This is a genomic window from Neobacillus sp. C211, from assembly GCF_051842875.1.
Taxonomy (GTDB): domain Bacteria; phylum Bacillota; class Bacilli; order Bacillales; family Cytobacillaceae; genus Neobacillus.
In genome coordinates this window covers 286,625-344,295 of record NZ_CM122574.1, presented here as the reverse complement: position 1 = coordinate 344,295, position 57,671 = coordinate 286,625, and the positions used below count along the sequence as shown (strand labels likewise).

Here is a 57,671-nt window from a genome sequence, read left to right as displayed (position 1 = left end):
TTTCGAGCGGGCAGCGGCAGATAATTTCTTTTGCCCGTGCGCTTAGCTTTAATCCTGCGATTCTAATTCTTGACGAAGCCACTTCTAGTATTGATACAGAGACAGAAGCAGTGATTCAAGAGGCTATGGATGTCCTGAAAAAAGGGAGAACAACCTTTATCATTGCCCACCGGTTATCAACGATTCGAAATGCCGATCAAATAATTGTATTGGATCGAGGGACGATCGTTGAAAAGGGATCACATGATGAATTGATGGGGAATAAGGGGAAATATTATCAGATGTACCAACTTCAGCAGGGCAGCACAGATATGGCAGGATAGAAAAATGGCCCCTTAACGAAATTTGTTAAGGGGTCTTTTTTCAATAAGTAAGTCCCACTCGCGAGCCGATAAATTGTTTGTTAATAAGCTGCTTAAATACGAAATCAGCTGTATCGTAAATCGAGATGGAAGAAGGATGATCAGGTAAAAAGTCTTTTTCGTACCTGTAATATCCTTTTCTTTCACCTATAGGTAAGTAGGTAGGACATACAACCGTCCAATCAAGTCCAGAATCTTTTAGCATTAAATAGGCTTTTAAGTGTTCCTCCGCATCACGAGTGCTTTTTCGTTTCGACTCAGAGGATTGAAATCGATATAAATGTGGGGCAGAACGAGCCTGCAAAATTCCTGCTGTACCAATTGTAATAATTCGGCTTATTTCCTGCTCTTTCATATGTTTAATGATTAATGGCATCGATCCAGACAGAGTAGTGGTGCCATCTGTATTTAATGCACTAATGACCACATCTGAACCAGTTAAGCTATTAGCAATATCTGTCTCATTAAGTACATTACCTGTCTTAACCTCAAGACCTGCACCATTACTATTTAGCTTTTTCATATCTCTCACTAGTGTAGTTATAGAATGTTGCTGGGACAAAGCATTTTCTAAAATGATCGAGCCTACCCTGCCCGTTGCACCAAATAGGCAAATATTCACAAAAAGTTCACCTCTTAGTCAATAATGTGTAATAATCATCACTTGTCAAACCCGCCGCTTGTGATATTTTAAAAATGTTTAAGTATTTAATAATATCGGGGTGGGATGTATATGTCAGAGTATTCAGTAGTACTATTGATCGGTAGTTTTTTAATCCTTTCTTATTATATCGGATATACAATCATTAAACATTAAATTATTAACTGCAGACAAGTGTCTGCAGTTTTTTTACATAAGTAAATTGTAAATAGTTTAATAAAATGGATAGGAATGGGTATATATATTGAAGTATACGAATTTGTGAGGTGTGGATGACACGTGGAGAATTATCGAATCGAAAAAGATACGCTAGGTGAGGTTCGTGTGCCAGCAGATAAATATTGGGGTGCGCAAACACAACGAAGTAAGGAAAATTTTAAAATTGGCTCCGAAAAAATGCCATTGGAATTAATTTATGGCCTGGTTTTTATAAAAAAAGCTGCAGCAATCGTCAATTTTCAATTAGGAAAACTCAGCGAGAGGAAAATGAAGGCAATCATAAAAGTATGTGATTCTATTCAAAACGGAGGGATGGATGAACATTTTCCATTGGTAGTTTGGCAAACAGGCAGTGGTACTCAATCCAATATGAACGTAAATGAAGTCATTGCCAATCGGGCGAATGAATATTTAAAAGAGCAAGAAGCCAATCTTGAAAAAATCCATCCGAATGATGATGTCAATTTGTCGCAAAGTTCCAATGACACCTTTCCGACAGCAATGCATATTGCTGCCTATACAAAAATAGTTGAGGATCTCCTTCCTGCTATTTCAGAATTAAAAAACACGCTGCTTTTAAAAGAGAAGGATTTTTCAAAAATAATCAAAATAGGTAGAACTCATTTGCAGGATGCAACACCACTAACGCTGGGACAAGAGATCAGCGGATGGCGGGCAATGCTTGAAAAATGTGAAAGGATGATAACAGAGGCAAACCAGTATCTGCTTGATTTGGCAATAGGAGGGACAGCTGTTGGTACAGGAATCAATGCTCCCTCACAGTTTGGTGACAAGGCTGCCGAGCAGATTTCGATGCTCACAGGTTATCCATTCCGTTCCTCTGGGAATAAATTCCACGCATTAACAAGTCACGACGAAATTGTTCATGTTCATGGGGCGTTAAAGGCTTTGGCAGCTGATTTAATGAAAATGGCTAATGATGTCCGCTGGCTTGCTAGTGGGCCGCGCAGTGGAATCGGTGAACTTAGCATTCCCGCAAACGAGCCAGGAAGCTCCATTATGCCGGGGAAGGTTAATCCTACTCAGAGTGAAGCGTTGACGATGATTGCGTGCCAGGTTTTTGGGAATGACGCCGCCATCGGATTTGCGGCAAGCCAAGGGAATTTTGAGTTAAATGTGTTTAAACCAGTAATAATTAATAATTTTATCCAATCAATCAGGCTCCTATCGGATGGAATTAATTCTTTTAATAAAAATTGTGCCTTAGGTCTCCATGCCAATGAAGAAATTATCAAAGAGCATGTAAACCGCTCTTTGATGTTGGTTACAGCGTTAAATCCACATATTGGCTATGAAAAGGCCGCAGAAATTGCCAAACTTGCATTTAAAGATAATTGCTCATTAAGGGAGGCGGCCATAAAAATAGGCTATGTTTCAGAAGAACAATTTTCAAAATGGGTTAGACCTGAAAATATGATTTAAACAATGAAAGCCCCCTTCCAAAAGAAGGGGGCTTAGCCATAATATTTATTTGTATTTACTGGTTTTTCTAAAAATTAGCGTTGGAATCCGCCAAGTTGAGATTCAGCCATTGCTACTAGACGCTTTGTAATTTCTCCTCCAACAGAACCGTTGGCACGTGAAGTAGTATCGGCACCAAGATTTACACCAAATTCAGATGCAATTTCATACTTCATTTGACTAAGAGCTTGCTCGACACCTGGTACTAGAAGTTGATTAGAGTTGTTGTTAGCTGCCATAGTTGAATAACACTCCTCTTAATAAGTTTGGGGTCAGTATGGAGTTGAACCATAATGGAGATTAAACCATTGCCGCCTTGGCCTAACCCATGTTATCAATGTTACCTTTGATAAGCTTCTACAAATTGGAGATTCATTCATTGTCTTTTGTTTGGTTGGATGAGTCGGACTTGCACCGGCTATTACCCTTTTTGGTTTCATCCATCGTTGTAAGTAGGTGTTGCTTGCTTTGTAATACTTATTATGATTAAAACGGAAAGACTTATTCGAGAATTTAATTGGTAATTAATTCCATCACATATGGTTTGCAAGTTAACACAAACTAAGATTATCAACTAAAAAAAGGGTGAATAGGATGTCAGTATGCCCAGTATGTAATGGTTTTCGGGAAGCTTACTTATTATGTACAAGTTGCGGTGAGCCTATGATGGAGAATGGACGTCTTATGGATTTTTATGATGATTATAGTCCATACATGGAAATAGATCTAATGAAGATGGAGGATGGTTATCCTGATACAAATTCAGGTCAAAAGTGTCCCCATATGTATCGATGTCCTTCCTGTAATAAAGAAGAAGTATTTTTTATAAAAGAATAAGCCCCGTTTCCTGAACGGGGCTTATCGGTTATTATTATGGGCGGATTCGTGATTCTGTTTCAACATCAAAGAAATGTGCTTTGTTCATATCAAATGCTAGTTCTAAAGTATCGCCAGGATGAATATCTCCACGGGAGTCAACGCGGGCTACGAAATCTTGGCCGCCAATACTCGAATAGATCATTAATTCTGCACCAGTTAACTCTGCAACATCAACGTTAGCATTAATTTTTGTACCTGCAGACGCATCAATGAAAACTGGCTCATCATGAATATCTTCAGGGCGAGTTCCAAGAATGATTGATTTTCCAACATAGCCTTGTTCACGAAGATATTTCATTTTTCCTTCAGGAACAGAAATAGATGTTTTTCCAATCACAAATTTTCCATCTTCTAGTTTTCCGTTAAAGAAGTTCATTGCTGGAGAGCCGATAAAGCCACCGACAAAGACATTCTCAGGCTTTTCATACACTTCTTTAGGTGAACCAACTTGTTGAATGACACCATCCTTCATAACAACTAGTCGAGTAGCCATTGTCATTGCTTCAGTTTGATCGTGCGTAACATAGATAGTAGTTGTATCTAAGCGGCGGTGAAGTTTTGCAATTTCAGCACGCATTTGAACACGAAGCTTTGCGTCTAGATTTGATAAAGGTTCATCCATTAAGAATACCTTTGCATCACGGACAATGGCACGTCCTAATGCTACACGTTGACGCTGTCCACCAGATAGTGCTTTAGGTTTACGGGTTAAGTAAGCCTCTAAACCAAGAATTTTTGCTGCATCTTGTACACGACGATCAATTTCATCTTTAGGGAACTTGCGCAGTTTTAAACCGAATGCCATATTATCATATACCGTCATGTGTGGATAAAGAGCGTAGTTTTGGAAAACCATGGCGATATCACGATCTTTCGGTGCTACGTCGTTCACTCTTTTACCATCAATGTAAAAATCACCTTTTGAAATATCTTCAAGACCAGCAATCATTCGTAGTGTAGTAGATTTTCCGCACCCAGATGGGCCAACAAACACGATAAATTCCTTATCTTCAATATGTAAATTGAAGTCTTGAACAGCTGTTACTTTATTATCATAAATTTTATAAATGTGATCTAATTTTAACTCTGCCATTTGTAATTCCTCCCTTTATCTTGTTAACAATATTGTACAATTAGAGGTAAAAAATCAGTATGGACAGAGTGCACAAAGATTGAAAGCGCTTTTTTGGGCAGATTGTTACTTTTCTTTACTCTGCTCATATAGTAGACAAGCTAAAAACACTGTAAAAGCACCGTAAAAATCCTTTAATTGGATTCCAGTTTTATCGATGAATTTATCGATCCGGTATTGAAGTGTATTTCTATGAATATACAACTTTTTTGCCGTTAAGCTGGCATTTAAATTATTTTCGAGAAAGACTTTTATAGTTGAATACATCTCTGTTTCTTCATTAAAGACTCCAAAGATTAATTGATTGACCCTTTGTTTTAAATCAGCCGGCAAGTGATAAGCTAAATAGGATGGGAAGACGCGCTCAAATGTAAAAATATTCAGGTGGGTCACAAGATTCGCAATCCCAAAAGAGAAGAATTCTTTCTCTTGAAGATATTTTGAGCGAAGTTGATCGGAAAAAGAATGGAACTTTCCGATAAAAAAAGAAATTTTTATATAAAAATCACTTTCTAATGTTTCAGTCATTGAAATCAAATCTTCCTCTGTAAGAGCAATCGCGTTGCCCTCTTCAATGACAATACCTCGACTGTGGTTTTCCCATATAATCATAATTTCTTCAGTAAAAAAACCTTTTAAGGCAGACTCAATTTCGCTTTGATTCGTATCATCGCTGTTAAATTGGAACTGAATGAAACGAAGATATGTCTCAGGTTTACAAGTAGGGAGAGGACCATCCAATAGTAAATAGGTATCCCATCCCTTTGCAGCGGAATTGCTCGAAGGATTTTTATATTCAACTAAATGGTAAATTGTTTTAAGAAGGGCTAATTCCTTTTCAGTTACCACAGCTTTAGGAATGGCGATCCATTCGTTTTCAATCTCATTAAAGAAGATATAAAATTGTTCAGAGGGATTCACTGGCTTAACTGGAAACAAAATGGAATTCTCATAAATAGACAATAATTTTTTTAACATGGTTGATTTCCCCGTTTTTTAATATTTACTTGATTCATTTATTATACCAGTAGTTGATAAAAGCAAGAAAATAATAAAGGCTAGCCTTTGTTAATGCGGGCTAGCCTCTCATATATGGTGGTTATAAAGATTAATCACATTCATAGGGTGGTTGTTCTTCAATGAACCCATGGGCTTCTTCGATATTAGTTGTATCATGGCGTGAATGGACAGAACCACCAGACATGCCTTCGTTAATCATCCGGTCCACATCCATGAACACCTTATCTCTGCCTTCATAAGCAGAACCTAAATCCGTTACCTCGTCTTTTCCTTTATCCATAACCATCATCCCTTTCCGTAAACTATTTCTAGTTTGTGGAAAAGGTGAGTTTTCATACACTTTAAAGATCCCGGCATTACATTATTCATAAACATGGTAAAGCATCAGCTCATGGATTTGGCTTGATAATGCCTCGATCTCATCTCGTTCAGGTACATTTGTTGTCCATTCTATATTCCCTGTTTGATGATAAATTCCTGTGACTCTTTGCTTTTTATGATAAAAGGAAAAATTCCATCCCGGAATATTTTTATTTTCAAATAATGGCTTGAATTGAAAGTGCATTAACATCGTGAAATCCCCCTTTTAATTTACTTACTATTAGCTTAACTTGTTTGGGAGATTTTTTAAATAGAATTTTCTGTCAATTTTTTCATCTGTTCTGATAATTTGAGAGTTGGAGGAATAAGCGGCAAAGTTGCTCAATTTTCTTTTCTTCTATTTCGTGTTCGTCAAAGCTCTGGGGTTTGGAATTTACCTCGTAAATATAGTACTGCCCCGTTTTACTTACCCCAGCGTCGATGGAAAATTCACCAAAATAGCCAAATCGTTCAGATAATGCCCTTCCAATATAAGGGATAATTGTTTCAATAAATTGATCATGCTTTTCAGAATGCAAAAGTTCATAGGGCAAAAGTCTCCCACCAGAGGGTATATGAGTAGTAATTCCTTGTTCTTGTGATTGCCTAATCCCAATCCCAGTTAAAATGTACTTACCTTCATCTGCGTGGGCAAGAATACGAAAGTCAAAACGATTACCTTCGTATTCAGCTGATGTTATTTCCTCTTGGGCTAGGTAGTTTTTCTCAAGTAGCTCCTTACCCCAGTTCTCCCAAAAATGATTAAAGGATTTATAAATTTCCTGAAGATAGATTCCTTCTAATTGAAGCTTGGAAGAACCCATCAACTTTAAGCGGAAAATCCCTTTTCCTTTTGATGATTGCGCAGGCTTTAAATATATGCTTATTTGCTTCTGCAGAAAAGTGATCAAGTCCTTTTTTTGCTGGATGAGGATTGTTTGCGGCAAAAAGGTTTGCAAATACGGATGGGTTTTAAGTAATTCATATAACTCAAATTTATCGATAAAACATGGATTGAAAAAAGGGATATTTTTCTCCTTTAAAATCGAAAAAAAACGTTGGTATTGCTCATTTTGTTCTGACTTTCGGAAAGGCACCCGATTATAAACCAGGTTTGGATAGGGGAATATTTCCTTAACCCAGTGATTTTGATCAGGTAAATAGGTATAGCCAGTAATAAGATCTGTATCTACATCTTCCGGAGTAAAGACAAAGCTTATTCCATCAAGTGAAATAAGCTTCTTTTGTAATGCTATAAATAGCGGGCCATTACCCGCAATAGAACCATTTGATTTTCTCGCTGACATAATGCCAATCAGTGGCCCTGCTTGATTGGCTTTCATGTGAATAACTCCTCTGGGTGTAATAATGATTGCTCGGTAAGAAAGACAGCAAACGCAATGGACAATTTACGTGTTAGCAAATCAAAATCTTTCAATTCGGGATGAGCAAAGATTGTTCTTCCAGGTTTTGAATTTGCTTCAAAGAGCCAAACATCTCCATTTCGGTCGATACCTAAATCAAAACCAATCTCACCAATAATGCCTTCTACATTCCTATCCAAAGAACTGCTTAAAAGAAGGGCGGCATGGGAGAGTCTTTCTTTATACAAAGTACGTTCATCCCCTGAGAATATTTCTTCGAGCGTTTTAACATTACCACCGCTTCTTGTATGAGTGGTCACGCTGCCAGGGCCTGCGATTTTCGCTGCAATGGCTGATACATGCCAATTTCCCAGATCATCTTTATTCGTGTGGACGCGAAAATCAATTGGTCTTGATTCGCTTCTAAGTAAATTAATACCCTGCTGTACCAACATTTTTTCAAGTGATTGATTGGCGAATACGATACCCATCAATCGTTCTAAACTTGAAAATCTTCGCAAACGGTTTACACCACTTTCATCTTGGTAGCGGCAAAAATAATCATCGGTGTGCTTGTCATATATTATTTGGTGAACACCTAAACCAAGACTGCCATTTTTAGGTTTAATAAAAACATGGCCATGGGTAGAAAGCATGGTCTCGATTGAGGAGAAGGATGTAAATGGCAGTGTTTCTGGTAGGAAGCTTGCAACTATGTCATCATGAATAAGCCTTTCATGAATATCAAGCTTGTTAAAAAATCCAGGATTATACCAAGGGATAAGGTATTCCTTTTGCAAGCGGTCACGCACCTTAATTAATTTTGGGTTATTTTCACTTCTCCGATTGGGCAGCCGATCATAAATAACATTAGGAAAAGGCACTTCAACCGTCTCCCATGCATTATTTTGAAAAATGTACCCTTCTATGATTCCTTGGTCCCAATCAATATGCTGTTCTCCAAATACAAAAGGTAAAGCACCCACCATTTTATTAACGGATAGAAGTTTTGAAAAGAACAATGTTCTTTCACCAATAGGTTCCAAAGGTAGAGAGGTAAATCCCGCTGTGAAAATACCTACAAGTGGACCGATAATAAGACTATGGTTTTTGAAAAAGACATGAAGTGGAGTGTTGAAATTAGGAAAATGGAGCGCTTTTTGAATTTCTCTGCTTATCGAAACCCGGTCATTCTTATCAGGATGAGGGATAAAATCAACTTCTATGGATCTCGAACCAAAGGCAATCCTTGTGATCTCTTTATCTTTAAGAAATGATGGAGGACAGAAAACAACTAATTGATCATTTTGAGCAACTTCAATGAGATAATGTTTTCTCATAATAGCTCTTCCTTTCTTTTGAATCTATCAGGGTTAAGTGTTTCCCGTAAAGCAAAGGCGCTAGGTTCAGAGAATCTTTAAGGTCTGGTTGAGTTTGCAAGAGCACTTTTCGCCCTGGTTTCGAATTTACATCCAAAATCCAGATTGAACCATTTTTCGCTATGCCAATATCTACTCCGATTTCAAATAATGGTAAAAATGCATTTTCAAGAAGAGGAGGAAGATTCGTGAGAATGTATGTTAATTCTTGATTAATATATTCCCTAGTAGCAGGTGGGAGAGAAAGTGACCAATCGGCAAAGGGGAGGACGGTACCGCCAGCACTTAAATTTGATAAAATCCCCCCAGTATTTCCTCTACGAATCCCTCTTCCTAATTCGTTCCATTTCCCATCCATATTTTTTTGCAGTAGGACGCGAATATCGAATGGCTGCAGTTGATTATTTGATAATTCAAGATAAGGTTGCAGTAAGTATTGACGATTACAAATGAGCGATTGTAACCACTGGGTTAGCTTCGTTTCATTTGGGAAAATCCGTGAAATAATCTTCTTTTGTTTTTCAGTTTTAACATGAAAGGATTTTTCATTTTTTTTCAAATAGTAAATGCCATTCCCTTGCGATCCGTTAATGGGCTTTAATATAATCCTTTTCTTTGTTGTTAATTCATTTAATACGATGTTAGTATCGGAAACAGATTGAGTTACAGGTAAGTAAGCCGATAAAACTGTTTTTCTTAATTCTTCATAGAGTTCTAGTTTATTTGGCAGACCATATCCTAAAAAGGTTATGTCAGTTCTGGTCTTTAGCCAAGATACAATCGGAATGCATTGTTTGGAATGCTCATCATCACCGTAAAAACAACGGTCATAAATAATCGTTGGAATGTGAAATTCACTGTCGACCCAGGATTTTGTAGTTAAATTAAATTTTTCCCCTTTTACTTGAAGTGTCAGCGGATCTATTTTTGAAGGGATGAAGCGGTAGCATTCCATCCCACAGGATTCTGCAAGGTGCGCGATTTCGTTTATATAGGACTGTTCACTTTCCATGCTAACTGTCATTATTCCAAATGCTATCAATTTAATGATCCTCCTTTATAATTGTAGATTCAAATGCAAGCAACGTACAAAATTGGATGAGCGCCTTAGCAGACGGCCTAATTTTTCCTAACCCATCCTCAAAGTTTTTAGAAGGTTTAGAGTTTACTTCTATTATCCACAGCTGTCCCTCTTGATCGACCCCGATGTCGATCCCTAATTCTCCGGTTATCCCTGTTGAAGAACCACTAATAGTCGAAGCTGTTTCAAGCGCTAATTCCTTCATATGTGAAAGCACTTCTATCGATTTTTTATGGCCGAGACAAGTGTGTAGAACATTTAAGGGTCTGAGAATTCTTCCTCCCCTAGCAATGTTGGAAACGAACTCATTTTCCGATGCGACCCTTGCCACAATCGAGGTAACTTGCCAATGGTTGTTTAGATTTTTGTGACACAAGACTCTAAAGTCCATGGCACAGGATTCAAAAGTAACTAACTCAATCCCCTGTTGAACAATATAAAAGCGATTATGGAGTATTTGCTTTATAAGATGGTGGACTTCATCTAAGAGATATTTATTTCTAGATCCATCATTAAGAGCAGCGATAGAGGTTTGTAAAGAGAATTGGCTATCCTCTTCCTTTTTCAATTTCATAATATTTCTGCCTTGACTGCCATGAACTGGCTTGATAAATACCGTTTCAAATTCTTGAGTAAGTTCATATAAGTGTTCTTTTGTATAAATTTTTGTTTTTGGTAAAAACGGAAAGAGATGTTTCTCGTGAAATATTAGATTATACACTTCCCATTTTGAAAGAAAGCGTTCATTAAAAAGTGGAATCAGTAAGGTTTCAAGTCTTTTACGAAAATGTTTGAATGGCTCAGAGAGTTCAAGTTTGCGGGAATGGATTCGGTTGTAAATAACATCTGGTAAAGGATGTTCGAAGGGACTCCATTTCCCATTAATAAGGTAATACCCACGATTTAAAAATTGATCATATGAAAAAACATAAAAAAAGCCGCCAGTCTCGGTAATTCCATGATGAAGCTCTTCGCAAAAAGCATGAATAGAACGAAAATGGGGTTCCCCTTCCTCATTTGAAGGGAAATCAGTTAAAAGTCCAATCACAGGCCCAAGCTCAAGTGTAAGTAAATCAGGCTGATAGATGGCCTGAAATTTATAGTCCTGAATGGGGAGACAAAAATCTTTTAAGATATTTTCGGGTATAAGCATCATATTTGGGTCCATTTCAATCGTTTTGACTTTTGTATTTATCGTCTTGTGTCCTAATTTGATATTTAAGTCAAGGTTATGATTCACTAGTAAATTTGTAAACAATTGGTTGGACATTTGCACAATGCAGTCATTTTTATTTTTTTGTTTCCTTGGTTTAATCGTAATTGGAGTTATTGGAAAAAACATAAGCATTCCTCAATTTCTACCTAGAGCTTATAGGCATTAGTTGATATAGTAATGTATGTAACATTAATCTAGATGGTGATATTAACATTCTCGCATTTAAGTGAATAGTTTGTTATAGTTGATTCGGAATAAAAAAGCGGAAGCGCCCGTTTAGCGGCGCTGGAGCTAGACATCATTAAAAAGGAGTGACACAAGTGGCAGTAAATTTATATGATTCCGCCTATGCGTTAGAAACAGCCATCCGTCAAAGTGCAGAATATACCCAACTACAGCAAGCTTATAAAGAGGTAAATGCTGATCCAGCAGCAAAACAGATGTTTGATAAGTTCCGTCAAATCCAAATGGACCTGCAACAGAAACAAATGATGGGGCAGGATATATCAGAACAAGAGGTACAACAAGCACAATCAACCGTTGGACTCGTTCAGCAAAATGAAAAAATTGCTCGGCTTATGCAAGCGGAACAACGGATGAGCATGGTTATTGGGGAATTAAACAAAGTGATCATGAAGCCATTAGAAGATTTATATGGAAAAATGTAACAACTTAATAAATTGGCCTTCGGAAAAGTAAACCGAAGGCCTTTTTCTATTCAATTCACCCGAACTTAGCAAAATCGTGCCTTCCCATTTGCATTGCAAAGGAAGCTTCCGCTTTTCTGTTCTATAAATGCCTAAAAAATCATAAAAGTGATATAAAGGCTAATTCACCAAGAACAGGGGGCAACGTAATGATTTATCGCTTGCTTGCTTTAAATATTGATGGCACACTTCTTCAAACAAATGGAAAAATTCATAAATCAACAAAAGAAGCAATCGAATATGTTCAACAAAAAGGGATCTATGTCACACTCGTTACATCAAGGAGTTTTCCTTCTACAAGGAAAGTAGCGAAGGCCTTAAAAATAAAATCACCATTAATCACTCATCAAGGCGCTTTTATTGCCAGTTCAGAGGACAAACCAATTTATGTGAAAAGGATAAATGAAGATATAACCTACGATACAGTAAGCTTCTTAGAGGCCCTGCCCTGTCAAATTCGTCTAGTCCACGAACAATTTTCATTAGCAAATAAATTAAAGCTAAATAATAATTTGTTGGCTAAAACCGTTTTTACCTCAGGAGATCCAGTCTTCTATTCGCAGCAATTTGTTTCATCACTATCGGAATATTTACATGACCAACCAGTGAGCCCGCCTAAGATTGAAGTATATTTTGAAGAAGAGAGTGATCTTCAAGATGCCAAAAAGGCGCTTAGAAAAATGTTTACAGAGATTGAATTGATTGAGCTTGACTCGTTACGGTTAGATATTGTACCCGTGGGTGTTTCAAAGTTATCAGGTTTATCCTACCTAGCGAGCCAACTTGGAATCGATCGAAAAGAAATGGTCTATATCGGTGATGGTCTAGATGATATTCCATTGCTTGAAGCCGTAGGTCTAGGAGTATCAATGTGGAATGCCGATTTCGAAGTAAAGAGAGCATCCGATTGGGTTACCCGGTCAGAGAATGAACATGGTGTTGCATATATGGTCAAAGAACATTTTAGAAAGCAGCAGCCAATTGCGTTTTTAAGAAGGATGAACATTATTAAAAAATAACCCTTGCAAAGATATCAGTGGCAGTGCCGTTGATATCTTTTTTGTTTTGAATTATTTATCCAGAATAACTTCTACTATATGAATTTATTTTATGGGATTTTTCGTGTAATCTCGTTTCTTATAAAGGAATAAATTATCGTAATGACGAATAATTTATAAAGTTGAACATATTTTTTGTATTCAATTAGGTAAACGTTTTCATATTAGGAGGGGATATATCTATGATGCAAACCGCTTTATCGATGACACAAATGATGGAAAGGGCAGAAAAGTATTTTCCAAAGAAAAAAGTTGTATCAAGGACTACAAGTGGCATCCATACATTTACTTACAAACAAATTGCTGAAAGAACAAGAAGGCTTGCAAGCAGCTTGGTAAAGTTAGGCGTTTCAAAAGGCGAACGGATCGGAACACTAGCATGGAATCATCACCGCCACCTAGAAGCTTATTTTGCTATTCCATGTATGGGGGCTGTTTTACATACAATAAACATTCGCCTTTCCCCACAGCATATTTCCTATATTATCAATCATGCAGAAGATAAGATTCTCCTCGTTGATTCAGACATCCTTCCATTGCTCGAAAAATGTGCCTCTGAATTGAAAACCGTTAAAGCTTTTATCATTATGACCGACGAAAAAGAACTACCTAAAACAACACTCTCCCCAGTCTATCATTATGAAAGTCTATTATCCGAAGCCGATCCTACTTTCCAATATCCTGATGATATTGATGAAAATGATCCGGCTGGAATGTGTTACACATCGGCTACTACTGGTAATCCAAAAGGAGTGGTATATTCACATCGAGGTATCTTTCTACATAGTATGGCTTTTGGACTTGCCGACAGCGCAGCTTTAAGTGAAAAGGACATTGCACTCCCAGTGGTACCAATGTTTCATGCCAATGCATGGGGGATACCATTTGCAGCGGTCTGGTTTGGAACATCGCTAGTTTTGCCAGGCCCATATTTCACACCTAAATTGATTGCAGAACTCATTGAACAGGAACGAGTAACAATAACGGCTGGGGTTCCAACCATTTGGCTTGGATTATTAAAAGAACTAGATGAAGGATCCTATGATATGAGCAGTTTAAGAGGGGTATTATGCGGCGGGTCTGCAGCACCTAAAGGAATGATTAAATCCTATGAACAACGGCATAAGATCCCATTCATGCATGCCTATGGGATGACAGAAACTAGTCCCTTAGTTGTTATTTCAAATTTAAAAAGCTATCAAGATGAGTTAGATGCAGAGGAAAGACTAGAAATAAGAGCCAAACAGGGAATTCTTGTCCCAGGCTTAGATTTAAAAGTGGTTGGCAAAGATGGAGAGGTCAAATGGGATGGTAAAGAAATGGGCGAATTGTGTATCAAGGGTCCATGGATTGCTTCTGAATACTATAAAGATGAACGGACAAAGGATGCTTTCTGTGAAGGCTGGCTTCATACTGGGGATGTTGTCACAATTGATGAAGAAGGTTTTGTCAAAATTGTCGACCGCACAAAGGACTTAATAAAGAGCGGGGGAGAATGGATATCTTCGGTTGATTTAGAAAATGCATTAATGGCACATGAGGCTGTTTTTGAAGCAGCGGTTGTTGCTGTACCACATGAGCAATGGCAAGAACGTCCAATAGGCTGTGTCGTTTTAAAAGAGGCATTTAAGGAGAAAACAACGAGAGAAGAGCTATTGGATTTTTTAAAGCCGCAATTTACAAAATGGTGGATTCCTGATGATATCCTCTTCCTAAATGAAATTCCTAAGACATCGGTTGGTAAATTCCTGAAGATGTCTTTAAGGGATCAAGTGCAAAAAGATATGATTCGAAAAGCATAAGTAAGGTGGACAAGGGATATTCCTTTGTTCTTTTGGCTGTGCATAAGAATAAAAAATAAGATGTGGAAAATTCACTATATTTAAAAAACCTTTATTTATTTATCCCATCAATTCCCTATATAATGGAATTGATGAAAGAGGATGGGAGGGTTTGGCATGTCGATAAATTTTATTACCGATAAGGTGCATGTGAAGATTGCTGGCCGTGTTGCAACATTAGAAATGAATAGACCCGAAGCTTTAAACGCAATGGACCCAGATATGATTAGGGGGCTTGTCTGCAAGCTTAAAGAAATCAGTGAATCCGATGAAATTGATATTGTTGTAATAACCGGAAAAGGTAGAGCCTTTTCAGCCGGCGGTGATATTAAAACAATGATTTCTAGCATGAATGAAAATGAATTTTATCCAGTCATGGATAGCATTAGCGAGCTTATTATTACACTTTATAGTATGCCAAAATTAACGATTAGCGCTGTTTCAGGGGCAGCAGCAGGCTTGGGATTCAGCCTAGCATTAGCTACAGACCATATCATTGCCGAAAAAACTAGTAAGTTTGCAATGAATTTTATCGGAATTGGTTTGATTCCTGATGGAGGTGCCCATTTCTTTTTAGAGAAAAAATTAGGAGAAGCAAAAGCGAAACACGTAATCTGGGACGGTAAAATGATGAATGCTGCTGAGGCATTGGAGTTGGGGTTAATTGAAGAGGTAGCCACTGGAACGCTTCAGGAGACATTAGATGCTAGAATCGCAGATTGGTTAAGCAAACCGGTTCAAGCAATGATAAAAACAAAAAAAATATTGGCAGACATGAATCGTCCATATTTACTAAAAATATTAGAATTAGAAAAACTCTCCCAACAAAAAATGCGTGAAACGATTGACCACCAAGAAGGAATTCGAGCATTTATTGAAAAAAGGCCACCTAGATTTATAGGAAAATAAACAAAGAAGCCACCCGGCTTCTTTGTTTTTTAGCCTTTTTAAGAATGAAACAGTAATAACTTTCCACTTGGCGAGGTGCAGCGATGTGTACGTTCTAATAAGTTTTTTTCAGTTAACATCTTTTCGGCTAATTCTTTTGCAGCCTCATCATGTTCAGCCTGAATAGATTCGTCTAAAATCTTTTCTCCATTGGTTTCAAATGCTGTTAATTTATAAGTCTTCATTCCACCAACCCCTTAATAACTAGTGTTACTTAATATTTTCACATAATTAAAAAAAAAGCGCAAAAAGAAAGTGAAACCATTTTGTGTAATATTCGTAATTAAATGGAGAGGAGTGTGTGAAATGGGTCTGATACTTGAACATGTCACGAAAAGGTTTGGAGATTTTGCTGCTGTTGACGATTTATCTTTAGAAATACCCGAGAAAGAAATGTTTGGCTTTTTAGGGGCAAATGGAGCAGGAAAAACAACGACATTCCGTATGATCTTAGGTCTACTCGATTCGAGCGGTGGAAAGATTACATGGGACGGGAAGCCGATTAATTATTCTTCGAGTCACTTAGTCGGTTATCTTCCGGAGGAGCGAGGCTTGTATCCAAAACTAAAAGTCCGTGACCAAATTGTCTATTTAGCAAGATTAAGAGGGATGCAAAAGACGGAGGCACTTACAGAATTAAGGTCATGGCTTGAGCGATTTAAAATTCAAGAGTATGAGAATAAAAAAGTCGAAGAACTTTCCAAGGGGAACCAACAGAAAATTCAATTCATTGCGGCTGTCGTACATAAACCGAAATTATTAATTCTCGATGAGCCATTTAGCGGGCTTGACCCGGTAAATGTGGAAATGCTGAAGGAATCAGTTTTATCCTTAAAAGAAAGTGGAGCAACCATCGTGTTTTCGAGTCACCGGATGGAACATGTAGAAGAAATGTGCGAGCATCTTTGCATTTTACACAAAGGAAGTCCAGTGGTCCATGGTTCATTAAAAGAAATAAAGCGGTCGTTTGGTAAAAAGAACTTGGTTATTCATGCTGACTTTTCGTTAGATTCCTTAAAAAGTTATCCTGGTGTTGTTAAGTCAAAACCTACTATGGAAGGAATTCATCTACAAATTGAAGGAGAGTACATAGCCGAAAAAATTCTTAAGGAGATAGTAAATCAAGGGTTTATTCGGAAATTTGCTCTTGAAGAGCCTTCTTTAAATGATATTTTTATTGAGAAAGTAGGTGACTCTTATGAATAGTTTTTGGATTATCTTGTTCCATACTTATATAAACAAATTAAAAACAAAATCTTTTATCATCACAACCCTTTTAACGGTTGTAATCGTCTTAGTCTTAACTAACTTATCAAATATCATTGCTTTATTTGATAAAAATGATGGGAAAGAAATGGTTGTTGTTTTAGATGAAACAGGACAATTATACAAACCATTGGTAAAACAAGTTAGATCAATTAATAAAAATATTAAACTGTCTCTTTACGAGGGCAGTGAAGCTGAAGCTGAAAAAACGGTAGAAAAGGGAGATTATCAAGGAATTCTTCTGCTTAGTTTCAATGATGAAAAACTGCCAGAAGCACAATTTAAAGCCATGAGTATTGCTGATTCAGCCCTGTTTACTGATCTTCAAATGAGCCTCCAGCAATTAAAAACAATGCTCGCAGCTTCTCATATCCATCTGACACCCGTCCAGCTTCAAAAGCTTTATGAACCCGTTTCTTTTGAGAAAATTGCCCTTGAGAAGAACGCAAAAACAGAGGAGGAATTAAATCAAGCAAGGGGTCTTGTCTACGTCCTGCTATTTATCATTTATTTTTCAGTAATTATGTATGCAAATATGATTGCGATGGAAGTTGCGACAGAAAAATCTTCAAGGGTAATGGAAATCTTAATATCAAGTGTCTCACCGATTAAGCAAATGTTTGCAAAAATAATCGGAATAGGTCTTTTAAGCCTGACACAACTTGCTGTATTCCTGTCTGTAGGCTATTTCTCGTTTAAACAAAATATGGAATCCTTAAAAGAAGGTTTTTTTGGTGTATATGGTTTTGGTGATATCCCTGGAGATACGATCGTGTACGCGGTCATTTTCTTTATTCTAGGCTATTTTCTTTATGCAACACTTGCAGCCTTTCTCGGGTCACTTGTCAGCAGAATTGAAGATGTTCAGCAAATGATTACGCCAATGACCATGCTCGTTGTTGCTGGATTTATGATTGCTATGTTTGGCTTGGGAAAGCCTGATGCACCGTTTATCACGATAACATCTTATATACCGTTCTTTACACCAATGATCATGTTTCTGCGTGTTGGAATGTTGACAATTCCGGTCTGGGAGGCTCTATTAGGAATAGCTATCCTTGTAACAACTATTATTTTCCTAGCGATATTTGGGGCTCGCGTATATCGTGGCGGCGTCTTAATGTATGGACAGTCAAACTCCTTTAAAGATATTAAAAAAGCATTACAGTTAACTAAGAAAGAATAAAGGTGAACTTGAGCTTTTACCCCTGGTAGAAGCTCTTTATTTTTTCATCCTACTATTAACAAGAACGTGCATTCGTATTTCAGAGGTGCTACAATGGAGAAAAGATGAGGAAAGGAATTTTTTATGAAAAAGATAACGTTTATTCATGCAGCTGATCTGCATTTGGACAGCCCGATGGTTGGATTAAAGTATTTGCCTCATAATATCTTTTTACGAGTGAAAGAAAGTACGTTTACAGCCTTAAAAAAGGTTACGGCAGCTGCGATTTACCATCAGGTGGACTTCGTTATATTAGCAGGCGATTTGTTCGATGGTGAGGACCGCAGCTTGCGGGCACAATCCCGGTTTCGGACCGAGATGCTTAAGCTTGCAGAAAAAGAAATTCCTGTTTATATCGTCCATGGTAATCATGATCATTTAAACGGGTCCTGGGTTCACCTCGACATGCCACCAAATGTACATGTTTTTACTAATGAGGTAGGAACAAAAGTTTTACATACAAAGAGCGGAGAAATCATCCATCTATATGGCTTTAGTTATCCTACGAGACATGTCTATGATAGAAGAATAGATGATTATATAAAGAAAGAAGGAGCCGACTTCCATATCGGAATTCTTCATGGAAATGAGAGTTCTGGGGTTGAGCATGATAACTATGCTCCATTTACAGTTAGTGATCTGCTTCGAAAAGATTTTGATTATTGGGCATTGGGCCATATCCATAAAAGAACGATCCTATCTGATAAACCGCCGATCATTTATCCAGGCAATATCCAAGGTAGAAATAAGAAAGAAACAGGGGGAAAAGGAATTTATCATGTATCGTTAACCGAACTTGATCTGAAAATGACCTTTTTAGAAACAGCTGATATTATTTGGGAAGAAGCAGTGGTTGATGGATCTTCAGCCAGAAGTTTTCAGGAGCTGTTACAATTATGCCAAACTCAAATCAATAGTGTACGGAAGGAACAGAAGGGGACGCTATTATCTCTTGTTTTGAAAAATATTCAATTAGACGATGAACGGGAAAAAAGAAGCGTCGATGCCGAACTTTTAGAGCTTCTCTTAGAGGATGAAAAAGATGAGGAATCATTTGTTTGGATTGTCGACTTAACCATCACAGGTAGTCAGCAAATAGATAAAGAACAAATGAAAAGGGACGCTAATTTTTATGCAGAGCTCTTTGAAACCATTGACCATTATGACGATGTGGAGCATGCTTTGGCTCCATTGTACGAACACCATTTAGGGAGAAAATATTTAGCTCAGTTTACGGCTGCAGAGCAAAAAGAACTAGTCGGAAAAGCAGAGAAGTTGCTTATACAATTACTTTATCAAGCTTAGGGAAGGTGTGAGGAAGATTTGAAAATCCTCGAACTACACATATACGGGTATGGCCAATTAGAGAATGTCCAAATTACCAACCTTCACGATTTTCAAGTTTTCTATGGAGAAAATGAAGCTGGTAAGTCCACAATTATGGCCTTTATCCATGGCATCCTATTCGGTTTTCCTACAAAACAACAATCATTAGTGCTCCGATATGAGCCAAAACATAGTACCAAATACGGCGGAAAAGTTAGAATTTATCATAAAAGTCACGGCGGGGCTGTGATTGAACGTGTTAAAGGAAAAGCTGCCGGCGATGTCAAGGTCGCTTTGGACAATGGTAGGATGGGCGGCGAGGAACTACTTAAAGAATTAACTGGAAACTTTGATAAAAGCTTATTTCAAGCTATTTTTTCTTTTAATTTGCATGGTTTGCAAAATATCCACCAAATGAAAAGTGAAGAGATAGGGAAATTCCTATTTTCCGCTGGAACATTAGGAACTGAAAGGTTGTCAAAAACAGAAGGTTTCCTGCAAAAAGAGTTAGACGCGCGCTTTAAGCCTTCAGGAAAGAAACCTTTATTAAATGAAAAGTTACAAGCACTTCATGAAATCAATGAAGAATTGAAAATAGCAGAAGCAAAAAATAAAAATTATTCTAATTTAGTAGAAAAGAAAGAGATGCTCCAAGAAGAACTAACCGGAATAAACGGGTCTATACAGGAGCTTGGGGCAATGATTGAAAAGCTAAATGAATGGAAAAGGATCGAATCCACTGTCAAGGAAGAAAAGTGGACATCGAAGGAGCTAAAGGAACTAGGAGAGATTGGGTTTCCGGCACGTGGTATTGAACGGGTCGAAAACATAAATCAACTCATCCATCCTTATCGTGCGGAGATTAACAGTATGACCGAAAGAATTGGAATTTTGAAAAAAGAAATAGCGATGATTCAGCCAGACCATTCTTTTCTAAAAAACGAGCCGGATCTTCTTTCCTTGCTTGACCAAGTCCCGCTCTATGAGCAATTAAAGCAGGAGAAGCTGAAATGCGAAACGAAACTTTTAGCTATTGAAGAAGAGCTTTCTATAACTAAAGAAAAGCTTCATTTAAATTTAAATGAGGAAAATATCCTTTCTATTAATACAAATATTTATATGAAAAACCAAGTTGATGTAGTTTCTCGGAAAGTTCAAAGGCTAGAAGAATTAAAAGAAGAATTAGAAAATCAATATCAAGAAGAAAAAGGCAATTTAGAAGAAATAGAAAAAGAGGTCCGACTAGCAGAGAGACATGTTTTAACTGTACAGGAACGATTGCGGCTTGAAGAGAAGTTAACTTCGGGAAATGATAAGAAGAGCATAGAAGGAGAATTAAGGGCCTTACAAGACAAAATAGAATTCTATCAACAGATAAATGAACGAGATAAAGCTACTTCAGCAAAGCAAGATAAGCAGAAGAAACTTCAGTTTTATCTTTTTGAGTTTATTCTAGCTGCAGTAACATTTTATGGCTTGCTATCAAAGCAATGGTTTTTAGTTACTTTAGGTTTACTAGGGTGTAGTTTAATAGCCATTTTTATGACTAAAACGAAGAAGCAATCGAAGGAAGTAGACTTAAATCAAACATTAAACGGTTTACGAGAAAAGGAAAAAGAGTTAACGAAAATACTCCACTCAGCTGAATATATCGAAATAACAAATCTTGAGGAGCAGTTAGAGTTTGATAACCAGAGGAAAGAAGAACTGCAAATAGTAAAAATGAAGTTAAAGCAGCAGCAAGCTCAATATGAAAAGGTCATTGCAAAATTTGAACAATGGGAATTGGAGTCAGCTCAAAATAAAGAAAAGCTGTTATCCATTAGCAATGAATTAAGGATTCCTGAATATATTGCAAATTCCTTTCTACTAGAAGCATTTGAACTAATTGAACACTATAAGTTGATTTATAGAGAGAAAAAACAATTACATTCAAGAATTGAGCAAATAAATCAGCAGCAGGAAAAAATAATAAAGAGTCTCCATCATTTTGAGAAGCTTTATTTAAATGAAAAAGGTTTAGATTTGTATAATGCTGCCTATGTATTGCGAAACAAGTTGAAAGAAGAACATGGCAAGCTAATAACGAGTCAAGAGAGACTAGGTAAGCTTACGGACCTTGAAGCTGATTTAAGGCAAAAGTCTCAGGAGTTGACTCATCTGCAATCAGAATATAAAAAACTTATTTCTTCTGCACAGGTGGAAACAGAGCAACAATTTTATGAACTTGGAGCAAAGGCAGAAAAGAAAGTAAAGTTAACTGAAAGATTAGAATCACTGCAGAGCCAACTACAATATTCGATTCTCTCTGAACAGGAACGGGAAAACTTCCTCCAAATGCGACCTAGTGATGAATTACAGAATGAATGTAATGAGGAGGTCCAATTACTACAAGCAAAATTAAAAAAGGTTCTGGAAGAACAAGCTTCCATTAGGTATGAAATTCAAGTCCTAGAAGAGGGAGGCATTTATTCAGATATTCTCCATCACTACAAGCAGAAAAAATTTGAATTGGAAGAGGCAGCGAAAGAGTGGTCCGTCTATTGTTTAGCACAAGAGATCCTCTCAGATACGATTGAAAAGTATAAAAATATTCATTTACCAATGATGCTCTCCAAAGCAGAGGAATATTTATTGTTTCTCACTGATGGCAACTATCATAGGATTCACTTACAGGACACAGGATCGGGTTTTTTAGTTGAGCGCAAGGATCGAACTATATTTGAAGCAAATGAACTAAGCCAAGCTACAACCGAACAATTATACGTAGCCATAAGACTTGCTTTTGCAGTTACGTTATATGAGAAACATCTGCTCCCAATTATAATTGATGATAGTTTTGTAAATTTTGATGCAAATAGAACAGAAAAAGTGATAGAACTACTAAAAGGGCTGGAGCGAAATCAACTATTATTTTTCACTTGTCATAAACATTTGCTTACACATTTCCCAAGGGAAAATGTTCTTTTTTTAGAAAAAGGTGCTGTTCAGATAATTTCATAGAGTGATAATTGGATATGTTATACTCTTACTAGTAGAAAGGACGTGAAATTATGGGTAAAGGAATATTAAAGCATGAAGTAGGGGAACAGGTGGAACTTTTTTTATTAATAAAAAGTTCTACTAAAGGAATTGCAAGTAATGGCAAACCTTTTTTGACACTAATTCTCCAAGACAAAAGCGGGGAAATAGAGGCAAAGCTATGGGATGTTAATGAAGAGGATGGAAAGAGTTATGCACCACAAAGTATTGTAAAAATACTAGGTGATGTGCATAGTTATCGAGGGAAAAGTCAACTTAAAATCCGTCAAATTCGCCGTACTGGGCCGTCAGATGGCGTAAAATTGGATGACTTCTTAGAGACCGCTCCACTAAGCCAAGAAGAAATGTCAGGCAAACTTACTCAGTATATTTTTGAAATGAAAAATCCTAATATCCAAAGAATTACTCGGCATTTAATTAAGAAGCATCAGGAGGCTTTTTTAGAGTTTCCAGCAGCAACTAAAAATCATCATGAGTTTGTGTCAGGACTTGCATATCATGTTGTCAGTATGCTTGATCTGGCCAAATCAATTGCCATGCTTTATCCAAGCCTTGACAAGGATTTACTCTATGCAGGGGTTATTTTACATGATATGGGTAAAGTATTGGAACTTTCCGGTCCCATTTCGACGGTCTACACAATTGAAGGGAATCTGCTTGGGCATATTACGATTATGATTAATGAAATAGGCAAAGCAGCTGAAGAACTCGGTATTTCTGGGGAAGAAGTCCTTATTCTCCAACATCTTGTTCTAAGTCATCATGGAAAAGCAGAATGGGGCAGTCCAAAACCGCCAATGATTAAAGAAGCTGAGATTTTACATTATATCGATAATCTTGATGCAAAAATGAATATGCTTGACCGTGCATTAGAAAGAGTGAAGCCAGGTGAATTTACCGAGCGAATTTTCGCCTTGGATAATCGTTCCTTTTATAAGCCAGTTTTTCATAAATAAAATAACCCTCTTTTGGGTTATTTTTTTTGCTTTAATAGGTAATATGAATAATTTCATTTTAAGGGAATATCATTTAGTAAAGGTGGACAACCACTAAGAAAGGAGCAAGAAAAATTGACTATTCCTATTTGGGTATATGCTGTCGTGGTTGGTATTGTAGTGAGTGCACTAATGGCACTGAAAACAGGAAGAGAAGAGCGACTAATGGAAATGGAAAACATTGAGCAGGAAGGCGAAATCTATATGAAACGCCTGGAGAGAGAAAAGGAATTGAAGGAAGAACTTAAAGAAGAATTTAAAGAAGAACTTAAGGCAACTGGTGAATAAGAAAAGCGGAAGCGCCCATAGGAGGCGTTCCGCTTTTTTCATTTCTTATTGTGCAGCAGTTGCTGCTCCTGCTTGTGGTTTAAGTGCATCTTTTAAGTCTTTATCACTAACCTTTACATCTGCAGCTTTAAGTTCACGTTCCATAGCTTTATTAATTTCTTCAGTGGTTAATTTAGAAGATTTTACTTGTGTTTCAATTTCGTCCTTCATTTCTGCGTATGGTTTTTTCTCTTTTTTGTCAGTTAATTGGATAATATGATAACCAAATTGTGATTTTACTGGAGCACTAATTTCATTGACTTTTAAAGCATATGCAGCTTTTTCGAAGTCAGGATCCATCTTTCCAGTTCCAAACCAGCCTAAGTCCCCGCCGTTTGCTTTAGAACCTTCATCTGTTGAATACTGTTTTGCCATATCTTCAAATTTTGCTCCACCATCAAGTTTTTTCTTCACTTCATTTGCTGTTTTTTCATCAGCAACAAGGATATGACGAGCCTTTATTTCAGGTTGATAAGTAGCGTAGTAATCCTTTAATTCCTTTTCAGTTACCTTAACGCCTTTCATCGCAGCTTTTTCCTGCATCATGCCGAGCTTCATCGTTTTCTTCAAGTCATCTTCGCTTTTATAACCATATTGTGCAAGCGTAGATTCAAAATTTGCACCAAGATCTGTTTTTAATTGGTCGATTTTCGCATTTAATTCCTTATCAGTAACCTTGTATTTCTTAGATAGAACTTTTTCATATACAAGCTGCTGAAGGGCTTGGTCCCCGTATTTATCCTTCATTGTATTGTAAAGTTCTTCTTGCGTAACATTACCAACTTTGCTCTCTGCCACTGTATCAGATCCGCTTTGATTACATGCAGTTAATGCAAGTACTCCACCAGCCAATGAAAGGGCTAATAACCATTTTTTCATGATGAAATCTCTCCTAAACAGTAAATTCTTGTCCACAAACTCTACTATAACATAAATGGGAACTACTGCAAAAATTATAACGATGTTTATTTTTTGAAATTTATAAAAAAGGCAACCTAAAAATCATTCAAAAAAAGTGGGAAGTGCCTAAACGAAATGAATACGGTTTGAATAGTATATCGTAGTAAATGAAAAAGGAGGTATTACGATGAGCCATGGATATGGAGCTGGATTTGCTTTAATTGTAGTACTTTTCATACTATTAATTATTGTCGGGGCTTCTTGGGTTTGGTAAGACCAAATTAACATTTATGAATGGAGGTAAATATATGTCTGGTGGAGCAGGTTACGGTGGAGGATTTGCCTTAGTGGTTGTCCTATTCATTTTATTAATTATCATTGGAGCTTCTTGGGTTTATTAATAAACGTACCAAACTAAAAGCGATGAGAAATGCTCTCATCGCTTCTATTTTTAATGAATACAAATCCCTTCGTTCGCTAAAGCGTTCTAATTGGATTATGTATATAAAATTTCCAAATATGAAGAGATCAGAAGAATCGTAATTAGGATATTAATGGTACGGAATACCTTATGTTGGTTTTCTTCAGGAATTTCTTTTTGGATACAGAGTGAATTGGTCATTTTATTTACATAAAACAAGATAAAAATAGCGAAGACAATAAAAATGGAGATCATCAATGATTCCCTCCCTGATGTACGTGTTATGATTAATACAATATCAAAAATCACCTGAAAAAGATAGTCAAAAAGAATGGAAGAATGTTAGGCTCTTAATGGATGCATTAACCATTTATGTTCTGTCGGGAACTACTAATTAAAAATATTACCCGATATTATTAAAAATGGTTTACCCAATGTTTTAAAAGGTTAATAATAAACATATAAAAATGTTAAAGTTCTGAAAAGAGGGCAATAGGATGAATGAACATGAATTACTGGAAAGAATAAACTTGCTTGAATTTCATCAAAAGCTATTATTAAAATTGCTTAATGATCCAAAGCTTGAATTATATAAACTAATAATTGAAAATGGGATTACCGAACAGGAAATAGAGAAGTTTTATTCTTTATGTGACAAAATGAACCTAAAAATGGAAGAACAAAAAGCGGAGGGGTATGTGTACTTCCATCCGCTTTTTCATGAATTATCTGTATCATTACCGTCTACACTAAATATAAGAGAAGTAATTAACGCGTGTTTAACGCAAAAGCTTTACTTACCCCTTTTTCAAGAGATGGTAAAGTACTTATAATCCAATATTAAACGAGTTCTTGTTCAGTATTTTTTGATTTTTTTAGCTTCCCATCTTCTTCAACGAACCTACTTTCAATATTATGAAATGAACGCTCAAAGATTTCCATGAAATCTTCCCCATAAATGTTACGGACGATCGCCATCATTTCAACAATCTCTGGAAACTTGCCGTATAAGTCACGAAGCGGCAAAGCACCAGAAAATACAGCATTGCCATTTGGCTCATAGGTTTCCATTAGTTGAAGTAAAATCTCTTCACCTTTTTCAGTAAGCTGGATATAAGTATTACGTTTGTCATTTTCCTTTTTTGAAAATTGAAGCAAACCTCGTTCTTCTAACTTTTTCGAAAAGTTAAATGCTGTTGAAACATGCATAACCCCGAACTTGGCCACATCCGATATAGAAGCCCCATTTAAATGGTAAGCAATCCATAGAATATGATGTTCATTAATATTTAAATCAAAAGGTTTTATCCATTGCTGCCAATCTTTCTCAATCGATTTCCACAAGGCTTTACTTAATTGTGCAACTCTCTGAGTAAAAATCATCGCTTCCTTCATTGAATATTGTTTTTCAGTCATCCCCATTTTCACCCACTTTATATTTCTCTATTTTCATTATGCCAATAAAGTAAAAATTAATAAAGTATAAATTCACAAAATTTTTAAAAAATAGAATAATATCCTATTGAATTTTAAAAAAATATGCTTTTTCTTGAAAAAGAATCATATTTTTTGACAAGATCCACGGAAAAATAGCAACATTTAGAAAATTCACTCTAAAATTTTATTTTAAAGAAAAGTTTCCATTCATCCCTTTTTTTAACTTATAGACCTTGTTCATAGGAATGGACGCCTAAACATATAAATAGTTACAAAATGGTCGAATTTTTGAAACTAAATAGGGGGATAAGATAGATGAAGCTTGCTGCAACCCTTTTTTTTATTTTTGGTGCGATCCTTTTATTGGGAGCAATTAAATATTTTTTAAGATTAACAAGCCCCGGTGTATATCCACCTAAACAAATATTAAAGAAAAGAACATTTGCATTAGCTGGAGGTGGGGGGATTTGTTTGGTAATTGCTGTAATGATCACCTATTTTTTATAGAAAGTATATTAAGAAAAGAACCCCTCTGGGTTCTTTTCTTAAAAAGGATCCCGTTCATTATTTTTGAATGACGGAAGGTGTTGTTAATTTAGTTCGCTTAACAATTGATTGAGCTACTGGATACAAAATAACCATTGTAACGGTATTGAGTGCAATGGCCGGCAAAACACCTGCTGCAAATAGTGCGGTGAAAGACATAGGTAAGCCTACAAGATAGAATGCGGATGTTAAAAAGATTGTCCCTGAAACAGCAGTTCCAACCGCAGTTAAGACGGCAACACTTACAATAGAGTTTCGGTATTTTTTTAAGGATAAAAATAAACCGAGGAAGACCAAAGCAGTGATGGGCTTATCAATGATATTAGGAATTTGTCCACCTGGAAATCCAGTCGTTAATGCAGACAATACTCCGGTCACAATGGACAAGAGCAAGACACTCTTTATCTCAGGAATAAGGATTATTCCTAAAAACATCATAGCAAGCATCATGTCAGGTTTAATTCCAAGAAAACTTGGCATTACCGTATGCAAGACCACCCCAATCCCCGCTAATAGTGCTAAAATTACAATGTTCTTCGTATTCATTTCTCTTCTCTCCTCTGCTATACTAATCTATTTGTTCCTCCTGCAGTGCGCTAGTTGCCTGCAGCGAAAAACCTGCTTTAATTATAACATAATTATATAATAATAATAAAGATATAATTTTCAGACAATTAAAAATACCTTAGTTTTACACTTGATTATTAATATTTGCAGCCATTTCTTCTAACATTTGGAAAGTGTATTCACTTTGATTACTTTTCCATACGGCTCCAAATCCGTCCCCTTTTCCATAACGCGGAAGTAAATGCATATGATAATGAAATACGGATTGACCGGCATGTTCACCATTATTATTTAGCGTATTTAATCCAATCGGTTCAAATTCTTTTTTTAAGGCATTGGCAATGGCAGGGACCACTTCAAAAAGGTTCCTGGCAATTTCTGGAGTTAATTCAAATAAGTTTTCCTTATGTATTTTCGGAATAACCAATGTATGTCCTTTTGTTACCTGTGTAATATCCAAGAAGGCTAATACATGCTCATTTTCAAAAACTTTTGCGGATGGAATTTCTCCATTAACAATTTTACAAAAAATACAATCGCTCATTACATACACGATCCTTTCTAATTGGTTTGTATTATTTTACCATACAAACTCCAAAAAGAAAAAGGCAGGATCCGCATGGAATCCTGCCCTCTCGAAGGGGAATTGCTTCAAAAGATACGTTCAATAGGAGTGTTCTTTGATAAACACCTCATTTTTCATAGAGTGTTTTTTATAAAGAGACATTATTGTTCAAGCTGACCATCCCCTATGTTGTTTTTATATGTTTTCTCAACTTATAAAAACAGGTAGCGATCTGCGGTAAACACCTCATTTAATGTTTATTTTTTAAGATAAACAGTTACTTGGTGTTACTAGAACTCAAAATGGTTCCTATGCACTTTGTACAAAACAACCATCCCCTTATCTGAAACGAATTGGAAGCTCACTTATTTGAAATGTAAATTGTCTTTGACAGACACCTCATCTCAAGTTTTGATGAATCACTTCATCGAAGTAAGTTATTTCCCCTTCGAATATTATGATGTCCGATGTGAAAAGAAATATACAAAAAAAAGATAAAAAATTGAATTTCTATTTTTATCAAGGACAATTTGTTAAAATAATAAAATAATCGTGCTTAGGAAGGACGTTGCAAATGTCTTTATTAATGATCGAAAATCTTGTCGGGGGATATACCCGAAACCCTGTCTTAAAAGATGTTTCCTTTGAAGTAAAGGAAAAAGAAATCGTCGGCCTTATTGGATTAAATGGCGCGGGCAAAAGTACAACCATAAAACACATTATTGGATTAATGGAACCACACCGTGGTGCAGTAAAAATAAATGGACAAACCTTTACAGAAAATAAAGAAGCTTATCGTAAATTGTTTACGTTTGTTCCAGAAACCCCGGTTTTATATGAAGAATTGACTCTTGAGGAGCATTTGAAACTTACGGCAATGGCGTACGGTCTTGATGAGGCCACTTATAAAGAGCGCATTACATCATTGCTGACAGAATTTCGTATGGAAAAGCGTTTAAAGTGGTTTCCTGCCCATTTTTCTAAAGGCATGAAACAAAAGGTAATGATTATGTGTGCATTTTTAATTCAGCCGTCTCTCTATATTGTTGATGAACCTTTTGTCGGGCTTGACCCGCTGGGTATTCAATCCCTACTTGATTTGATGAGAAAAGTGAAAGATAACGGTGCAGGTATTTTAATGTCCACTCATATTTTGGCCACTGCGGAAAAGTATTGTAATCGATTTGTGATCTTGCATGAAGGAAAAATACGTGCAAAAGGGACGCTTGAGGAGTTAAGGGAGCAATTTTCCATGCCAGCTGCTTCTTTAGATGATTTGTATATTCAATTAACAAAGGAAGAAAATTATGTTTGATGAAAAAAAGCTTTGGAAAGACCGAGCTAGCAGTCGTATTAAAGATTTAGGCAGGTATTTACGCTATATTTTCAATGGGCATCTGGTCGTTGTTTTATTGTTTTTAATTGGAACGGCCTCATTTTATTATCAAAAGTGGATTGAAACCCTTTCAGATGGTTTTCCTGCAGAAATAATTATCGCTGTATTGATTAGTATCTTGTTAACCTATAGTCCTGTTTACAATTTCCTGCTCGAAGCCGATCAGGTGTTTATACTCCCGCTTGAGGATAAATTAAAAGGATATTTTCTTCGTTCAGGAGGAGCGAGTCTTGTTTTTCAAGGGTATCTTCTCCTTATGGTGTTGGCAGTATTGATGCCAATGTATGCCCAAATAAGTAGTAATGGCTTCCGTTCATTTATCCCCTTTCTAGTTATACTTTTGGCCTTAAAGGCTTGGAATTTAGCAACTAGCTGGCGAATCGACTTTTTCGTTCAATCTTCTATCCATAGATGGGACATCTTTGTTCGCTATTTATTAAATGCAACTTTTACATATTTGTTATTTAAACAAGCGAGTATTTTTATCCTATTGCTAATTGTGGTAGTTTGTATTTTTTATTACTTTTACTTTTATGTTCAAACTAAGAAAATGGGCCTTAAATGGGATTTATTAATTAATCAAGAAGAGAAAAGGATGGCGTCCTTCTACCGGCTGGCAAATATGTTTACAGACGTGCCAAAATTAAGGGATACGGTAAAAAGAAGAAAATGGTTAGATATATTCATTAACCGAATTGCCTTTTCCCGAGATAAGACCTATCAATATTTGTTTTCGAGAGCCTTTTTACGGTCATCTGATTATCTAGGACTCTTTATGCGCTTAACAGTAATTGGTGCACTCGCGATTTATTTTCTTTCTTTTGGGATAGGTCAAATTTTACTTGGAATTTTATTCTTATATTTAACGGGTTTTCAACTTCTTCCACTTTGGAATCATCATCAAAATAAACTATGGGTAGACTTATATCCTGTGGAACAAAAATATAAAACAGGAGCATTTTACTCTTTATTAATGACCATTTTAGCGATCCAAGCAGTCATCTTTTCATTATTTATATTGTTAAAAGGTGATTTGTTCATATCGTTGCTATCTGTAGGTGCTGAACTTGTTTTTAGCTATGTTTTTGTTTATTTTTACGCTAGTAAACGTTTGAAATCATAATCGGAAATCCCCTTTTAGATCATAGAAGGGGATTTTTTTGAAACTATTGGGCGGTGGACTTCGTATGTATGCATATAATTATTGTGGGGGGGTTGCCAATGAACGAGTATGAATTAAAGGTCTTTGAGGAAGTCGAAGAGTGGAAACGAAAATTAACGAGGCGTTCAGGGATGATGAACCGATTATCGAAAAAAGCTCAAGGGAAAATAAATGAATTAATTCCTGAAAAGGTTCATGAGGTAATGACAGAAAGTATCAAAGCAATGGTAAAAGCAACGTTATTCGGCTCGCAGGTGACAACAAATAAGGATCAGGCATGTGGGTTAACGCTTGCTGAAAGAGATGAATTAGCAGCTAAAAAAATCACTGCCTTTCAAAAGACAGCGATGATTGAAGGTGCGGGGACTGGGGCTGGTGGTATTTTGCTTGGACTTGCTGACTTTCCGTTACTGCTTTCCATTAAGATGAAATTTCTATTTGAAGCAGCATCCATCTATGGGTTTAATACAAAGGAATATGCAGAAAGACTTTTTATCCTTCATGTTTTTCAGCTTGCATTTTCAAGTGAGGACATACGGAAGAGTACACTAGATGAAATTGAAAACTGGGAGAATCGAAAGCGAGTTCTTGTGGAAATGGATTGGCGCAAGTTTCAACAGGAGTATCGGGATTATATCGACTTAGCTAAAATGCTCCAACTAGTCCCGGGCATTGGAGCTTTTGTCGGTGCTTATGCCAATCACAATCTCCTTAAGCATTTAGGAGAAACAGCTATGAATGCCTATCGATTAAGACTACTGCAAAAATCCCCTGACCCAATTTGAGTTCAGGGGATTTTCCTTAATCATTACCGTGAATACTTATTGCGGCCACACCCAATGTTTTCGCTGCAATTAACATTGCCTTTTCATCAATATCAAATTTGGGGTGATGATGAGGGTATCCTGTTTCGTTACCTACCGGCTTTGCTCCGGTGAAGAAGAATGTACCTGGCACGTTTTGCAAATAATAGGCGAAATCTTCACCGCCCATTTGCGGCTCGCTTTCTTCGATAGTGGTTACTTCTGCGACCTTCTGAGCACAGGAAGTCAAATAAGCCGTTTCTTTCTCATGATTGACCACCGCAGGGTATCCCCGATCAAACCTAAATTCATACGAACTGCCTGACAATGAGCATGTACCAGATATAATTCTTTCCATTTCATCCTCGATAAATTGACGGACGCTATCATTAAAAGTCCGCACAGTGCCAATGAGGTGCGCTTTGTCAGCTATAACGTTGAAGGCATTCTGTGCCGTGAAAGAGCCAATAGTGACAACAGCGGAATCAATCGGATTAATCCTGCGACTGACAATTTGCTGTAGATTTAAAACAAGTTGTGAAGCAATTACGATGGCATCTACCGTTTTATGTGGCTGGGCACCATGACCGCCTTTCCCCTGAATGTCAATTTCAAAGCGGTCAGCCGCCGCCATGATTGGTCCGGTTCGATATTGGATGGTTCCCGTCGTTTCACTTGCCCATAAATGAGTACCAAAAATCACATCAACACCATCTAAACATCCATCTTCAATCATTGAAATCGCACCACCAGGAGCATACTCCTCAGCGTGTTGATGGATAAAAACATATGTTCCTTCCAATTCCTCTTTTAAATCGTTGATTGTTTTTGCAAGGACGAGGAGAGTAGCCGTATGACCATCATGTCCACAAGCATGCATCACTCCTGGAACTAAGGATTTGTAAGGAACTTCCTTTTCATCCTGAATAGGTAATGCATCAAAATCAGCGCGTAATGCAACCGTTTTACCAGGTTTCTTTCCATAAACCTTAGCAACTACACCATTACCACCCACGTTAACTCTTACTTCAATTTGGAGCTTCTCATAAAAGGAATGAATGAATTTTGCTGTATTATATTCCTGAAAAGATAACTCTGGATGCTGGTGCATATAACGGCGTAAGGCAACCATTTCTTCATATGACTCTTCTAAGGCAGCAAACAGCTTGTTTAACAAATCGATTCCCCCAAACGTATCAGAAATAAAGAATGTATTTTCAAACTATTTTATCACTTTTATCCTATAAAGTAGATTTTTATATTCCTTTTCATTATACTTTTATTAGAATTTCTACTAGATAGATGCAGGAAAGGGTTTGGGGAATGGAGAAAAATCAAAACAAGTGGAATCCTTCTTTTATTTTTATGTTTATTGCTGTAGTATTTGCCTTATTTACTACAATCAAAGTCGGTATCCACAGCCAATTTTGGATTGATGAAAAAATAGCAGGGCTATTCTCACATGTACCTGAGACAATCATTCCATTATTTATTCAACTAACAGAAATGGGGGATAAAAAAGGGATTGGGGTTGTAGCCTTGCTTGCGTTAGCCTGGTTACTACTAAAAAAAAGGAACTATGTTGGTGCTGCCGTCCTGGCCTTATCAATAGCCTTAGGTAATGAAATTAGTAAGCTTTTAAAAGATCTTTTTGAGCGCCCAAGGCCAGACCTTGAACATCTTGTCAATGTGAAAAGCTATAGTTTTCCGAGCGGTCATGCCATGGTAGGGATGATTGTTTATTTTATGATTGCGTATCTTTTAATTGAGGGAACAAAATCAAAGGCAGGAAAAATAACCATTGCTGCAATTACATCTATCTTACTATTATTAATAGGTGCTAGCCGAATTATATTACATGTTCATTATCCTTCAGATGTCCTTGGAGGCTATGCTTTAGGTTATCTTTGGGTAGTGATTTGGATTCAAATATATACCTATTTTAAAAAACGTATAAAATAAGTAAAGAGGCTGATCACTGGATCAGCCTCTTTATTTGGATTAAATGATAAACATTGCTGCAATCGTTGTCACAACGAGACCGATCACAACTGGTAGGAGGTTTCGTCTGGCTAGTTCAAATGGATCGACATTACAGATAGCGGCAGCAGGGATTAACGCCCAAGGTACAAGTGTTCCGCCGCCTACCCATATAGCAGCGATTTGCCCGAGTGCAGTCAATGTGGCAGCACCTTTACCTATTGCTACAGCAAATAGGCTGGCAACGGATCCGGCAAGCGATATACCTGAAAAGCCTGAACCATCCAGACCAGTGATGGCACCTACAGTAGTTAGGGTAATCGCCCCAACTTCTTTGCTTAACGGAACGATATTTGCGAGAGCAACGCCTAAATCATTGACAATCCCTTGGGAAGCCTTCGGTAAAAAGTCACCAATGATTTTCCCAAATCCGGCGTCACCCAAATAGAAGAACGCAGCAATTGGAATAACAGGACCAAAAACTTTAAAACCAAATTGGAATCCTTCTATTAAATATTGTGTTGTTTTTTCTAAGCCTTTATTTTTATGGCTCGTTAAAGTGATTAACAGAAGAATAAGAATGGAGGTACCGCCAATTAATGCTGTGGCATCACCACCTGCTAAATCAAGGATTGACATGGCGGCAACATCTGCAGCAAATAATAATGGTACTAATATAGCAAAGAAGCGTTTTTGAGTAAGTGATAAAAGCGCAGGATGGTCAGTGCTGCTTGAAGGCGAATCCGCGCTGACAGAAGTTGTAGTGGTTAGAACACCACGCTTCATATCCCTTCGTAAGAAGTAGAATGCCGTAACGGTTGTTACAAGACCCATAATAAATACTAATGGAATGCTGGCATTGATGACATCTTGAATTGGAATACCTGCTGCATCAGAGGTAAGCTTAGGGGCAGCCTGAATCACAAAGTCACCCGATAAAGCGATTCCGTGACCAAACAAGTTCATTGCCATCGCAACACCAAGGGCAGGAAGTCCTGCTCGAATCGCAACTGGAAGAAGGACGGCACCTAAAAGTGCAACAGCAGGGGAAGGCCAGAAGAACCAGGAAATAATCATCATTAGAATTCCTATTGTCCAATAGGCGAGAGTGGGGTTACGAATAAGTTTTCGAAAAGGTGAAATCATGACATCATTAATTCCGGTTACCGTTAATGTATTGCTCATCGCTACAATTATTGAAATAACAAGAATAGTAGATAATAATTCTGTAATGGCATAACTGAAACTGTTGAAAATACTACTTATCGAATGACTTAACGACCCGGTTGCTGTGATAGCAATTAGGAAAATACCGACGATACAAACAATGGATGTGTCCCTTCTCATTACCATAAACCCAATAATAAGAACAATAAAGGTCACATATATCCAATGAAGAGCAGTAAGCTCGACAATCATACAATTTCCTCCTTTCTTTCACCCAGAGGGGCTATAGCCCTGTTGGATGTAATACAGAATATGAATATTGCATTAAGTGGTGAGAGCTAAAAGTGAAAAAAATATTGGGAAGTCAGCCTGCAGATTTAACGAATTTTAAAACATAAAAACGACTTTTTTTTGACAGTTAATAGCGTTATCTATACACAAATAGGATTAATAGATATAGTAAATACAGTTTAGAAAGAATCAGTAAGTTTTAAATTCATGCTATATATATTAAAATGGACAACAGACATGTTTTCGAAAGGTGGACTACCCTAATGACAAGACCGATTAATGAAACATTTTTAAAAGCAGCCAGAGGTGAGAAAACTGACCATGTACCTGTATGGTATATGCGCCAAGCTGGTCGTTCACAACCAGAGTACAGAGAGATTAAAGAAAAGTATTCCTTATTTGAAATCACTCACCAGCCTGAGCTTTGTGCGTATGTAACGCGCTTGCCTGTTGAACAATATAACGTCGATGCAGCCATTTTATATAAAGATATAATGACACCCCTGCCAGCGATTGGCATGGAGGTAGAAATAAAAGGTGGAATTGGACCAGTTATTGACAATCCGATCCGTTCTTTAGCAGATGTTGAAAAACTTGGCGAAATTAATCCAGAAGAAGATGTTCCTTATGTATTGGACACCATTAAATTATTAACCCAAGAGCAATTATCCGTGCCATTAATCGGTTTTTCTGGTGCACCATTTACTTTGGCAAGTTATATGATCGAAGGCGGCCCTTCTAAAAACTATAATAAGACCAAAGCGTTTATGTACACCGAGCCAAAGGCATGGTTTGCACTTATGGAGAAACTTGCGGACATGATCATTACATATGTAAAGTCGCAAATTAAAGCTGGTGCAAGGGCCATCCAGATTTTTGATTCATGGGTGGGAGCACTCAATGTAGAGGATTATCGTTATTTCATTAAGCCTGTCATGAATCGTATCTTTACTTCATTAAAAGAGGAAAATGTTCCATTAATTATGTTCGGCGTTGGTGCTAGCCATCTTGCATTAGAATGGAATGACCTGCCACTTGATGTTGTAGGTTTAGATTGGCGTCTGCCAATTCACGAGGCAAGGGAAATGGGCATTCATAAAACCGTTCAAGGCAATCTTGACCCGGCTATTATGTTAGCTCCATGGGAAGTAATCGAAGAAAGAGCGAAAGCAATATTAGATCAAGGAATGGCACAAGATGGTTACATCTTTAATTTGGGTCACGGTGTATTCCCTTCAGTTAACCCAGAAACGTTGAAAAAATTAACTTCCTTTGTCCATGAGTATTCAGCATCAAAACTCAGTCGTTAAGTTTCCATCTTAAGTCTTTAAATTGGTAAGCAGACCAATTTTTTGGCACAATAATATGGGCTGCTTGATAGTGGGGCATTAAGAGCACTCCAGCTTTTATTGGCCCCCAACCTAATCAGTCGTCCAACATTGAATACGGAAAAGCGAAGAGACTTGAAAATGAGGTGCGGACATGACAAGAAAGAAAATGGGTCTGCTGGTAATGGCATATGGTACCCCATATAACTTAGATGATTTAGAGGGGTACTATACTCATATTCGCCACGGCCGGAAGCCAACTCCAGAAATGATTGAAGAGCTTCGCAGTCGGTATGAAGCCATTGGCGGGATCTCCCCTTTGGCAAAGATCACACTCGAGCAAGCAGAAAAACTCGAAGAACATCTAAACAAGATCCAACAAAATATAGAATTCAAAATGTATCTTGGTCTAAAACATATCCAGCCATTTATTGAAGATGCTGTTCATCAAATGCATGCTGATGGGATCGAAGAGGCTGTAAGTATAGTTCTTGCTCCGCATTTTTCAACCTTTAGTATAAAATCCTATAATGGAAGAGCCCAAGAAGAAGCAGAAAAATTAGGCCGGCTAAAGATAAGAACAATTGAAAGCTGGTATCAGGAACCAAAGTTTATCGATTATTGGGCAGGAAAGATTAAAAAAATCTTTGACCAAATGCCTGAAGAAGAAAAGGCTGATGCTGTACTCATCGTTTCAGCGCATAGTCTGCCAGAGAAGATTCTGCAGTTTGGGGATCCATATCCGAGTCAACTGAAAGAAACAGCTGACTTAATTGCTGAACAGGCAGGGGTAAAAAAATACGTTGTTGGGTGGCAAAGTGCTGGGCAAACTCCAGAGCCTTGGCTGGGTCCAGATGTTCAGGATTTAACAAGGGATTTATATAAAGAGCATCATTATAAGGCATTTGTCTTTGCACCTGTAGGGTTTGTATCTGAACACCTTGAAGTGCTTTATGATAATGATTTTGAATGTAGAAAAGTGACGGAAGAATTAGGTGTAAGCTATTATCGACCGGAAATGCCAAATGCAAAGGAAGAATTTATTGATGCATTGTCGACTGTTGTTCTTAAAATGACAACTGAGTAAGATTCAGATTAGTGGAAGAAGGTGAGCGCCGTGGCGGAAGAAAAACAAAAGATTATCATCATTGGGGGAGGAATTGCTGGGCTCACATCAGCTTTTTATCTTCAAAAAGCAATTCAAGAACATAATCTCCCTTATGAAATTAAACTCATCGAAGCATCACACCGTCTCGGTGGCAAAATGCAAACCGTTGTCAGGGATGGATATACGATTGAGAGAGGTCCAGATTCATTTTTAGCACGAAAGACAAGTATTTCCAGGTTAGCTGCGGAAGTAGGGATGGATGATCAACTAGTCCATAATTCCACGGGAAAATCATTCGTTTTAGTTAACGAGAAACTTCACTCAATGCCCGGTGGTTCGATCATGGGAATTCCAACGGAAATAGGACCTTTTCTCACAACAGGTCTTTTTTCTATTCCCGGTAAACTAAGAGCTGCGGCAGATTTCATTTTACCTCGGTCCGAAAGCGGAAGAGACCAATCATTAGGAGAATTCTTCAGAAGAAGACTAGGCGATGAGGTTGTTGAAAATTTAATTGAACCATTATTATCTGGGATTTATGCCGGTGATATAGATCAATTAAGCCTCATGTCTACTTTCCCGCAATTCTATGAGGTAGAACAGAAATATAGAAGCCTGATCATTGGCATGAAAAAATCTACCCCTGCCCAACCCAGCAAACCTGAAAGTAAGGAAAAAGCTAAAGGAGCTTTCCTAACATTTAAAACGGGGCTTCAATCCTTTGCAGAAGGCATTGAAGCAAAATTGGATCCAATATCTATTTTAAAAGGACATCGTGTAGACAAAATCACCAAAGTTGAGAATAAGTATGAAGTTTATCTCAATAATGGGGAAACAATGGTGGCAGATAGCGTCATTGCAGCGACTCCTCATAAAATAACACAGTCGATGTTTGCAGAGTATAGTTTTTTTGATCCTTTGAAATCAGTCCCTTCTACATCAGTAGCAACAGTAGCTTTAGCATTTCCGGAAGAGGCAGTGAAAAATGACATCGATGGAACAGGTTTTGTTGTTTCAAGAAATAGTGATTATTCGATCACTGCATGTACTTGGACACATAAAAAATGGGATCATTCAACACCGAAAGGGAAAGTATTACTCCGCTGCTATGTTGGGAGGTCGGGAGATGAAACCATCGTAGACCTCTCTGATGACAGAATTATTAAGATTGTACTAGATGACTTGAAGAAAACGATGGACATCACAATGAATCCGGATTTTGCAATCATTTCACGTTGGAAAAATTCAATGCCCCAATATACAGTGGGACATAAACAACGTTTAGCTGACATTTTAAAGTATATGAAAACGGATCTACCTGGTGTATTTTTAGCAGGTTCTTCTTATGGTGGTGTTGGACTTCCGGATTGTATTGATCAAGGAGAGGCAGCTGTCAAAGACGTCCTGGAGTTTTTAACAGGAAAAGATTTTTCAACAGGAGCTGTTCAATGATAACAGCTTCTTTTTTCTGCTTGCAAACAGGCAGGAATCGTTGTATACTCTAAAAGTATTAAATGACCGAATTGTTCAAGTGGTCATAATTTAGGTAGGTTAATAGTCAATTTTAGGGTTGTCTATGGGATAGTCCTAATTTTTTAAACAAAAATGACTAAATGAACAAAATAGTCATAAATGAAAAAGGAGGGTCATAAGTGAAAAACATGCTATTTAAGGAGGAGCTCCTTGCTATTGTAAGAAATAAAAAAGTGTTAATCCCAATTATTGCTGTCATGTTTGTCCCCGTATTATATGCAGGAATGTTTTTATGGGCATTCTGGGATCCATACGCAAAACTTGATGAACTTCCAGTTGCCGTTATCAACGAAGATGCGGGTGCAACACTCGATGGGACCCATTTGAAGCTTGGTGATGATTTAGTATCTAAGCTAAAGAAAAATAAACAATTTGGGTTTGAGTTTGTCGATAAAAAAGAGGGCTACGATAACTTAAAAGAACAGAAATATTATATGGTTATCGAAATCCCGAAGGATTTTTCAAAAAATGCGACAACTTTATTGGATGAGCAACCGGAAAAGCTGGAATTGGTTTATACACCTAATGAAAGTTATAACTTCTTATCTGCGCAAATCGGCGGCACGGCTGCAGAAAAAATCAAAACAGCTGTTGCTGAAAAGGTAACTGAAACTTATGCTGAAACCATGTTTGATAAAATCAGTGAGCTTGCCGATGGTGTTGTAAAGGCGAGCGATGGTGCAGTCCAGTTAAGTGATGGTTCTGTTGACCTTGAAAAAGGCTCAAAGGATTTAAATGAAGGACTTGCAACCCTTGCTGAAAAAACAAGTGAGTTTAACGGTGGAATGAAAGCAGCTGATGCCGGATCTGATAAGCTTGCAGTTGGTTCGAAGGATTTGTATAACGGACTTTCTACTTTAGCCAAAAAGTCGATTGAATTCGACTATGGTGTGAAAGCAGCAACTTCCGGCTCTAAACAAGTAGCCACAGGATCGAATGAGTTGAAAAAAGGGCTGGCAAAAGCCGATGCCAATCTTCCGTTGCTTATTGATGGAACGAAGGAGGTATCTACAGGTGCAGAACAATTAAAACGTGACCTTCCCGCAGGGATTGCTGCAGGAATTGAAAAAGAATTGACTGGAAGTGTTGGAGAACTTAATGCGGGTATTGATCAATTTCAATCACAGTTAACTAACACATTAGCATCCCAAATTGCGGATCAAACAATAACGCAACAAACAGAGAAAATGCAGAAACTAGCCCAAACCTTAATTGAGAACAAAGTGGATCCAGCACTTGTTCAAGGAATAATGGCTAATGAGAAAAATAATGCGCCAACGAAAGAACAGTTAGAGCAGCAAATTTTATCAGGACTTAACCCTAAAATGGAGGCTGGCTTTAACCAATTCAAAACAGGGGTAGATGAAAAATTAGCAGGTTCATCGAAGGGCTTAGAGGATAAAATTAAAGCACAAACAACTCCTTATTTTGATCAATTAATTGCCGGCATTGGCAAAGTCAATGGCGGTCAGCAGGAATTGCGAAAAGGGATCCATGATTTATATGCAGGTGCATCAAAATTAACAGATGGCACTAACAATCTTTCTGATGGGATGAGTCAATTGGCAGATGGTGCTGATAAAATTACCATGGGAACCGGACAATTAGCATCAGGTTCGGGAAATCTGAAAAAAGGGGCCGCGGATCTTACAAATGGTATGAATCAATTAACAGCGGGTGCGTCTGCCCTAACATCTGGAACGGGACAATTGGCAGATGGTTCCGGGAAGTTAAAAGACGGTACATCGAAACTTTCTAATGGGGCCAAGGAATTAGCAGATAAACTTTCAGAAGGTGGAAAAGAAGTTGCTAAGGTTCACTCAAATGAAAAGACTTATAATATGATGGCAGACCCGGTAAAGCTCGATAGTGAAAAAATTAATCATGTGCCAAACTATGGAACAGGATTTACACCATATTTCCTATCGTTAGGCTTGTTTGTGGGTGCACTTCTTCTCTCAATTGTCTTTCCACTTCGTGATACAGCGATTGCTCCGGCCAATGGATTTAACTGGTTTTCTAGTAAGTTTTCAATCATGGCTGGAATTGGAATTTTCCAAGCTTTATTGGCAGATGTGATTCTTCTTGGAGGATTAGGTCTAGATGTACAAAGCTTACCAAAATTTATTCTTTTTTCAATAATAACAAGCTTAACGTTTATCGCGTTAATTCAGCTCCTTGTATCGGTATTTGCCGATGCTGGCCGCTTTATTGCGATTATTATCTTGATTTTACAATTAACTACCAGCGCCGGGACATTCCCGCTTGAGTTAATCCCGAACTTCTTACAGCATTTCAATGCCTATCTGCCGATGAGCTATTCGGTTCAAGGCTTTAAGGCCGTTATTTCAAGTGGCGATTACAGTTTCATGTGGCAAAATTTCATAATTCTAATAGGCTTTATGCTTACCTTCTCTATTGGGACCATCGCTTACTTTACAATGAGATTTAATCACAAATATAAACACCAAATGAATAATTAATGAAAAACCAGCCGTTAAAAAAATGCGGCTGGTTTTTTTGTACTATACTGAAAAGAAATCATTTTTTGAGTATATTAGGAATATAAACATTGAATTGGAGGAGTTTAATTTGAAACTTACGGTTATTGGGTTTTGGGGTGGATATCCGAAACAGAATGCGGCTAGTTCGGGTTATTTAATTGAACATGAGGGATTTCGGCTATTAATCGATTGTGGAAGCGGGGTGCTTTCTAAGCTCCAAAATATTATCCAGCCCGAAGAACTGGATGCTGTTTTACTTTCGCATTATCACCCAGATCACATTGCAGATATTGGTGTTTTGCAGCATGCAAGATTAATCCAAGGCTTTTTAGGAAAGAAGACCTCAACCCTACCTCTATATGGACATGATATGGATCCATATGAATTTAGCAAATTAACCTATAAAGAGATTACAAAAGGAGTAGCCTATAATCCTAGTGAGATTCTCACAGTTGGTCCATTTCAAGTTTCATTTCTAAAAACAGACCATCCAGTCCCTTGTTATGCAATGAGAATAGAGGCAGATGGAAAAGCAGTCGTCTACACTGCTGACAGCTCCTTTAAGGATGAATTTATCGAGTTTAGTCGGAATGCGGATGTATTATTGTGTGAGTGCAACTTTTACGGGCATCAAAACGGTAAGTCGGCAGGACATATGAATAGTATCGACGCCGGAAAATTTGCGCAAAAAGCTGATGTTAAGCAATTAATTCTTACTCATTTGCCGCATTATGGCACAATATCTGATTTAATCACCGAGGCTGCCGGTGAATTTACTGGTATAATAATACTTGCAGAAGAATTTCAATCTATTTCACTATAAGAAGGGGCAGTAAACTATGTTATTCATCGATAATAAAGGGATCACCGATCCGCAGATAAATTTGGCAATCGAAGAGTACGCACTGAAGAATCTTGATATTAATGAAACGTATTTATTATTTTACATAAATGAACCTTCTATCATAATTGGAAAGAATCAAAATACAATTGAAGAAATTAATACGGAGTATGTGGAAGGTAATGGAATTAAAGTGGTCCGCAGGCTCTCAGGTGGTGGAGCGGTTTATCATGATCTTGGAAATTTAAACTTTAGTTTTATTACCAAGGATGACGGGGAAAGTTTTCATAACTTTCGTAAATTCACAGAGCCGGTCGTGGCAGCATTGAAAAAGTTAGGAGTAAATGCGGAATTAAGCGGCAGAAATGACTTGGAGGTTGGAGGTCGAAAAATCTCTGGTAATGCCCAATTTTCAACAAAGGGCAGAATGTTTAGCCATGGTACATTGATGCTTAATTCAGAAATCGAAAATGTGGTTTCAGCTTTAAAAGTAAAAAAAGATAAAATCGAATCAAAAGGAATTAAATCAGTCCGCAGCAGGGTTGCCAATATATCTGAGTTTCTTACTGAAAAGGTGGAAATTGATGAATTCCGGTCTTTATTGTTAAAGAATATTTTTGAAGGGCAAGATGAAATACCAGAATATATTTTGACGGACGAGGATTGGGAAAGGATTTACCAGCTATCAAAAGAACGCTATCGAAACTGGGAATGGAACTATGGGAAATCACCTAAGTTCAATCTACAGCACTCTCACCGCTTCCCAGTAGGTTCCATTGATGTCCGCCTTGAAGTTAATAAAGGTGTCATTGAAAATTGTAAAATCTACGGTGACTTTTTTGGTGTTGGTGAGGTAAGTGAAATTGAGGAGAAGTTAATAGGCACCCGCTATGGAAAAAATGAAATTGACAAGGCGCTTGCAGATATTGATACAACCCATTACTTTGGAAATGTTACGAAAGATGAGTTTTTAAACTTACTATACTAAGACCAGGGCACAGCGTTTATTACGCTGTGTTTTCCGTTTTGTGTGAATATTTAGTATTATACTTGAATAGATTACTTTCATTTAATATAATATATTTAGAAAATTGTAACAATTTTATGAATGAGTATTCATTCAACTTAGGGGGAGAAATATGAATCTTTTATCACAGTTTGAAGAATCTGCGAAGAACTTTTCGACTAAACCGGCCTATTATTTTATGGACCAAGCATGTACTTATGCTGAATTGAATGGGGCCATTACGAAATTTGCATCGGGTCTTGAAAAATTAGGGGTGAAAAAGGGGGATCATATCGCATTATTGTTGGGTAACTCACCTCACTTTGTGATCAGCTTATATGGGGCTTTACGGTTAGGGGTAACTGTTATTCCCGTGAATCCCATCTATACTGCAGATGAGATTAGTTACATATTAAATAATGGCGATGTCAAAGTAGTGATCGCGCTTGACCTAGCGATCCCGTTAGTCGAAAAAGTGCATACTTTCCTGCCTAAAATTAAGCATTATATTTTTTGTGAAACGACCCCAAATAGCAGAATAGAATCGAAAATTGAAAACCTCTCAGGCTCTTCAAAAATGAAATCGTTTACAGCGATCGTGGCTTCTGGAGAATTAAACTTTAAGGGACCAAATCTCGAAGACGATGATACAGCCATTATTCTTTATACCTCGGGTACAACTGGCAAACCAAAAGGTGCTATGTTAACCCATAATAATTTGTATAGTAATGCTAAAGATGTCAGCGAATATTTGAAAATGAATCCCGATGATAGAATAGTAACGGTTCTGCCGATGTTCCATGTTTTCTGCTTGACAGTCGCTTTAAATGCACCATTATTAAGTGGGGCGACACTATTAATTGCACCCAAATTTAGTCCAAAAGAAATTTTTGAACTTATCAAGAATAATCAGGCGACTGTTTTTGCTGGTGTCCCGACCATGTTTAATTTCCTCTTCCAATTTCCTGATGGTCATCCTGAAGACCTAAAATCCTTACGCTTCTGTATTTCAGGAGGAGCTTCATTGCCTGTTGCCCTCTTAAAGAATTTCGAACAAAAGTTTAATGTTGTAGTATCTGAAGGTTATGGATTATCGGAGGCTTCACCTGTTACTTGCTTTAATCCGCTAGACCGCCCGCGCAAGCCTGGTTCCATTGGAACATCTATCCTGCGTGTCGAAAATAAAATTCTAAATGAGCTTGGTGAAGAAGTACCCGTTGGTGAGGTGGGTGAACTTATTGTTCGTGGTCCCAATGTAATGAAGGGGTATTATAAAATGGCAGAAGAGACGGCGGCGGCCATTCGGAATGGGTGGCTTCATACCGGTGACCTCGCTAGAATGGATGAAGATGGGTATTTTTACATTGTCGATCGAAAAAAGGATCTAATCCTTGTTGGCGGTTATAATGTCTACCCACGAGAAGTGGAGGAGGTTATTTATAACCATTTGGATGTTGTAGAGGTGGCTGTCCTCGGAGTTCCAGACCCAAATCTTGGTGAGGCTGTTAAAGCCTATGTTGTAAGTAAGAATCCAAGGCTAACGGCAGAACAATTACTCGATTATTGCAGGGAACACTTGGCCAAATATAAACTTCCATCTTCGATTGAATTTATCGAAGAACTTCCAAAGAATACAACTGGGAAAATATTAAGGAGGGCACTAAAGGCACAAGTAGCCAAAACTGTCAGTAACTAATTCTTAAATAGTTGGGCAGGTCACTTTTACAGTTCTAATTTGTCCTTTTTTAACTAAACTAAGTATAGAGAGTCTGTACACAAAGGAGGGACAAATCATGGCTAGAAAAATGGGTGTCTATGCGGTTATGGGCTACATTCTATATGGATTATTTTTTTATTGGTATTTATTCCATTTTGCCGCTACAAACCTGCCATTTGAATACGAAGGATCAAAGGCGGACCCGGCGACCTTTTTAAATGGCAGGGAACTTATGCTGAGCGAGGAGTATTCAAAAATAAGGAATTTATTATTTTTCCTATCTACTCCGTTTGAATGGCTTTTATATTTCTTAATTTTATTATTTGGTTTTTCCAAGGCATTCAAGCGCTGGGCGGAAAACTCATCAAAGTATAAGCTGCTTCAAACAGCCATTTATCTTATTTGGTTATCGGTATTCGCTTATTTGGCGACATTTCCTCTAAGTTATATTAGTTTTTCATTATCAAAAACGTATAATATTTCAACTCAAACCTTTGCTTCCTGGATGAAGGATGAGTTGATTGACTTTTGGCTTAATTATGGGACATGGTTGATCATTGTCCCCGTATTATACTGGCTCATGAAGAAAAGTCAAAAGCGGTGGTGGCTATATGGATGGCTTTTATCGATTCCATTTACATTATTTATGATGTTTCTCCAGCCAGTTGTTATTGACCCGTTATACAATGACTTTTATCCATTAACAAATAAGGGATTGGAAACGAAGATACTGGCTTTGGCCGATAAGGCTGATATTCCAGCACAACATGTTTTTGAAGTGAATAAGTCAGAGGAAACGAATGCTTTAAATGCCTATGTTACAGGAATTGGCTCTAATGCTCGGATTGTCCTGTGGGATACTACCTTAAATAAATTAACAGATGATCAAATTTTATTTATCATGGCTCATGAAATGTGCCATTATGTCGAGAAACATATTTACTTTGGAATTGCAGGATATTTGCTAATTTCGCTGCTCGGATTGTATTTGACGTATCGGATTATGAATTGGGCAACAAGACGCTGGGGCAAGGAGTTAAATATCTCAGACGTTAGAGATATCCGATCACTTCCATTATTTTTTATGATTCTTTCGATGCTCCTATTTGCTGCAAGTCCACTGACGAATTTTACTTCTCGTTATCAGGAAACACGCGCTGACAAATATGCGATTGAGATGACCAAAAATCCAGAAGCAGCGATTACTTCTTTTCAGGAATTAACCCGCTCTGGATTAAGTCAAGTAAATCCACCGCTATTGGTGAAAATTTTCCGCTATACCCATCCTTCAATGCTTGATAGAATTTCGATGCTTGAAGATTATGAAGTTAAACATAGGAACAAATAAATACAATCCATGGGAAGGCTGAGACATTTTGATATGTCTACAGTCTTTTTTTGTGTGTAAGTAATTTTCAAAACTTTTTTTACAAAATATGTTATTTCATCAGACAAGCCTTCGGTCTCTTACATTTAATATATAAGACGTAAGATAAGGGGGTGATTATGATAAGCGAAATGACTAATACTCGTCCACCAGATGTTGTAGCAATCCTTTGGGAAGTAGTTACTAACAATGGCATTACAACTCGCAGAATTGTCGAAGCTGAAGTTGTTGGAACTGCAAATCCTTGCCAAAGACGCTTAGTACCGGGCCGCAGATTATCACGTGCTCGTGAGTGCCTTGTAGCAAATGGCTTTGACAGAGTGTTCCAAGAAAGATTTGGAGACTTTGGGGTTTCAATCTTCGTTCGTTTTTAATTACTGCCTCTGATAATAGTTGTGATTTCCTTCGTTGTTTAGTTTCACAGCTACTAGAGATGATTGAAAAGTGCGGGTTTATCCTATTGTGAATAAATTCGCATTTTTTATTTATACAATAAAAAAGCCGTCAATCTATGACGGCTTTAACAAAATTCTACGTTCCAAATCGTTTGTTAATTTCATTGAGCTGTCCGGATAGAAGGAGGAATGACTTTTTGTCTTGACAATCAATGGCCACATCAATTCTCTGTAATAATTTTTCTTTTTCTACTTTTAGCTGAATTTCGGACAAAAGCATTTCGATGTATAAATCTTGGACGAAGTTCTCCTTCAGACGATTTCGTTTCATGGCTCCTAGTTTCATTAATTCCGTGTATGATTTTTCATTCATGAAAATCACCCCTGTTGCTTTTTAAAATTATATGGTTTTTTTGGAAGAATATCATTAGTTTTTATAATTTTCTGATAAATATTTCTTTGACATGAATTTTGTGAATAAATTAGGAACAATTCAGAAAAGTGAGGGAATTAAAAACCAGTAGTGGTAAGATATGGTGGATAATATGAAAAGGAGTTGAATGGGTTGAAGCATCCGGGGATCGAAGAATATGAGATAAATACGTGGACGATGTTTGTAGAACCGGTGACATATGGAGGGAAAATTTATTCACGTGCTGTAGAATTAGAAGATGAATTCTTGTCACCCTTTAAGCCATTGGATATCATCAAAAAAGGCTGCGTTTATTTTGGTGTTGATTACGAAAGCAGGAAAAAGGGAACAAGGCAACTAATTGGCTATTCTCGAAAAATCCCAATTGTTATTGAACCAACTAACCACATCTATTTTTTTCCTACCGCATCGCCGCTAACTCCTGAGTGTATTTGGATTTCACTTGAGCATGTGGAGTGTTATCGTCGCGTATCCTCTAAGAAAACGATGATTATTTTCCGCAATAAGGAATCTCACGTTTTTCCAGTTCCAATTGGTACAATTGAGGGGCAAATGTTAAGAACCTCATTACTAAAAACAAAACTTTTGCAAAGAATAGAAAATAATGGGAGAAAGTTATTTTATCAGCCTAACGGGCCCCAGTCGTTAAATGCCTTGGAAAGATCCCGTGAATATGATGCTGAATCCGATTCTAAAGACCCGAAATAAAGGGTTGAATTTTCTTAACTATTAACGGGACAGATGTTTTTTTAATAAATAGGCCTCCATTAATTCTTGGACTTTGTTGCGGATTCTTGGATTAAAGTAATTATGATTTTCTTCATAGCCTTTATAAATAAACCTGTATAACGTAAAAGCATCGTCCCGTTTTGTTTCAATCACCTGAAGTTTATTCTTTTTCATATATAGTTTTACCTCAGCAAGTTCCCTTTGGATCTCCTTCATCGTTTCCTCAATCAAATCCAAATATGGTTGTTTTAATTTAAACGGGCTATTTGCAACTACAGTTAAATCCCTGTTTAAGATAATTAGAACCATTGGTAAATACATAGCCTTTTCCATTATGTCTCGATCATCTTCGGGGATTCTGGTCATTTTTTCAGTCACACCTTTCCATATAAATCGAACAAACGTTCCTCTTCATTTTACAAAAAAGAACCGTCAAAAGCAATAGGACTTTCCATTTACAAAAACTCGTCATTGGGCGAGTTTTATTTATTGAAATGTTTAGTTGATATATGAGAAAGTTTTTATTAATAGAAGGATATCTGATAGGGGAAAATGAATTAAATGAAGAAACCCTGAAAAAAAACAGGAGAATAAAAAACCTGGATGAATAGGTGATAAACAATGAGATCTGATAAATATCAAACCAAGAAAAAGAGAAGATGGCCATCCGTTTTACTTGTCTTCTTACTGCTAATAGGTGCAGGGGCAGGTTATGCTTATTATCAATACAAGCAGGGCGTTAACCAATCATTAAAAAAAATGAATAACAAAGCATCAAATGTTGTCTATGCTTTCGAAGGAAAAAAGGATCAGTATGGGGGGACAAATATCCTCGTGCTTGGTAGTGATGCTAGAGGAAAGGAAAGATCTCGGGCAGATACAATCATGATTGTTCATTATAATGAAGACAAAGGAACATTTAAACTAACTTCTATTATGAGGGACAGTTACCTTGAGATTCCGGGGCATGGACAGCATAAAGTTAACTCCGCATTCGCACGCGGTGGTCCAGAATTAATGAGACAAACGATTAAGCAAAATTTTGATATTGACCTCCAATACTATGTCATTGTGGACTTTCAAGGATTTGTGCAACTAATTGATGAAGCATTCCCCAATGGTGTAGAGATAGATGTGGAAAAGAAAATGTCAAAAAATATTGATGTCACTTTAGAACCAGGTCTGCAAAAATTAAATGGAGCAGAAATGCTCGGGTATGTCCGCTACCGTCATGATGCGATTGGTGATTTTGGAAGGGTAGAACGTCAACAAAAAGCGGTTAAGGCCATTGGGGACCAATTGATGGGCCTCCAAACGATTCCAAAACTCCCGAAGCTAATTGGAGTTGTCACGCCTTATGTGAATACAAATATGAGCACTTCCGACATAACATTTATGGCTAAAGATTTCTTTTCGAATGATCGAGGAAATATCGATACGTTACGGATTCCTGTTGAAAATAGCTATTCCGATGCTCGAATTTCAGGGGAGGGAGCCGTATTAGAGATCGATGTCGAAAAAAATAAAGAGGCACTCCATCAATTTATTACAAAGTAATCATAGGCACAGCTATTAGTAAAAATGAGGAGAAACCGGATGGATATTGAATCATTAAAAGCATGGTTTACACTTGAACATATTATGAGTCTTATTCAAGAATACCGAGCCCTTGGACCCATACCAGGCATATTGCTTATTGTCATTGAAGCATTCTTGCCATTTCTCCCATTGTTTTTATTTGTAATGGCTAATGCCAGTGCCTTTGGACTTTGGTTAGGATTTTTGTATTCATGGCTTGGAGCCTGTATCGGGGCAATGCTCGTATTTTCGCTTATTAGAAGGTATGGGCAAAAAAGATTATTATCCTTTTTACCTAAGCACCCTCAAGTCCGTAAGCTAATGGACTGGGTAGATCGTCATGGGTTTGGCCCACTCTTTCTACTGCTTTGTTTTCCATTTACACCTTCGGCAGTCGTTAACATTGTCGCTGGTCTTTCCAAAATTCGATTTTCCCAATACATGCTGTCCGTGTGTATTGGGAAAATGGTGATGATTTTCACGATTAGTTTTGTTGGCTATGATATTCAGTCATTACTGACGAAGCCTCTTCGGACTGTTGTAGTTTTGCTTGTTATTTTCATTCTTTGGTATGTTGGTAAAAGAATTGAAGGCAGAATGAATAAGGGCACGGAAACTGACCATAATGGTGAAATAGATAGAAATTATAAGCAGGAGAAACGGAGGAGCTTTAATGAAGATTGAATGGAAAAAGGAAGGCATGGAATGGGCGAAGGCTTTTGCGATTGGTATCATTATTTTTGCTTTTATTCGTACATTTTTCTTTTCAAATTATGTTGTAGAAGGCGAATCGATGATGCCGACGCTACAGGATGGTAACAAACTGGTAGTCAACAAGCTTGGTTATCAAGTCGGGGAATTGAACAGATTTGATGTCATCGTTTTTCATGCCAATGAAAAAGAGGACTTTGTCAAACGTATTATTGGGCTGCCAGGGGATAAAATTGAATATCGAGATGATCTATTGTATATAAATGGGCACAAGTATGAGGAGCCATTTTTAAATGTTTATAAACAAAAATCACCTGGAATCAGGATTACTGGAGATTTTAGTTTAAAGGAAATAACCGGTGAAAATATAGTTCCTGATGGGAAATTGTTTGTCCTTGGTGATAATCGATTAGGTAGTTGGGACAGCCGTCAATTCGGTTTTATCTCAGCTAGTCAAGTTGTCGGCAAAGTTGATTTACGTTATTGGCCATTAAATGAAATGGACGTCCATTTTTAGATGAATAGATTAAGGGAGGAGCACGATGATTAAATCGTGTTTTTTTTCTGTCATAAAATTACCATTTCTGCCTCTAATCTGTTTTATGGTAATACAAACGTTTGTGCTTGTTTTATGATAGAATGGGAGTTATAAAGTTTATGAGTGGTTGTGGAAAGCGAGGTTTTTACATGTCATTAAGAATGATAATCGGTCGGTCAGGAAGCGGAAAAACAGCTATGTTCCTTGATGAAATAAAGGGGCGGCTTGTGGAAAAACCAGATGGGACACCGATCATTTATATCGTTCCAGAGCAGATGACGTTTTTATCTGAATATCGCTTGGCAACTGACCCGGCAATTAGCGGAATGATTCGTGCCCAAGTCTATAGTTTTTCCCGCTTGGCGTGGCGTATCTTGCAAGAAACAGGCGGGATTAGCCGAACACATTTAAGTAGCGTCGGGATGAGTATGTTAATACGCAAAATCATCGATGAGCAAAAGGAACAACTAAAGCTTTTTCAGCGAGCTGCAGATAAGAATGGTTTTATCCAAAAGCTTGAGCAAATGATAACAGAATTTAAACGTTACTGTATTAGGCCAGAGGAGCTAATTCAAGGCTCATCCTTATCGGGTGAAGATACCAATGCCTTAAATGATAAACTTCGTGATTTAGAAATGATCTATAAAAAGTTTGAGGACGAAGTATTTGGTAAATATATCGATTCGGAGGATTACTTTCAACTCCTATCCGAGAAAGTATCCTCCTCTTCATATTTAAAAGATGCAGAAATATATATTGATGGTTTTTATAGTTTTTCACCGCAGGAATATCAAGTAATGATCGAATTGATGAAACATTGTAAAAACGTTTCAATTGCATTGACGACTGATCACCTCTCGATTAATTCTCCACCGGACGAGCTTGATCTGTTTCGCTTATCAGGTGAGACTAGTTATTCTCTCTATGATTTAGCTAAAGCTAATGGTATTGAAATCGAGCAGTCTGTTGTTCTAAAAGAACAAAGAAAATGGACAGAGCCGTCTTTAAGTCATTTTGAAGAAAAATTTGATGCCCGGCCTGCAGTAGCATATGTTGGTGAGACAAAAATTAATATTTGCCAAGCCGTAAACCGTAGAGCTGAGATTGAAGGGATTGCAAGAGAAATTCGCCAATTAGTCAGGACAAAGGGATACCGGTACCGGGATATCGCTTTATTAATTCGAAATGGTGGGGACTATCATGAGATTGTTGAACCAGTTTTCGACGATTATCAGATTCCCTATTTTATTGACCAAAAAAGAACGATGCTGAACCATCCATTGATCGAATTCATTCGCTCAAGCCTTGAAGTCATTAATTCCTACTGGCGCTATGAGCCGGTGTTCAGAATGATCAAGACAGAATTGCTATATCCCCTGCAAGAAAAGTCAGCAAAAATGCGTGAGAAAATGGATAAACTAGAGAATTATTGTTTAGCTTACGGAATTAACGGAAGTAAATGGACGAAAAAAGAGCGTTGGAGCTATCGACGTATTCGAGGGCTGGAATTAGAGGTAAACTCGCAAACAGACCTTGAAAAAGAAATGGAACAAGAGTTAAATGAATTAAAGCTTATGGTAACTGCACCCATTTTACGGTTATCAAGACGTTTGAAAAAAGCGGATTCAGGCCGAAAATTTTGTGAAGCCATCTATTTGCTGCTAGAGGAATTGGATGTCCCAACAAAGCTTGAAAAATGGAAAGCAGCTGCCGAAGAAAAAGGTAATCTTGTAAAAATGCGGGAGCATGAACAAGTATGGAATGCCGTGATTGATCTCCTGGACCAATACGTTGAAATTCTAGGGGAAGAGCAAGTCACTTTAAAGGCGTTTGCTGCTGTTTTAGAGTCAGGATTTGAATCCTTACATTTTTCACTTATTCCGCCGGCACTTGATCAGGTACTGATTGGGGATTTAGAAAAATCAAGGCTAAATGAAATCAAAGTAGAATTCGTAGTTGGTGTTAATGAAGGAATTTTGCCTGCAAAAATATCTGATGAAGGAATCCTCTCTGATGAAGACAGGGAAATGCTCCTAGCAACAGGTGTTAAAATCGCACCAAGCAGCCGGACACGTTTGCTGGATGAAAATTTTCTTGCTTATAAAGCTTTTACAGCACCATCAGAAGCCCTTTATGTTAGTTATCCACTTGCGAATGATGAAGGAAAAGCGTTAATTCCTTCTTCGTATATTAAGAGAATAAAAGATATGTTTCCTAATGCTAATGAGCTATTTTATGTGACAGACCCATCACAAGTTTCGGAGCCCAGTCAACTAGGCTTTATTTCAAATTTTACAACGACGTTATCTTTCCTTAATGCGCAGCTTCAATGGAAAATGCGAGGGTACCCCATTTCAAATTTATGGTGGGATGTATATAACTATTACCTTGGAAGTTCGGGAAAGGCCAAAGCTCAAAAAGTGTTTTCAAGCCTTTTTTATACAAATTCAGCCGTACAGCTCTCTAAAGACTCAGCGGATGAATTATATGGTGAGGCCATTCAAGCCAGTGTTTCTAGAATGGAATTATATAACTCCTGCGCATTTTCTCATTTCGCTCAGCATGGACTAAAGCTTCGTGACCGGCAAGTTTTTCGTTTGGAGGCTCCGGATATTGGGGAGCTGTTTCATGCGGCATTAAAGCAGATTGCAGATATTGTTAATGAACAAAACCTTTCTTGGGCCGAGCTATCGAGGAAACAATGTGAAACCCTTTCTAAGGAAGCGGTCAAGTCACTAGCCCCTAAACTGCAAAACGAAATATTGTTAAGCTCAGAGCGCCATCATTATATTAAACGGAAATTGGAGCAAATTATTACACGTGCTTCTGTCGTATTAAGTGAGCATGCAAAGGTAAGTGGATTCTCACCGATTGGTTTGGAATTAGGCTTTGGACCCAATGGAAAACTGCCGCCACTAACATTTTCACTGAAAAATGGAAAGAGAATGGAATTGGCCGGAAGAATTGACAGAGTCGATCAGGCAAAAGCGGAAGACGACAGCGTCTTTTTACGAGTGATTGATTATAAATCAAGTGAAAAGGATGTCAATTTTAGCGAAGTATATTATGGACTTGCCCTGCAAATGTTAACCTACCTGGATATTGTCATGACCCATTCGAATGAATTGGTTGAGATGAAAGCAAGTCCTGCGGGTGTCCTCTATTTTCACGTCCATAATCCATTCATTAATACAACTAAAATGCTAACGATTGATGAAATTGAAAAGGAAATGATGAAAAAGTTTAAGATGAATGGATTAATGTTAAGCGATCAAAATGTGATCCGGCTTATGGATCAAACACTTGAATCTGGTGATTCGCATATTATTGCCGCAGGAATAAAAAAAGATGGAAATTTATCCAAAAAATCCAAGGTTGCCAGTTTATCGGAATTTGACGATTTGAAAACGTATGTCCGGAATTTATATCAGAAAACAGGTAACGCCATTATTGATGGTCAAATAAACATTGCTCCTTATAAATTAAAGGACAAAACACCTTGTACATTTTGTTCTTATAAATCAGTATGTCAATTTGATGAATCAATTGAAACGAATCAATTCCGGGTTCTCACACCACACTCGAAGGAAGATGTTTTAGAACTAATTAGGAAGGAGGTACGTCAATCTTGAGAAATTTCGTCATACCCCCTAAACCAGAAGACGTGACATGGACAGACGACCAATGGAAAGCAATTATGTCAAAGGATCGAGACATCCTAGTCGCAGCAGCAGCAGGTTCGGGAAAAACGGCTGTCCTAGTGGAAAGAATGATCCAAAAAATCCTGTCAAAAGAAGACCCGATGAATGTCGATGAATTATTGGTGGTGACCTTTACGAATGCATCTGCTGCAGAAATGCGCCATCGGATTGGGGAAGCATTAGAAAAAGCCATTGATGAAGACCCGTGGTCGCGCCATTTAAGAAAGCAACTGAGCTTATTAAATAAAGCATCGATTTCAACACTTCATTCCTTTTGTATGGAAGTGATTCGAAAGTATTATTACTTAATCGATGTCGATCCTGGATTTCGAATTGCCGATGAAACAGAAGCACAATTAATCCGAGATGAAGTGATGGACGAGTTGTTTGAAGAAGAATACGGGAAAAAAGATAATGAGGCATTCTTCAACTTGGTCGATTCATTCACAAGTGATCGAAGTGATGCTGCATTAATGGATATTGTACGGTCGATATACGATTTTGCTCGCTCCAATCCCTTACCGGACCAATATTTAAAGTCAATCATTCGTATGTATGATGTTTCAGCTATTAATAATCTAGCCGAACTCTCCTTTATTCAGGCACTTCTTTTTGATATTGAGTTGCAACTAGAAGCTTCCAGAGAAATGATTAAGCGGGGATTAGAAGTAACAAAGCTCCCTGGCGGACCGGCACCGAGAGCTGAAAACTTTTTAGATGATTTAAAGATAATTGATACTCTTCTCCTTGCCAAGCAGGACTCATGGGAAACTCTATATCAAGCAATGCAGACCTGGTCTTTTTCACGGGCAAAGCAAGTGAAAGGTGACCACTATGATAAAGAGCTGACAGAGAAGGCCCAAAAACTTCGAGAAAAAGCGAAGAAAAAAATCCAAGATATCAAAGAAGAGCTATTTACGCGAAAGCCTGAAAGCTTTTTACGTGATATGGATGAGATGCGGCCGTTAATAGAAACCCTAGTTCATATTGTCAAAGAATTTTCTCTGCGGTTTGAAAAGGTAAAAAGAGAAAAAGGGCTTGTAGACTATGCAGATTTAGAGCATTACTGCCTTGCAATTTTGACAAAGGAAATCTCAGCAGAGGGAGAATTTCTTCCATCCGAGGCGGCACTCGCTTACCAAAGGCATTTTAAAGAGGTCTATTGCGATGAATATCAAGACACTAATATGGTCCAGGAAACCATCCTAAAGCTTGTAACTAAAAAGGATGAGTTGAATGGTAATATGTTTATGGTCGGAGATGTTAAGCAGTCGATTTATCGCTTTCGTTTGGCTGAGCCGAACCTTTTCTTAGGCAAGTATAATCGCTTTAAAGCCGACGGAGATTCTACGGGACTACGTATTGATCTAGCAAGAAATTTCCGAAGCCGAAAAGAAGTGCTCGATGCAACCAATTATTTATTTAAACAAATTATGGGGATTAAAGTTGGTGAAATCGAATACGATGAGGCGGCAGAGTTGCGTGCTGGCGCACCGTATCCAGACGATGAGCCCTATCCGGTAGAACTTTTGCTTATTGATCAAAATGCCCAGGATAATGGGTCGCCTGTAACGGAAGGCGAGACAGAGGTGTCAGAACTAGAAGAATTTGATGCTATCGGTCTTGAACAATCCCAACTCGAAGCGAGGATAATTGCTTCTAAAATAAAAGAGCTAGTAGCAAGTGGAGCACCGGTATATACTACAAAAACCAAATCCAATCGGCCGTTTATGTATCGGGATACAGTCATCCTGCTCCGTTCAATGACTTGGGCTCCGCAAATTATCGAAGAGTTTAAGCAACAAGGGATTCCTATTTATGCTAATCTTTCAACAGGGTATTTTAATGCAACCGAAGTGGCAATTATGATTTCATTACTACGAGTTATTGATAATCCCTTCCAAGACATACCGCTTGCAGCTGTTTTACGCTCACCCATCGTTGGGTTGAACGAAGAAGAACTATCAATCATCCGCATTCATCAGAAGCGAGGCTCTTTTTGGGAGGCTGTTACCGCTTTTTGCAAGAGTAAAGAAGCCAAAAATACGGCCGAATTTTACGAAAAGCTGCGCCGCTTTTATGACTTTCTAACAGAGTGGCGCGGGGTGGCAAGACAGGGTTCGTTGTCGGAGTTAATTTGGCAGCTCTACCGTGATACCCAGTTTTATGACTTTGTCGGCGGTTTACCAGGGGGAAAACAGCGCCAAGCTAATTTACGGGCATTATATGACAGAGCTAGACAATACGAACAAACATCGTTCCGTGGATTGTTCAGGTTTCTTCGTTTTATCGAGAGAATGATTGAAAGAGGGGACGATCTTGGTGCAGCAAGGGCACTTGGTGAGCAAGAAGACGTTGTTCGGATAATGACCATCCATAGTAGTAAAGGACTTGAATTTCCCGTTGTATTCATGGCGGGAATGGCACGGACTTTTAATATGGCTGATGTTCGGAAACCATATATGCTCGATAAAGAATACGGATTTGCATCTAAGTATGTAAATGCGGAAAAAAGGATTTCTTACCCATCCTTACCGCAAATTGCTTTTAAGCGAAAAAAGAAAATGGAGATGCTTGCGGAAGAAATGCGCGTGTTATATGTGGCGATGACAAGGGCGAAAGAAAAACTTTATTTAACGGCTACGCTTAAAGATGCTCAAAAAAAAATCGACCAATGGAATGAAGTTTCCTCCCATACAGAATGGTTGTTAAAGGATTATGAGCGGGCAGCGGTTTCAAGCTATATTGACTGGATTGGACCAGCGCTTGTTCGCCATCAGGACGCCAATGAACTAAGGCTTAGTGGTACGGGAAATGCCCTTGTTCCTGAGGAAATTACATGTCATCCTTCTTCATGGAAAATTTCACTAATAAGTGCGGAAGAAATCAAGAAGACGGAATTAGAAATCGGAATGAATGAAGACCAATTTCTTGAAATGGTCCAAAAAGGGGAACATGTCCCAGCCACGTCGCCATTTGTTAAAGAAATTAAGTCGCGCTTAGACTGGGAATATTCCTTCCCAAGTGCCGCAGCCCA

General features: G+C 37.6%; 56 protein-coding genes (2 of these 56 running past the window's edge). 36 read left to right on the top strand and 20 right to left on the bottom strand.

Annotated features, from left to right (window positions below; all coding sequences use genetic code 11):
* Positions 1-323 carry the final stretch of an ABC transporter ATP-binding protein gene (locus ACSU6B_RS01785; protein ID WP_410882233.1) on the top strand. It extends 1,693 nt beyond the left edge of the window, so 323 of the gene's 2,016 nt are visible here — the last part of the coding sequence; its start codon lies off the left edge, out of view; its stop codon occupies positions 321-323.
* A gap of 40 nt (positions 324-363) precedes the next feature.
* Here the strand turns inward: ACSU6B_RS01785 and ACSU6B_RS01780 are convergent, their stop codons facing one another.
* Positions 364-984, bottom strand: a complete 621-nt coding sequence (locus tag ACSU6B_RS01780; RefSeq protein WP_214999899.1) for an NAD(P)-dependent oxidoreductase — start codon at positions 982-984, stop codon at positions 364-366.
* A gap of 318 nt (positions 985-1,302) precedes the next feature.
* On the opposite strand from ACSU6B_RS01780, the gene fumC reads away from it, so the two are divergent.
* Positions 1,303-2,685: a class II fumarate hydratase gene (gene fumC / locus ACSU6B_RS01775; protein WP_410882231.1), complete on the top strand. Its 1,383-nt coding sequence runs from the start codon at positions 1,303-1,305 to the stop codon at positions 2,683-2,685.
* Positions 2,686-2,759: 74 nt separating this feature from the next.
* On the opposite strand, the gene ACSU6B_RS01770 is transcribed toward fumC, so the two are convergent.
* The gene (locus ACSU6B_RS01770) at positions 2,760-2,963 is read right to left on the bottom strand and encodes an alpha/beta-type small acid-soluble spore protein (RefSeq protein WP_168242404.1); all 204 of its coding nucleotides are present in this window, start codon (positions 2,961-2,963) and stop codon (positions 2,760-2,762) included.
* A gap of 355 nt (positions 2,964-3,318) precedes the next feature.
* Here ACSU6B_RS01770 and ACSU6B_RS01765 point away from each other — a divergent pair, with 355 nt between their 5' ends.
* Positions 3,319-3,561, top strand: coding sequence for a hypothetical protein (locus ACSU6B_RS01765; protein ID WP_410882229.1), 243 nt, complete (start codon positions 3,319-3,321; stop codon positions 3,559-3,561).
* 34 nt (positions 3,562-3,595) lie between these two features.
* On the opposite strand, the gene ACSU6B_RS01760 is transcribed toward ACSU6B_RS01765, so the two are convergent.
* From ACSU6B_RS01760 to ACSU6B_RS01725, 8 genes are all read right to left on the bottom strand, one after another.
* Positions 3,596-4,696 (bottom strand): ABC transporter ATP-binding protein, encoded by a 1,101-nt coding sequence (locus ACSU6B_RS01760; protein WP_168242406.1) that lies wholly within the window; start codon positions 4,694-4,696, stop codon positions 3,596-3,598.
* A gap of 105 nt (positions 4,697-4,801) precedes the next feature.
* A complete protein-coding gene (locus tag ACSU6B_RS01755; protein WP_410882227.1) occupies positions 4,802-5,713 on the bottom strand; it encodes a PucR family transcriptional regulator in 912 nt (303 codons plus the stop codon).
* A gap of 130 nt (positions 5,714-5,843) precedes the next feature.
* A complete protein-coding gene (locus ACSU6B_RS01750) occupies positions 5,844-6,035 on the bottom strand; it encodes a hypothetical protein (protein ID WP_410882225.1) in 192 nt (63 codons plus the stop codon).
* An 81-nt stretch (positions 6,036-6,116) separates the two neighbouring features.
* Positions 6,117-6,326: a YheE family protein gene (locus ACSU6B_RS01745; RefSeq protein ID WP_088085981.1), complete on the bottom strand. Its 210-nt coding sequence runs from the start codon at positions 6,324-6,326 to the stop codon at positions 6,117-6,119.
* A gap of 82 nt (positions 6,327-6,408) precedes the next feature.
* Positions 6,409-7,458: a YheC/YheD family endospore coat-associated protein gene (locus tag ACSU6B_RS01740; protein ID WP_410882223.1), complete on the bottom strand. Its 1,050-nt coding sequence runs from the start codon at positions 7,456-7,458 to the stop codon at positions 6,409-6,411.
* On the bottom strand, positions 7,455-8,819 hold the full coding sequence (locus tag ACSU6B_RS01735) for a YheC/YheD family endospore coat-associated protein (RefSeq protein ID WP_410882221.1): 1,365 nt from the start codon (positions 8,817-8,819) through the stop codon (positions 7,455-7,457). Before ACSU6B_RS01735 ends, ACSU6B_RS01740 begins: the two co-directional genes overlap by 4 nt.
* A complete protein-coding gene (locus tag ACSU6B_RS01730) occupies positions 8,797-9,900 on the bottom strand; it encodes a YheC/YheD family endospore coat-associated protein (protein ID WP_410882219.1) in 1,104 nt (367 codons plus the stop codon). Before ACSU6B_RS01730 ends, ACSU6B_RS01735 begins: the two co-directional genes overlap by 23 nt.
* A gap of 1 nt (position 9,901) precedes the next feature.
* Positions 9,902-11,281, bottom strand: a complete 1,380-nt coding sequence (locus ACSU6B_RS01725) for a YheC/YheD family endospore coat-associated protein (RefSeq protein WP_410882217.1) — start codon at positions 11,279-11,281, stop codon at positions 9,902-9,904.
* Positions 11,282-11,475: 194 nt separating this feature from the next.
* On the opposite strand from ACSU6B_RS01725, the gene ACSU6B_RS01720 reads away from it, so the two are divergent.
* From ACSU6B_RS01720 to ACSU6B_RS01705, 4 genes are all read left to right on the top strand, one after another.
* Positions 11,476-11,823 carry a YlbF family regulator gene (locus ACSU6B_RS01720; protein WP_214999884.1) on the top strand — a complete coding sequence of 116 codons (348 nt, stop codon included), beginning with the start codon at positions 11,476-11,478 and terminating at the stop codon, positions 11,821-11,823.
* 188 nt (positions 11,824-12,011) lie between these two features.
* Positions 12,012-12,881 carry a Cof-type HAD-IIB family hydrolase gene (locus ACSU6B_RS01715; protein ID WP_214999882.1) on the top strand — a complete coding sequence of 290 codons (870 nt, stop codon included), beginning with the start codon at positions 12,012-12,014 and terminating at the stop codon, positions 12,879-12,881.
* 221 nt (positions 12,882-13,102) lie between these two features.
* On the top strand, positions 13,103-14,722 hold the full coding sequence (locus ACSU6B_RS01710; protein WP_410882215.1) for a long-chain fatty acid--CoA ligase: 1,620 nt from the start codon (positions 13,103-13,105) through the stop codon (positions 14,720-14,722).
* Between the two features lie 156 nt (positions 14,723-14,878).
* Positions 14,879-15,670, top strand: a complete 792-nt coding sequence (locus ACSU6B_RS01705; protein WP_214713243.1) for an enoyl-CoA hydratase — start codon at positions 14,879-14,881, stop codon at positions 15,668-15,670.
* A gap of 38 nt (positions 15,671-15,708) precedes the next feature.
* On the opposite strand, the gene ACSU6B_RS01700 is transcribed toward ACSU6B_RS01705, so the two are convergent.
* Positions 15,709-15,894, bottom strand: a complete 186-nt coding sequence (locus tag ACSU6B_RS01700; RefSeq protein ID WP_098932820.1) for a YhzD family protein — start codon at positions 15,892-15,894, stop codon at positions 15,709-15,711.
* A gap of 121 nt (positions 15,895-16,015) precedes the next feature.
* Here ACSU6B_RS01700 and ACSU6B_RS01695 point away from each other — a divergent pair, with 121 nt between their 5' ends.
* The 6 genes from ACSU6B_RS01695 (at position 16,016) to ACSU6B_RS01670 (ending at position 23,851) form a co-directional block, all read left to right on the top strand.
* Positions 16,016-16,915 (top strand): ABC transporter ATP-binding protein, encoded by a 900-nt coding sequence (locus ACSU6B_RS01695; RefSeq protein WP_410882212.1) that lies wholly within the window; start codon positions 16,016-16,018, stop codon positions 16,913-16,915.
* Positions 16,908-18,161, top strand: coding sequence for an ABC transporter permease (locus ACSU6B_RS01690; protein WP_410882210.1), 1,254 nt, complete (start codon positions 16,908-16,910; stop codon positions 18,159-18,161). The genes ACSU6B_RS01695 and ACSU6B_RS01690 overlap by 8 nt, the downstream gene beginning before the upstream one ends.
* A gap of 123 nt (positions 18,162-18,284) precedes the next feature.
* Positions 18,285-19,505 carry a metallophosphoesterase family protein gene (locus ACSU6B_RS01685; RefSeq protein ID WP_410882208.1) on the top strand — a complete coding sequence of 407 codons (1,221 nt, stop codon included), beginning with the start codon at positions 18,285-18,287 and terminating at the stop codon, positions 19,503-19,505.
* Between the two features lie 18 nt (positions 19,506-19,523).
* On the top strand, positions 19,524-22,529 hold the full coding sequence (locus tag ACSU6B_RS01680; RefSeq protein ID WP_410882207.1) for an ATP-binding protein: 3,006 nt from the start codon (positions 19,524-19,526) through the stop codon (positions 22,527-22,529).
* 50 nt (positions 22,530-22,579) lie between these two features.
* Positions 22,580-23,524, top strand: coding sequence for a 3'-5' exoribonuclease YhaM (gene yhaM, locus ACSU6B_RS01675; RefSeq protein ID WP_410882205.1), 945 nt, complete (start codon positions 22,580-22,582; stop codon positions 23,522-23,524).
* Positions 23,525-23,638: 114 nt separating this feature from the next.
* Positions 23,639-23,851, top strand: a complete 213-nt coding sequence (locus ACSU6B_RS01670) for a sporulation YhaL family protein (RefSeq protein ID WP_214999872.1) — start codon at positions 23,639-23,641, stop codon at positions 23,849-23,851.
* 45 nt (positions 23,852-23,896) lie between these two features.
* Here the strand turns inward: ACSU6B_RS01670 and ACSU6B_RS01665 are convergent, their stop codons facing one another.
* Entirely contained in the window at positions 23,897-24,769 is an 873-nt protein-coding gene (locus ACSU6B_RS01665) for a peptidylprolyl isomerase (protein ID WP_214999870.1), read from the bottom strand.
* Between the two features lie 208 nt (positions 24,770-24,977).
* Between ACSU6B_RS01665 and ACSU6B_RS01660 the strand changes: the two genes are divergently transcribed.
* Both ACSU6B_RS01660 and ACSU6B_RS01655 read left to right on the top strand, forming a co-directional pair.
* Positions 24,978-25,064 (top strand): YjcZ family sporulation protein, encoded by an 87-nt coding sequence (locus tag ACSU6B_RS01660; protein WP_410882261.1) that lies wholly within the window; start codon positions 24,978-24,980, stop codon positions 25,062-25,064.
* Positions 25,065-25,098: 34 nt separating this feature from the next.
* Positions 25,099-25,191 carry a YjcZ family sporulation protein gene (locus ACSU6B_RS01655; protein WP_066251949.1) on the top strand — a complete coding sequence of 31 codons (93 nt, stop codon included), beginning with the start codon at positions 25,099-25,101 and terminating at the stop codon, positions 25,189-25,191.
* A gap of 95 nt (positions 25,192-25,286) precedes the next feature.
* On the opposite strand, the gene ACSU6B_RS01650 is transcribed toward ACSU6B_RS01655, so the two are convergent.
* On the bottom strand, positions 25,287-25,466 hold the full coding sequence (locus ACSU6B_RS01650) for a hypothetical protein (protein WP_088085999.1): 180 nt from the start codon (positions 25,464-25,466) through the stop codon (positions 25,287-25,289).
* Positions 25,467-25,708: 242 nt separating this feature from the next.
* On the opposite strand from ACSU6B_RS01650, the gene ACSU6B_RS01645 reads away from it, so the two are divergent.
* Positions 25,709-26,044, top strand: a complete 336-nt coding sequence (locus ACSU6B_RS01645; protein ID WP_214999868.1) for a DUF1878 family protein — start codon at positions 25,709-25,711, stop codon at positions 26,042-26,044.
* Between the two features lie 7 nt (positions 26,045-26,051).
* Here the strand turns inward: ACSU6B_RS01645 and ACSU6B_RS01640 are convergent, their stop codons facing one another.
* Complete coding sequence (locus ACSU6B_RS01640; protein ID WP_168242422.1) at positions 26,052-26,627, bottom strand: HTH-type transcriptional regulator Hpr; 576 nt, start codon at positions 26,625-26,627, stop codon at positions 26,052-26,054.
* A 336-nt stretch (positions 26,628-26,963) separates the two neighbouring features.
* On the opposite strand from ACSU6B_RS01640, the gene ACSU6B_RS01635 reads away from it, so the two are divergent.
* Positions 26,964-27,155: a hypothetical protein gene (locus ACSU6B_RS01635; RefSeq protein WP_168242423.1), complete on the top strand. Its 192-nt coding sequence runs from the start codon at positions 26,964-26,966 to the stop codon at positions 27,153-27,155.
* Positions 27,156-27,212: 57 nt separating this feature from the next.
* Here ACSU6B_RS01635 and ACSU6B_RS01630 read toward each other — a convergent pair whose 3' ends face one another.
* On the bottom strand, positions 27,213-27,740 hold the full coding sequence (locus ACSU6B_RS01630) for a tryptophan transporter (RefSeq protein WP_088086002.1): 528 nt from the start codon (positions 27,738-27,740) through the stop codon (positions 27,213-27,215).
* A 145-nt stretch (positions 27,741-27,885) separates the two neighbouring features.
* The gene (locus tag ACSU6B_RS01625; RefSeq protein ID WP_410882200.1) at positions 27,886-28,305 is read right to left on the bottom strand and encodes an HIT family protein; all 420 of its coding nucleotides are present in this window, start codon (positions 28,303-28,305) and stop codon (positions 27,886-27,888) included.
* A gap of 595 nt (positions 28,306-28,900) precedes the next feature.
* Between ACSU6B_RS01625 and ACSU6B_RS01620 the strand changes: the two genes are divergently transcribed.
* From ACSU6B_RS01620 to ACSU6B_RS01610, 3 genes are all read left to right on the top strand, one after another.
* Positions 28,901-29,641 (top strand): ABC transporter ATP-binding protein, encoded by a 741-nt coding sequence (locus ACSU6B_RS01620; protein ID WP_410882198.1) that lies wholly within the window; start codon positions 28,901-28,903, stop codon positions 29,639-29,641.
* Positions 29,634-30,845: an ABC transporter permease gene (locus ACSU6B_RS01615; protein WP_410882196.1), complete on the top strand. Its 1,212-nt coding sequence runs from the start codon at positions 29,634-29,636 to the stop codon at positions 30,843-30,845. Before ACSU6B_RS01620 ends, ACSU6B_RS01615 begins: the two co-directional genes overlap by 8 nt.
* A gap of 98 nt (positions 30,846-30,943) precedes the next feature.
* Positions 30,944-31,669 (top strand): EcsC family protein, encoded by a 726-nt coding sequence (locus ACSU6B_RS01610; RefSeq protein WP_168242428.1) that lies wholly within the window; start codon positions 30,944-30,946, stop codon positions 31,667-31,669.
* Between the two features lie 16 nt (positions 31,670-31,685).
* On the opposite strand, the gene ACSU6B_RS01605 is transcribed toward ACSU6B_RS01610, so the two are convergent.
* Positions 31,686-32,864, bottom strand: coding sequence for a M20 family metallopeptidase (locus ACSU6B_RS01605; RefSeq protein WP_410882194.1), 1,179 nt, complete (start codon positions 32,862-32,864; stop codon positions 31,686-31,688).
* 146 nt (positions 32,865-33,010) lie between these two features.
* On the opposite strand from ACSU6B_RS01605, the gene ACSU6B_RS01600 reads away from it, so the two are divergent.
* Positions 33,011-33,649, top strand: coding sequence for a phosphatase PAP2 family protein (locus ACSU6B_RS01600; protein ID WP_410882192.1), 639 nt, complete (start codon positions 33,011-33,013; stop codon positions 33,647-33,649).
* A gap of 39 nt (positions 33,650-33,688) precedes the next feature.
* Here ACSU6B_RS01600 and ACSU6B_RS01595 read toward each other — a convergent pair whose 3' ends face one another.
* Positions 33,689-35,086, bottom strand: a complete 1,398-nt coding sequence (locus tag ACSU6B_RS01595; RefSeq protein WP_410882190.1) for a hypothetical protein — start codon at positions 35,084-35,086, stop codon at positions 33,689-33,691.
* Positions 35,087-35,388: 302 nt separating this feature from the next.
* On the opposite strand from ACSU6B_RS01595, the gene hemE reads away from it, so the two are divergent.
* The 9 genes from hemE to ACSU6B_RS01550 all read left to right on the top strand — a co-directional run bounded on the left by hemE (position 35,389) and on the right by ACSU6B_RS01550 (position 46,923).
* Positions 35,389-36,435, top strand: coding sequence for a uroporphyrinogen decarboxylase (gene hemE / locus ACSU6B_RS01590; protein WP_410882188.1), 1,047 nt, complete (start codon positions 35,389-35,391; stop codon positions 36,433-36,435).
* 172 nt (positions 36,436-36,607) lie between these two features.
* On the top strand, positions 36,608-37,540 hold the full coding sequence (gene hemH, locus ACSU6B_RS01585; RefSeq protein WP_410882186.1) for a ferrochelatase: 933 nt from the start codon (positions 36,608-36,610) through the stop codon (positions 37,538-37,540).
* A gap of 30 nt (positions 37,541-37,570) precedes the next feature.
* Positions 37,571-39,013, top strand: a complete 1,443-nt coding sequence (gene hemY / locus ACSU6B_RS01580; RefSeq protein ID WP_410882184.1) for a protoporphyrinogen oxidase — start codon at positions 37,571-37,573, stop codon at positions 39,011-39,013.
* 209 nt (positions 39,014-39,222) lie between these two features.
* Entirely contained in the window at positions 39,223-41,577 is a 2,355-nt protein-coding gene (locus ACSU6B_RS01575; protein WP_410882259.1) for a YhgE/Pip family protein, read from the top strand.
* A gap of 109 nt (positions 41,578-41,686) precedes the next feature.
* The gene (locus ACSU6B_RS01570) at positions 41,687-42,421 is read left to right on the top strand and encodes an MBL fold metallo-hydrolase (protein ID WP_410882182.1); all 735 of its coding nucleotides are present in this window, start codon (positions 41,687-41,689) and stop codon (positions 42,419-42,421) included.
* 16 nt (positions 42,422-42,437) lie between these two features.
* Positions 42,438-43,427, top strand: a complete 990-nt coding sequence (locus tag ACSU6B_RS01565; RefSeq protein ID WP_410882180.1) for a lipoate--protein ligase — start codon at positions 42,438-42,440, stop codon at positions 43,425-43,427.
* A 151-nt stretch (positions 43,428-43,578) separates the two neighbouring features.
* The gene (locus ACSU6B_RS01560) at positions 43,579-45,141 is read left to right on the top strand and encodes a fatty acid--CoA ligase family protein (protein WP_410882178.1); all 1,563 of its coding nucleotides are present in this window, start codon (positions 43,579-43,581) and stop codon (positions 45,139-45,141) included.
* A 97-nt stretch (positions 45,142-45,238) separates the two neighbouring features.
* Positions 45,239-46,510, top strand: coding sequence for a M48 family metallopeptidase (locus tag ACSU6B_RS01555; protein WP_410882176.1), 1,272 nt, complete (start codon positions 45,239-45,241; stop codon positions 46,508-46,510).
* A 158-nt stretch (positions 46,511-46,668) separates the two neighbouring features.
* Entirely contained in the window at positions 46,669-46,923 is a 255-nt protein-coding gene (locus tag ACSU6B_RS01550) for a hypothetical protein (RefSeq protein WP_410882174.1), read from the top strand.
* Positions 46,924-47,080: 157 nt separating this feature from the next.
* On the opposite strand, the gene ACSU6B_RS01545 is transcribed toward ACSU6B_RS01550, so the two are convergent.
* Positions 47,081-47,317, bottom strand: coding sequence for an IDEAL domain-containing protein (locus ACSU6B_RS01545; RefSeq protein ID WP_410882172.1), 237 nt, complete (start codon positions 47,315-47,317; stop codon positions 47,081-47,083).
* A gap of 192 nt (positions 47,318-47,509) precedes the next feature.
* Between ACSU6B_RS01545 and ACSU6B_RS01540 the strand changes: the two genes are divergently transcribed.
* Positions 47,510-48,085, top strand: coding sequence for a competence protein ComK (locus ACSU6B_RS01540; RefSeq protein ID WP_410882170.1), 576 nt, complete (start codon positions 47,510-47,512; stop codon positions 48,083-48,085).
* Between the two features lie 21 nt (positions 48,086-48,106).
* On the opposite strand, the gene ACSU6B_RS01535 is transcribed toward ACSU6B_RS01540, so the two are convergent.
* Positions 48,107-48,472, bottom strand: a complete 366-nt coding sequence (locus tag ACSU6B_RS01535; RefSeq protein ID WP_088086020.1) for a hypothetical protein — start codon at positions 48,470-48,472, stop codon at positions 48,107-48,109.
* Positions 48,473-48,727: 255 nt separating this feature from the next.
* On the opposite strand from ACSU6B_RS01535, the gene ACSU6B_RS01530 reads away from it, so the two are divergent.
* From ACSU6B_RS01530 to addA, 5 genes are all read left to right on the top strand, one after another.
* Entirely contained in the window at positions 48,728-49,663 is a 936-nt protein-coding gene (locus ACSU6B_RS01530) for an LCP family protein (protein ID WP_410882168.1), read from the top strand.
* 39 nt (positions 49,664-49,702) lie between these two features.
* Complete coding sequence (locus ACSU6B_RS01525; RefSeq protein WP_215015556.1) at positions 49,703-50,368, top strand: TVP38/TMEM64 family protein; 666 nt, start codon at positions 49,703-49,705, stop codon at positions 50,366-50,368.
* Complete coding sequence (lepB, locus tag ACSU6B_RS01520; RefSeq protein WP_168242442.1) at positions 50,358-50,912, top strand: signal peptidase I; 555 nt, start codon at positions 50,358-50,360, stop codon at positions 50,910-50,912. The genes ACSU6B_RS01525 and lepB overlap by 11 nt, the downstream gene beginning before the upstream one ends.
* 170 nt (positions 50,913-51,082) lie before the next feature.
* Positions 51,083-54,565 carry a helicase-exonuclease AddAB subunit AddB gene (gene addB, locus ACSU6B_RS01515; RefSeq protein ID WP_410882166.1) on the top strand — a complete coding sequence of 1,161 codons (3,483 nt, stop codon included), beginning with the start codon at positions 51,083-51,085 and terminating at the stop codon, positions 54,563-54,565.
* On the top strand, positions 54,562-57,671 hold the 5' portion of the coding sequence (addA, locus tag ACSU6B_RS01510) for a helicase-exonuclease AddAB subunit AddA (RefSeq protein WP_410882164.1). 676 nt of this gene lie beyond the right edge of the window; the window shows 3,110 of its 3,786 coding nt (coding positions 1-3,110); the start codon lies at positions 54,562-54,564; its stop codon lies off the right edge, out of view. Before addB ends, addA begins: the two co-directional genes overlap by 4 nt.

Coding starts and splice junctions, on each gene's coding strand:
- yhaM (WP_410882205.1), top strand. CDS start 22,580: ATGGGTAAAGGAATATTAAAGCATGAAGTAGGGGAACAGGTGGAACTT.
- ACSU6B_RS01550 (WP_410882174.1), top strand. CDS start 46,669: ATGATAAGCGAAATGACTAATACTCGTCCACCAGATGTTGTAGCAATC.
- lepB (WP_168242442.1), top strand. CDS start 50,358: ATGAAGATTGAATGGAAAAAGGAAGGCATGGAATGGGCGAAGGCTTTT.
- ACSU6B_RS01620 (WP_410882198.1), top strand. CDS start 28,901: ATGTCTTTATTAATGATCGAAAATCTTGTCGGGGGATATACCCGAAAC.
- ACSU6B_RS01700 (WP_098932820.1), bottom strand. CDS start 15,894: ATGAAGACTTATAAATTAACAGCATTTGAAACCAATGGAGAAAAGATT.
- ACSU6B_RS01630 (WP_088086002.1), bottom strand. CDS start 27,740: ATGAATACGAAGAACATTGTAATTTTAGCACTATTAGCGGGGATTGGG.
- ACSU6B_RS01735 (WP_410882221.1), bottom strand. CDS start 8,819: ATGAGAAAACATTATCTCATTGAAGTTGCTCAAAATGATCAATTAGTT.
- ACSU6B_RS01685 (WP_410882208.1), top strand. CDS start 18,285: ATGAAAAAGATAACGTTTATTCATGCAGCTGATCTGCATTTGGACAGC.
- addB (WP_410882166.1), top strand. CDS start 51,083: ATGTCATTAAGAATGATAATCGGTCGGTCAGGAAGCGGAAAAACAGCT.
- ACSU6B_RS01660 (WP_410882261.1), top strand. CDS start 24,978: ATGAGCCATGGATATGGAGCTGGATTTGCTTTAATTGTAGTACTTTTC.
- ACSU6B_RS01745 (WP_088085981.1), bottom strand. CDS start 6,326: ATGTTAATGCACTTTCAATTCAAGCCATTATTTGAAAATAAAAATATT.
- ACSU6B_RS01635 (WP_168242423.1), top strand. CDS start 26,964: ATGAAGCTTGCTGCAACCCTTTTTTTTATTTTTGGTGCGATCCTTTTA.
- hemH (WP_410882186.1), top strand. CDS start 36,608: ATGACAAGAAAGAAAATGGGTCTGCTGGTAATGGCATATGGTACCCCA.
- ACSU6B_RS01535 (WP_088086020.1), bottom strand. CDS start 48,472: ATGACCAGAATCCCCGAAGATGATCGAGACATAATGGAAAAGGCTATG.
- ACSU6B_RS01710 (WP_410882215.1), top strand. CDS start 13,103: ATGATGCAAACCGCTTTATCGATGACACAAATGATGGAAAGGGCAGAA.
- ACSU6B_RS01725 (WP_410882217.1), bottom strand. CDS start 11,281: ATGTTTTTTCCAATAACTCCAATTACGATTAAACCAAGGAAACAAAAA.
- ACSU6B_RS01750 (WP_410882225.1), bottom strand. CDS start 6,035: ATGGATAAAGGAAAAGACGAGGTAACGGATTTAGGTTCTGCTTATGAA.
- ACSU6B_RS01555 (WP_410882176.1), top strand. CDS start 45,239: ATGGCTAGAAAAATGGGTGTCTATGCGGTTATGGGCTACATTCTATAT.
- ACSU6B_RS01705 (WP_214713243.1), top strand. CDS start 14,879: ATGTCGATAAATTTTATTACCGATAAGGTGCATGTGAAGATTGCTGGC.
- ACSU6B_RS01695 (WP_410882212.1), top strand. CDS start 16,016: ATGGGTCTGATACTTGAACATGTCACGAAAAGGTTTGGAGATTTTGCT.
- ACSU6B_RS01610 (WP_168242428.1), top strand. CDS start 30,944: ATGAACGAGTATGAATTAAAGGTCTTTGAGGAAGTCGAAGAGTGGAAA.
- ACSU6B_RS01650 (WP_088085999.1), bottom strand. CDS start 25,466: ATGATCTCCATTTTTATTGTCTTCGCTATTTTTATCTTGTTTTATGTA.
- ACSU6B_RS01645 (WP_214999868.1), top strand. CDS start 25,709: ATGAATGAACATGAATTACTGGAAAGAATAAACTTGCTTGAATTTCAT.
- hemE (WP_410882188.1), top strand. CDS start 35,389: ATGACAAGACCGATTAATGAAACATTTTTAAAAGCAGCCAGAGGTGAG.
- ACSU6B_RS01740 (WP_410882223.1), bottom strand. CDS start 7,458: ATGAAAGCCAATCAAGCAGGGCCACTGATTGGCATTATGTCAGCGAGA.
- ACSU6B_RS01595 (WP_410882190.1), bottom strand. CDS start 35,086: ATGATTGTCGAGCTTACTGCTCTTCATTGGATATATGTGACCTTTATT.
- ACSU6B_RS01575 (WP_410882259.1), top strand. CDS start 39,223: ATGCTATTTAAGGAGGAGCTCCTTGCTATTGTAAGAAATAAAAAAGTG.
- ACSU6B_RS01640 (WP_168242422.1), bottom strand. CDS start 26,627: ATGACTGAAAAACAATATTCAATGAAGGAAGCGATGATTTTTACTCAG.
- ACSU6B_RS01545 (WP_410882172.1), bottom strand. CDS start 47,317: ATGAATGAAAAATCATACACGGAATTAATGAAACTAGGAGCCATGAAA.
- ACSU6B_RS01760 (WP_168242406.1), bottom strand. CDS start 4,696: ATGGCAGAGTTAAAATTAGATCACATTTATAAAATTTATGATAATAAA.
- ACSU6B_RS01560 (WP_410882178.1), top strand. CDS start 43,579: ATGAATCTTTTATCACAGTTTGAAGAATCTGCGAAGAACTTTTCGACT.
- ACSU6B_RS01565 (WP_410882180.1), top strand. CDS start 42,438: ATGTTATTCATCGATAATAAAGGGATCACCGATCCGCAGATAAATTTG.
- ACSU6B_RS01655 (WP_066251949.1), top strand. CDS start 25,099: ATGTCTGGTGGAGCAGGTTACGGTGGAGGATTTGCCTTAGTGGTTGTC.
- ACSU6B_RS01615 (WP_410882196.1), top strand. CDS start 29,634: ATGTTTGATGAAAAAAAGCTTTGGAAAGACCGAGCTAGCAGTCGTATT.
- ACSU6B_RS01600 (WP_410882192.1), top strand. CDS start 33,011: ATGGAGAAAAATCAAAACAAGTGGAATCCTTCTTTTATTTTTATGTTT.
- ACSU6B_RS01530 (WP_410882168.1), top strand. CDS start 48,728: ATGAGATCTGATAAATATCAAACCAAGAAAAAGAGAAGATGGCCATCC.
- ACSU6B_RS01765 (WP_410882229.1), top strand. CDS start 3,319: ATGTCAGTATGCCCAGTATGTAATGGTTTTCGGGAAGCTTACTTATTA.
- ACSU6B_RS01525 (WP_215015556.1), top strand. CDS start 49,703: ATGGATATTGAATCATTAAAAGCATGGTTTACACTTGAACATATTATG.
- ACSU6B_RS01690 (WP_410882210.1), top strand. CDS start 16,908: ATGAATAGTTTTTGGATTATCTTGTTCCATACTTATATAAACAAATTA.
- ACSU6B_RS01715 (WP_214999882.1), top strand. CDS start 12,012: ATGATTTATCGCTTGCTTGCTTTAAATATTGATGGCACACTTCTTCAA.
- ACSU6B_RS01755 (WP_410882227.1), bottom strand. CDS start 5,713: ATGTTAAAAAAATTATTGTCTATTTATGAGAATTCCATTTTGTTTCCA.
- ACSU6B_RS01625 (WP_410882200.1), bottom strand. CDS start 28,305: ATGAGCGATTGTATTTTTTGTAAAATTGTTAATGGAGAAATTCCATCC.
- ACSU6B_RS01770 (WP_168242404.1), bottom strand. CDS start 2,963: ATGGCAGCTAACAACAACTCTAATCAACTTCTAGTACCAGGTGTCGAG.
- ACSU6B_RS01665 (WP_214999870.1), bottom strand. CDS start 24,769: ATGAAAAAATGGTTATTAGCCCTTTCATTGGCTGGTGGAGTACTTGCA.